Below are 57,039 nucleotides of genomic sequence, written 5' to 3'. Positions count from 1 at the left end.
CAACCGCATCGGCTAAGGTGCGGGCTCCGTTTGTAGGAGACCCGCATGAAACGCATTGCACTGCGCGCTGTGACTGCCGCCGCGCTGCTCAGCACCTGGGCGCTGGGCGCCGTGGCCCAGGCCTGGCCGCCCACCCCCACCGTGATTGCCCACCGTGGCGCCTCGGCCCTGCGGCCGGAGCACACGCTGGCCGCGTACCAGAAGGCCATTGACGACGGCGCCGACATCATCGAGCCCGACCTGGTGATCACCAAGGACGGCGTGCTGGTGGCCCGGCACGAGAACGCGATCACCATCTTGAACGCCGACGGCTCGGTGAAGGAAGCCACCACCGACGTGGTGGACCGCCCCGAGTTCGCAGGCCGCAAAACCACCAAGACCATCGACGGCCAGGCCATCACTGGCTGGTTCACCGAAGACTTCACTCTGGCCGAGCTGAAGACCCTGCGCGCCCGCGAGCGCATTCCTGCGCAGCGCCCGGCCAACGTGGCCTACAACGGCCAGTTCGAGGTGCCAACGCTGCAGGAAGTGATCGACCTGGCCAAGGCCCAGAGCGCGAAGACGGGCCGCACCATCGGCATCTACCCCGAGACCAAACACCCCACCTACTTCCAGTCCATCGGCCTGCCGCTGGAGGCGCCGCTTCTGGCCGCGCTGGAGAAGAACGGCTGGAACCACAAGGACGCGCCTGTGTTCGTGCAGTCGTTCGAGGTCAGCAACCTCCAGGCGATCCGCAGGCTCAGCAGCGTGCGCCTGGTGCAGCTGGTGGCGCCCTCGGGCCGGCCTTATGACTTTGTGGTGCAGGGCACGGCCAACACGCGCGGCTATGCCGACCTGATCACGCCCGAAGGCCTGAAGCAGGTGGCCACCTACGCCAACGCCATCGGTCCGTTCAAGACCCTGGTGGTGCCGGTGAAGGACGGCGTGCCCGGCGAGCCCACGCCCCTGGTCGCGCAGGCCCACGCCGCCGGGCTGGCGGTGCACATCTGGACGCTGCGTCCCGAAAACGCCTTCCTGCCCGCCGGGCTGAAGAAGGCGCCCACCACCGATGGCACCGTGCGCGGCGACAGCGTGGCCGAGATCACGGCCTACCTGCGTGCGGGCATCGACGGCTTCTTCACCGACGACTCGGCGGTGGGCCGCGCGGCCGTGTTGGCGGCGGGAAGCCGGGCGCAATGACAGACGTGGGGCGCCGCGCTGGCCCCCTCCCACCTGTGCCGCGCATCGCATCATTTTTACTATTGTTTTGATAGCTGCTCGGGCATGACCGACTAGCGCTACCGGCCTGTAGAGCATTGAATCTGCCCCCGGCAGGCCCTGCGCGGCGGCTCGCAGGCTGCGGCGCGATAAGCTGGCAGGGTTTCGATTGCCGCCCCATCGCCCCATGCCCCAGTTTGCCGCCCACCTGAGCCTGATGTACCCCGAGCTGCCCTTGCTCGACCGTTTTGCGGCGGCAGCGCGCGACGGCTTTCGGGCGGTGGAGCTGCACTTTCCCTACGCTGTCGACCCCCGCGAGATCGCTGCCCGGCTGCAGGACAACGGCCTGCAGCTGGTGCTGTTCAACGCCCCCGCAGGCGGGTTCGCGCCCGCCGACATGGCCCACGCCTGGGACCAGGGCGCACGCGGCCTGGCCGCGCAGCCGGGGCGGGAGGCGGAGTTTCGCGCTGGCGTGCTGGAGGCCCTGCGGTACGCCGAACGGCTGGGCTGCCCCTACATCAATGTGCTGTGCGGCACCGTGCCGCCCGGCGTGGAGCGCGAATCGCTCAAGGCCCTGTGCGTGGACAACCTGCGCTGGGCGGCAGACCAGGCGGGCCGCGCGGGGTGCGACATCCTCATCGAACCCACCAACCTGCGCGATGTGCCGCGCTATTTCTTGAACCGGCAGGACCACGCGCACGAGCTGCTCGACGCAGCCCAGGTGCCGCACCTGAAGGTGCTGATGGACCTGTACCACTGCCAGCTGGTGGAGGGCGACCTGCACGGCAAGCTGCAGCGTTACCTGCCCACGGGCCGCGTGGCCCATGTCCAGGCGGCGGGTGTGCCCGCGCGCAATGAACCCGACAGGGGCGAGCTGCACTACCCTTTCCTGTTCGACACCCTCGACGCCCTCGGTTACACGGGCTGGGTGGGTTGCGAATACAGCCCGTCGGCAGGGACATCGCAGGGGCTTGCCTGGCGGGACCTTGCCCTGCGCAACGGCCCCCAGCACCCGGCCTAAATCGTTTCGCGGGCCGACTCCAGTACGCGCGAATGCGTAAGGGAATGCGTGAATAAATGTAACAAGGTGCTGGGCTTAGAGTGAAAGCAGACCGGCCCAGTCGGCTTTTGCATTTCTTGGCGCATTACTTTGCGCATCCCAATTCAGGAGACACCCCGCATGCCCGCATCCCTTGCCAACAACCGATCCGTCGCGCGCCAGGTCACGTTGACCGCCATTGCGCTGGTGGCCTTGGTGCTGGTGCTGGTGGGGCTGGCGATTGCCGTGCTGACCGAGCGCAGCACCCGCGCGCAGGTGGTGGCGAGCGTGGGCGACACGGCGCAGAGCGTGGCGCAGTCGCTGGACGCGGCCGACAACACCAACCGCGAGCTGGTGCAGCTGACCATGAAGGGCTTCCAGCGCTACTTCGAGGCCACCATGCAGCTCGACGAAGCCTCGGGCGAGCTGCGCAGCTACGGCGCGCTGGTGAACGAGGACTACGGCTCGGTCGACAAATTCGCCAGCGAGACCGGCGGCATTGCCACCGTGTTCGCCAAGAAGGGCGATGACTTTGTGCGCATCACCACCTCGGTCAAGAACGACAAGGGCGAGCGCCAGATGGGCACGCCGCTCGGCCGCACCGACCCGGCCTACGCTACGGTGTCCAAGGGCGAGCCCTACACCGGCGTCACGGTGGTGAACGGCAAGCCCTTCATGGGCCACTACCTGCCCGCCAAGGACGCCTCGGGCAAGGTCATTGCGCTGCTGTTCATCGGCAACGACATCAGCGTGTTCCACGCCATGCTGCAAAAGCAGGTGGCACAGACAAAGTTCTTCGAGCACGGTGGCACCTATGTGATCAACCCCGGCACGTCGCTGGACCAGGCCGTGTTTGTGTACCACCCCACAGCGCGCGGCAAGCGCGTGCTGGAGGCCTATCCACAGGCGCGCCCGTTTTTTGAAGCGCTGGCCGCATCGCAAGACGGCTTTGTGCGCGAGGCCGCAGACGTGCTGGGTACCGGCGCCGAGAACCCCTGGGCGCTGGTGCGCAAGACCGGTGGCGGCTGGTGGGTGGTGGCGGAGGTAGCCGATGGCGAGGCCATGGCCAGCCAGCGTCGCGTCACGCTGGCCGTGTGGGGCCTGATGGCCGTGGCTGTGGTGCTGCTGGCCATCGGCCTGTTCGTCATGCTGCGCCGGGGCGTGAGCCGCCCGCTGCAGGACCTGACCCAGGCCATCACGCTGGTCGCGCAGGGAGACCTGACCGAGGCCTTCCACACCACGCGGCGCGACGAGATCGGTGCGCTGGTGCAGGAGGTGGAGGGCATGCGCCAGCGCTACACGCAGATGCTGCAGCAGGTGCGCAATGCGGTGGACAGCATCACCACCGCCAGTGCCGAGATCGCCAGCGGCAACCAGGACCTGTCGGCCCGCACCGAGGCCACGGCCAGCAGCCTGGCGCAGACCGCACAGAGCATGGAGCACCTGACCTCCACCGTGCGCCAGTCGGCCGACGCTGCCCGCCAGGCCAACCAGCTGGCCAGCACCGCTGCCGAGGTCGCCGCGCGCGGCGGCCAGGTGGTGGGCGAGGTGGTCACCACCATGGGCGACATCAACCAAAGCTCGCGCAAGATCGCCGACATCATCGGCGTGATCGATTCGATTGCGTTCCAGACCAACATCCTCGCGCTCAACGCGGCCGTGGAAGCCGCCCGCGCGGGTGAACAGGGCCGAGGTTTTGCCGTGGTGGCCAGCGAGGTGCGCAACCTCGCCGGGCGCAGCGCCGAGGCGGCGCGCGAGATCAAGGCGCTCATCGGCGCCTCGGTGGAGCGGGTGGAATCGGGCGCGCGCCTGGTGCAGAACGCGGGCAGCACCATGGACGAGATCGTGGGCTCGGTCAAACGGGTGGGCGACATCATTGGCGAGATCACGGCTGCATCGACCGAACAGTCCGACGGCATCGGCCAGGTCAACACCGCCGTCAACCAGCTCGACCAGATGACGCAGCAGAACGCCGCGCTGGTGGAGCAATCTGCCGCCGCTGCGCAAAGCCTGCGCGAGCAGGCCACGCGGCTGGCGGGCGCGGTGCAAGTGTTCAAACTCTCGCGGGGAGACGGCACGGCGACCTACGGTGGCCTGGGTTACTCGGCGCGCGAGGCCCTGGCTGCGCCCATGGCGCAGACCAGCGACGGAGGGGGACAGCACGCGCCCGGCAGCGGCGCCCGGGCGCCCGCCCAGCTGCAATAGGGCGCACGAACGGTGGGGGTGGTCATCCGGCGGTTTGCGGTCTGTGGCCCTTGGTTTATGCTGGTCTGATTCCTTTCACTCCCCCGCCCACCTGCATCCATGGCCGCCCACGTCCCCACCATGCTGGCAATGATCATTGCCAGCTCCCTCATGATGGCGGCCTCCATGGCCGTGGTGGGCTGGGGCCGGCGGCGCGACGGCCTGGGCCGCTGGGCGGCGGCCCTGCTGGTCAATGCCATCGGCCACCTGCTGATCATGCTGCGCGGCCTGATCCCTGATGTGTTGTCCATCGTGGTCGGCAACCTGATGCTGTCCAGCGTTTTCGTGGGCCTGATTGCGGCGGTCTACCAGTTCCAGGGGCGGCCCGTGCGCTGGGCCCTGCTGCTGGCACCGCCGCTGCTGGTGCTGGTCTTTGTCTCGGTGTTCATCGACAACTTTCCGGCGCGGGTGAGTTTTGTGGGCCTGGTCATCGGGCTGCAGGCCGTGTGGGCGCTGCTGGCGGCGCTGTCGCACCGGCACGCCACCGTGGGGCGCGGGCAATGGCTGCTGGTGGCGGGCCTGTTGCTGGAGGCCGTGGTGCTGGGGGGCCGTGCATTGGTGGCCATCAGCACGCACACCGAGGCCACGAACATCCTGCAAAGCAGTGCGCTGCAGACCCTGACCTTTCTGGCCACGTTCTCGGTGGTGCTCATCAGCTCGGTGGGTTTTGTGTTCATGTCGCGCGACCGGGCCGACGAAAACAACCGCGTGCTGGCCGCGCTGGACCCGCTCACCGGCGTGGCCAACCGCCGCTCGCTGATCGCGGCGCTGGACCGCGACGTGGCCCGCGCCCAGCGCATGCGCGAGCCCATGGCCTTGATGATGGTGGACATCGACCACTTCAAGGACGTGAACGACCAGTACGGCCACCCGGCGGGGGACCGCGTGCTGTGCAGCGTGGTCAACGTGCTGCGCCAGCGCGTGCGTGCGCAGGACCTGGTGGGCCGCTACGGGGGCGAAGAGTTCATGGTGCTGCTGCCAGACACCGGCCTCGTGGGGGCCGAGCAGCTGGCGCGCGAGCTGTGCAAGGCGGTCGAGGAGTCCCGCTGCCCAGCCGATGGCGTGCCCGGCCCCGGCATTGCCGTCACGGTGAGCATTGGCGTGTTTGGCGGGCGGCTGGAATCGGGCGACAGCTGGGACATGCTGATCGCCGCTGCCGACCGCGCGCTGTACCAGGCCAAGAACAACGGCCGCAACCGCGTCGAGGTGGCCACGGGCCTGCGCCGCCCCAGCGCCCAATTGGCGGCCCAGGCCAATCCCGAGACCCTGCCCGAGTCTCTGTATTGACCGATGGCGCCCGGCGGGGGGTTGTGTTGGAATGGCGGATTGATCACCTTCTGCCTTCAGGAGCCCCACCATGAACGCCCGAGTGCCCTCCCAAGTCCTTCAGCCTGAGCTTGCCCTGCAGCGTGTCAGCCAGGCCTGGGACAGCGACATTGTTCGCCAGCTCACCGACTACATCGCCATCCCTGCCAAGTCCCCCACGTTTGCGGCCGACTGGGCCGAGCTGGGCCTGCTCGACACCGTGGTGCGTAACGCCGCCGCCTGGGTGGAGTCGCAAAAGGTCGAGGGCCTGACGCTCGAAATCGTGCGCCTGGAAGGCCGCACCCCCGTGCTGTTCTTCGAGATCGCCGCCACCCAGTCCAATGCCACCGACACCGTGCTCATGTACGGCCACCTGGACAAGCAACCCGAGTTCTCTGGCTGGCGCAGCGACCTGGGCCCCTGGACGCCCAAGTACGAAGACGGCAAGCTCTATGGCCGGGGCGGCGCCGATGACGGCTACGCGGTGTACGCCAGCATCGCCGCCGTGCAGGAACTCAAGCGCCAGAACGTGCCGCACCCGCGCATCGTGGGTCTGATCGAAACCTGCGAGGAAAGCGGCTCGCGCGACCTGCTGCCCTACATCGATGCCTTGAAGCCCCGCATGGGCAACGTGGCGCTGGTGGTGTGCCTGGACTCTGGCGCCGGCAACTACGACCAGTTGTGGCTCACCACCAGCCTGCGCGGCATGGCCAGCGGCACGCTCAAGGTCGAGATCCTCACCGAGGGCATCCACTCGGGCGATGCCTCGGGCCTGGTGCCTTCGTCGTTCCGCATCATGCGGCAGGTGCTCGACCGGCTGGAAGACAGCGCCACCGGCCGCCTGCTGCCCGCCAGCTTCCATTGCGAAGTACCCGCCGACCGGCTGGCCCAGGCGCGCGCCACGGCGGCCATCCTGGGCGAAGAGGTGTACAAGCGCTTCCCCTGGGCGCACTACGACTGCGGCGGCTCCACCGTGTTCGCCCTCCCCACCACCACCGACCCGGTGCAGGCCCTGCTCAAGCGCACCTGGGAGCCCACGCTCAGCGTCACCGGTGCCGAGGGCTTCCCGGCCCTGCAGGACGCTGGCAATGTGCTGCGCCCCTACACCGCCTTCAAGCTCAGCCTGCGCCTGCCCCCGCTGGTGGACGCCGCCCAGGCCGTGCAGGACCTGAAGGCGCTGCTGGAAGACAACGCGCCCTACCAGGCCAAGGTCACCTTCCAGAGCGGCGGCGGCGCCACGGGCTGGAACGCCCCGGCCACCACGCCCTGGTTCGAGCAGGCGCTCAACGAAGCCTCGCAGGCGCACTTTGGCGCACCCTGCGGCTACATCGGCCAGGGCGGCACCATTCCGCTCATGAACATGCTGAGCGAAGGCTTCCCCACCGCGCAGATGATGGTCTGCGGCGTGCTGGGCCCCAAGAGCAACGCGCACGGCCCCAATGAGTTTTTGCACGTGCCCTATGCCAAGCGCCTCACTGCCTCTGTGGCGCATGTGATGGCGGCCATGGCCCAAAGCTCGGGTACAACCCCCTGAGTCGCTGCGCGCCTTCCCCCTTCTCTCGAAATCGCTGCGCGACTTCGGGAAGGGGGACGATGCCTTCACTGCGGGGCGGCCCTTGCTCGGCATCCCCGGTATTGCGCCCTGCCTGATCCGCGTTCTGTTCCCTAGTCCGTGCCAGCCCTTTCACCATGACCCTCAACGACGAAGAACTTGCGCCCTCCACCCTGACCACCTTCACCGCCAGCGATGGCGAGAACCTGGCTGTGCAGGACTGGCCCCTGCCGCAGGGCGAACCCTGCCGGGGGACGGTGCTGCTGGTGCATGGCCTGGGCGAGCATGTGGGCCGCTACGACGCGCTGGCCCGCCGCCTCAACGACTGGGGGTTTGCGGTGCGGGGCTACGACCAGTACGGCCATGGCGAATCGGCCGGGCCGCGTGGCGGGCTCACGTCGGACATGCGGTTGCTGGACGACCTGGCGGATCTGGTGGACGCCACCCGCGCGCGCATGCCGGCAGGGCAACCCCTGGTGCTGATGGGCCACAGCATGGGCGGGCTGGTGGCCTCGCGGTTTGTGTCCCTGCAACTGCGGCCGGTGGATGCGTTGGTGCTGTCCTCCCCCGCACTCGATGCGGGCCTGGGCACCGTGCAAAAGCTGCTGCTGGCCACCTTGCCGCGCATTGCGCCCAACCTGCGCGTGGGCAACGGGCTGGAAGCGCAATACCTCTCGCACGACAGCGCCGTGGTGGCGGCCTACCTGGCCGACCCGCTGTGCCACGACCGCATCAGCGCTCGCTTGGCCCGCTTCATTGCCGAGGGTGGCCCCGCCACCGTGGCCCGCGCTGCGCACTGGAGCGTGCCCACGCTGCTGATGTGGGCGGGCAGCGACAAGCTGGTCAACCCTGCCGGCAGCCGTGCATTTGCGGCTGCCGCACCCAAAGCTGTGGTCCATTCGCACTGCTTTGAACCCCTGTTCCACGAGCTGTTCAACGAAAGCCTCGAGCTGGCGGAGCCGGTGTTCGACCTGCTGCAGCAGTGGCTGGTGCGGCGCTGTCCCGTGGCGGCCTAGGGGCGTACGGGCCGTTTTTTGGATAAAAGGCCTTCAAGCGCTAGTGCATCATGCGTCAGTAGCTATCATTTTTGAACTGGCAGAAATAACGCCGGTGATGCAGACCGGCGCTACCGCCTGTGTTGGGCCACCGTGCCGTAGACGCCCAGTGCGTACACCACCACCAGCACCGCGGCCATCAGCAGGCCGCCACTGGTACAGCTGTCCAGGCTGTCCAGAAAATCACTCCAGCCGGGTTCGTCCCGCATCTCCAGGTCGTTCCACACCCACAGCACCTTGGCGGCGGTGAAGTACACGAACATGAGCGCGGCGGCGATGCGCCTGCGGCGGTAGATGCCCCACGCCAGCACCCCGCAGATACCTACGTCCAGCCACATCCACGGGGTGAACGGTACCCCGTTGGAACCCAGTGCGGCACCCGTGGTGTTGGCTGCGGTGAGCGCAAACGTCATCAGGGCAGCCCCCCAGGCCCAGCGAATGCAGTGTTGTGCGGCGCAGCTGGGGGTTGTGGGTTGGGGGCCTGGTGTCACAGCCAGCCGTTGTCGCCCAGCATGACCTTTTTGTAGTAGTCGCGGTTCGCCAACATGGCAAACAGGGCGACCCAGGCGCCGGTGTAGTGCATCCGGCTCAGCAGGTGCCCAAAGCCCGCCACCGTCACCAGCGTTTCCAGCACCAGGATGCACGCAATGCCCAGCCCCCAGTACGCCAGTCCCTTTTTCCACATGCCCTTGGCGATGTAATAGAACGGGCCGAACAGGCCCGCCAGCAGGTTGAAGGTGCATGCCATGCGCTCAAAGAAGCTCAGGTCCTTGAGCTTGGTGAGCTTGAGTCCCCCTGCCCGCTCTATCAGCGCAAATCGTTTTTGCCAGACTTTGGGCAAGTTGGTGGGCACCGCCGTGGGGGTGCCACTGGCTGCGGCCGATGCCGCTGGGGGCGTTGCAAATGGGGTGCCTTCGTTCATGCTCAAGATTCCCTCGGTCGTGTGTTGTTGTGTGCGCCGCAGTGCTTGCCGATGGGCCCGCCTTGCACGGCGCCCGCGATGCTAGGGGCACACCCGTGGGAATTTTTGTGAGCAGTCCTCTGAGTTGTTTGCAGCGGTAACGCGCTGGCCCTGCCGAGGGCGCGGGGTGATGGTGAAAATGGCCGATGGCGCTCTCAAATCAAGTGCTGGCAGCTATCACTTTTGAAGCAATCCGCCCAACATACCCAGCAGGTCGTTGGCATTGCCAAACCCGCCATGGGGCGCCTGGCCCTGGGGGCTCAGGTGGTCGACCAGGCCCGGCAACACCTGGGCCAGCTGCCCGGCGGCTGCACCGGGGGCCACACCCAGTTGCGCGGCCATCTGCGACAGGGGGCCACTGCCCAGCACGTGCGACAGCTGCTCGCCCGAGATCGCCTGATTGGGCCCGGCGCTCAGCCACGACGCAATCACATTGCCGAGCCCGGCTTGCTGGAACTTGGCCATCAGCCCCGGCAGGCCGCCCACCGGGCCGTCGTTGCTGAGGAGGGACATGACGGCCTGCACCAGCTGCGGGTTTTGTGCAGCCAGGCTGATCAGCCCTCCCAGGCCACCACCGGCCCCACCCGCCGCAGCGGCGCCGCTGCCGCCTTGCGACGCGTTGTTGATGACGGCACCCAGAACGGAATCGAGCAAACCCATGGTGTTCTCCTGCAGAGGGATGAAGGGCGGCAGTGCGCCAGCCCGGACGGAACCATCCATGGTACGCACCTCGGCGGCGCCTTCGTGTCAACAATCGTGAACGGCGGGCGCTGCTGCGGTGCCGCGCGATTACCTGGTGCGGGGTGGGCGCTTTTCCAGCAGCGGCGCACTCACGCCCTGCACTCCCACCAGCCCCAGCACCGTGACCAGCGAGGTCTGGGCGCCCTTCCAGGCATCCGTCAGGTCGATCCATTCAGACAGCGCGTGGAACCCGCCCGTCTTGCCGCCGCCCCCGATCACGATGGCGGGGATGCCCAGCGCCATGGGCACGTTGGCATCGGTGCTGGCACCGGCCAGCACGGTCTTGCGGCCAAAGGCCGTGTTGGCGCGCACGGCGGCCTCGACGATCAGCGTGTCGGCGGCGGTGCGGCCACCGGGCCGGTCGCCGATGAGCTTGGTCGATGCGCTCAGCGTGTTCACGCCCCAGCGCGCGTTCTCTTCGGTCACGGCGCTGTCCACGGCGGCCAGCACCTGCTTTTCGGTGGCCAGCAGCGGGGCCATTTCGTCGGAGCGGATGTCCACCGCCATGCGCGCATCGGGAGCGATGGTGTTGACGGACGTGCCGCCGCCCACCGTGCCCACGGTGAAGGTGGTCTTGGGGCTCTTGGGGGTGCGGATCTCGGCGATCTTGGCAATGGCGCGGCCCATGCCGTGGATGGCGCTGGGCACCTCGCCAAACGCGGCGTAGCTGTGGCCACCGGGGCCCTTGAAGGTCACCTCGTGGCGGTGGCTGCCCGTGCCCAGCACCAGCACCGTGCCATCGGGCGCAGGCTCCAGCGCCACCATGCCATCGATGTCCAGGTGTTCCTTGAACAGGTGCTTCATGCCGCGCAGGTTGCCCAGCTCTTCCTCGCCCACATTGCCCACAAACACCAGGTCGCCCACGGTGGCGATCTTCTGGTCGTTGAGCACCTTGAGCCACGACAGCAGTACGGCCAGGCCGCGCGTGTTGTCCGAGATACCGGGCGCATACAGCTTGCCGTCCCGCTCCTTCACCTTCACATCGGTGCCGGAGGGGAACACGGTGTCCAGGTGGGCCGAGATGACCAGCTTGGGCCCGTTGCCCGTGCCCTTGCGCACGCCCACCACATTGCCTTCGGCGTCGATGGCGGTATTGGTCAGGCCCAGGGCCTGGAGCCGGGCCAGGAAGGCTTCGGCCCGCTTTTGTTCCTTGAACGGCGGCGCCTCGATCTCGGTGAGCATGCGCAGGTCTTCGGTGGCGCGGTCGTGGTCGGCCTTCACGGCGTCGAGCAGCTGCAGGATCTGGGGTGCGGCCATCAGCTGGCCATAGGCCTTGTCGACGGCGGGGCGCAGCACCGTGGGCGTGGGCGCCACGGCGCCGAACTGCGCGTGGGCGGCGCCGGGCAGCCAGGCGGCGGTGGCAAGGGCCATGGCACCCGCAAGGGCCGTGGCACGGAAGGTGCGAAGAGGAAGGGTCATGGTGATCAGCGAAACACAAACAGAATGAAAAGCGGGAGCGCGGCCCGTCCAGCGCTGCAGCAGGCACCCCGGAAGGGCTGGATGGCCATGCAATTGTTGGACCGAACCCCGCCCCCGGGCTCTGCTTTAATCTGCCCAGCCGACAGTTTTTCTTACATGCGCAAACACATTCCCAGCACCCGCGCCCTGCTTGTTTTTGATGCCGTGGCGCGCCACCACGGCGTGAGCAAGGCGGCCGAAGAACTTTGCCTTACCCACAGTGCCGTGAGCCAGCAGCTGCGCCTGCTGGAGGGTCAGCTGGGCCTGCAGCTGGTGCAGCGCGGCGCTCGCGGCTCCACCCTCACCGACGTGGGCCGCCGCTACCACGCGCAGATCGTGGGCGACCTGCTGCGGCTGCAGAACCACACACTCGAAGCCATGGCCCAGCGGCCCGATGGCGCGCGCCTGCTGGTGGGTTGCGTGCCGGTGTTTGCCGAGCGCTGGCTGCTGCCCCGGCTGCCGGCCTTCCTCGCACAGCACAAAGGCTGCAGCCTGCACTTGCAGGTGTACCCCACGCAGATCTACATGGCGGAGATCCCGTTCGACGTGGCCGTGCAGTACGACGACGCGGCCTGGCCCGGCGTGGTCCCCGCGCCCCTGATGCCCGAGGTCTGCGTGGCCGTGTGTGCACCGCAGTCGCGCCACCGGCGTGCGACAGAGCGCGGCGACTTCCGGGCTGTGCCGCTGTTGCAGCTCAGCTCCCGCCTGGGGGCGTGGGACGACTGGCTGGGCCGCGCGGGCATCGCGCGCGTGCCGGCCCACACCCTGGGCGGCCACCGCTTTGATCTGTTCTCGATGCTGGTGGAGGCGGTGCGCGCCGATCTGGGTATTGGCCTGGTGCCCCGGTATTTTGTGGAGCGCGAACTGCAATCGGGCGAGCTGGTGCTGGCCCACCCGCACCACGACAGCGGTGCGCGGGGCTACAGCCTCTTTGTGGCGCCGGGGCGCCTGGAAGACCCTGCGGCGGCGGCCTTTGCACAGTGGCTGCGCACCACGGCGCGGGCAGAAGGCGCTGCGGTAGGCCGGTCTTCAGGCGCCGCTTGAAACACGCTGGCGCTGCAGACCCAGCCAGGCCAGCGCCAGCCCCGTCACCACAATGGGCACCAGCGAGCCGGCGTTCAGCAGCGTCCAGCCCTGTGTGGTGACCAGCACGCCCGACGAGAACGCGCTCAGCGCCAGCGTGGCGTACACGCAGAAGTTGATGGCCGCCTGGGCGCGGTCTTTTTCCTCGGGGCGGTAGGCCGTCATGGCCAGCGTGGTGGAGCCGGTGAACAGGAAGTTCCAGCCCACGCCCAGGAAGAACAGCGCAATGCCAAAGTGGTGCAGCTCCACGCCCATCAGCGCCACCGCCACACACGCCAGATTGAGCAACACCCCCGTGCCCATGATGGGCAGCACACCAAAGCGCTTGATGAGGTGGCCGGTGACAAAGCCGGGCGCGAACATGCCGATCACATGCCACTCCAGCACCAGTGCCGAGGCATCAAAGTCAAAGCCGCACACCTGCATGGCCAGCGGCGTGGCCGCCATCAGCAGGTTCATCACCCCATAGCCCAGCGCGGCACCCACAATGGCCACGATGAAGGCAGGCTGGCGCATCAGCACAGAAAGGGGGCGCCCTGGCTCGCGTTGGCCCGCAGCGTTGAGCACCACGGGTTGCATTTCGAACCGGATGGCTGTCATGCACAGCATGGATAACAGTGCCACGCCGATGAGCGCGATATAGGCGCCCGCAAACGGCACCGGGAACAGCGTGCGCGTGGCGCTGGCCAGGTTGGGACCTGCCACGGCGCCCAGCAGGCCACCGGCCAGCACCAGCGACACGGCCTTTTCGCGGTAGTCAGGCTTGGCCAGTTCGGCGGCCGCAAAACGGTACAGGCCACCGTTGGCGCTGTAGTAGCCCGCCACCACCGTGGCCGTGCACAGCAGCCAGAAGCTGGCGCTGAACGCGGCCCAGGCACACAGCGCGGCCGACACGACTGCCACGGCCAGCCCGATCTGGAACGACACCTTGCGGCCCCAGCGCATTTGCGTCCTGGCCACCAGGGGCGTGGACAGCGCACCGCCCACCACATAGCCCATCACCGGCAGCGTGGCCATCCAGCCAAAGGGCGCGAGCTGCAGCCCCACCAGCCCGTTGATGGCGATGAAGACGACGTTGTTGGTGAGGAAAAGGCCTTGGCACAGGGCCAGCAACCATAGGTTCTTGTTCACAGCAGAGGGCGCCTTTTGGCGTCTTTATGAAATGGATGTCGCACGCAGGGCACTGGACGCAAGTCAAGGCCGGTGGGCAGTGTGGAACGCCGGGAAGGCTGGAGCACATCAAAACCCGACTGCTTTGCTCCGGCATTGTGCACTGCCGTTGATGAAGATCAGCGGATGCGCGGGGAGCCCCTCGTATGGTGGCGCCCAGTGCTGTGGCTCCCCACCGGGGCCGGCGTTTGAATGCTTGTGATGGATCCCTTGAAATCGACGGCCGCCGCCTTGCCCGAGGCGGCTGGCCCTGCCATGGAACTGGTTTGCCCCGCGGGCAGCCTGCCCGCCCTGAAGGCCGCTGTGGACCACGGCGCCAACTGTGTCTACCTGGGCTTGCGCGACGCCACCAATGCGCGCAACTTTGCGGGCCTCAACTTCGACGAGGCGGCCATTGCCCAGGGCATTGGCCATGCCCATGCGCGCGGCTGCAAGGTCTTCATGGCACTCAACACTTACCCGCAGGCGGCGAACCCGGGGCCGTGGCGCAGCGCCCTGGACAAGGCGGTGGACCTGGGCGTGGACGCCGTCATCCTGGCCGACCCCGGCCTCATGCAATACGCAGTGCAGCACCATCCCCAGCTGCGGTTGCACCTGTCGGTGCAGGGCTCTGCCACCAACTACGAGGCCATCAACTTCTACCGCGAGCAGTTCGGCATCGTGCGCGCCGTGCTGCCGCGCGTGCTGTCGATGGAGCAGGTGCGCCAGGTCATCGACCGCACGCCGGTCGAGATCGAAGTCTTCGGCTTTGGCAGCCTCTGCGTGATGGTCGAGGGGCGCTGTGCGCTGTCGTCGTACGCGACGGGCGAATCGCCCAACACGCATGGCGTGTGTTCACCCCCGAAGGCCGTGCGCTGGGTGGAGACCCCGCAGGGCCGCGAGTCGCGCCTGAACGGTGTGCTCATCGACCGCTATGCACCCGGCGAGAACGCGGGCTACCCCACGCTGTGCAAGGGCCGCTTTGACGTGGGGGACGACGAGAACTACTACGCCATCGAAGAGCCCACCAGCCTCAACACGCTGGAGCTGCTGCCCCAGCTGCTGAAGGTGGGCGTGCGCGCCATCAAGATCGAAGGCCGCCAGCGCAGCCCGGCCTATGTGGCGCAGGTCACCCAGGTCTGGCGCGAGGCCATGGACCAGTGCCTGGCCTATCCCCACCGCTACGCGCCCAAGACACGCTGGATGGCCAGTCTGGACCAGGTGGCAGAAGGCCAGCAGCACACGCTGGGTGCCTACCACCGCCCGTGGAAGTAGTGCTTCTCCACAACGACAACCTCCCAGAAGTCGCCCCATGAAACTTGCTCTCGGCCCGCTGCTGTACTACTGGCCCCGCGACACCGTGTTCGCCTTCTACGAGGCCATGGCCGCCACGCCCGTGGACGTGGTGTACCTGGGCGAGACGGTGTGCTCGCGCCGCCACGAGCTGCGCCTGGCCGACTGGCTGGCGCTGGCGCGCATGCTGCGGGACGCGGGCAAGGAGGTGGTGCTGTCCAGCCAGGTGCTCATCGAGTCCAGCGCCGACGTGGGGGTGATGCACAAGATCACGGGCAATGGCGAGTTTCTGGTTGAGGCCAATGACATGGGGGCCGTGGGCTGCCTATCGCGTGCGCCCGCCGGGCCGCGGGGCTTTGTAGCCGGGCCGCACCTGAACCTGTACAACGCGCACTCGCTGCAGTGGATGGCGCAGCTCGGCGCCACGCGCTGGGTGATGCCGCTCGAAATGTCGCAGGAGGCGCTCTCTGCTGTGCTGGCGCAGCGGCCCGCCGGCATCGAGACCGAGGTGTTTGCCTACGGCCGCATGCCGCTGGCCTACTCGGCGCGCTGCTTCACGGCCCGCCACCGCAACCTGCCCAAGGACGACTGCCAGTTCAGCTGCCTGCAGCATGCCGACGGCCTGCCGCTGCGCACGCGCGAGAGCGAAGGCTTTCTGGTGCTCAACGGCACGCAGACCCAGTCGGCCCGTGTCTACAACCTGGCCAACGAACTGGCCGCGATGCGCGCCCGGGGCGTGGACGTGGTGCGCCTGAGCCCGCAAGCGCAGCACATGGCGCAGGTGATTGATTCATTTGACGAAGCCCGCCGTGCCGCAGTGGCCGAGGCCACCGCAGAAAACGCCCCCGACTTTGTGGAGCGCATGCAGCCCTTCATGCCCGATCTGCCCTGCAACGGCTACTGGTTCGGGCGCCCGGGGCTGGAGCAGGGGATGCAAGGCGCGGCGGGCGGTGCAGCCGCTCAGCCCTCCATGCACCCGTAACCATCAGGCAGATACACCATGTACCCCGGAGAACGTTTCAACAGCATCAGCCACCTGGTGGGCGCCTTGCTGGCCACGGCGGGCACGGCCGTGCTCATCACCTTGGCGGCGCGCCTGGGTGACCCGTGGAAGGTGGTGGCGTTCAGCATCTACGGCGCCATGCTGGTGGCGCTGTACGCCGCCTCCACCGCGTACCACAGCGTGCGCAGGCGCACCATCAAGGCCGTGCTGCAAAAGCTCGACCACTGCAGCATCTACCTGCTGATCGCGGGCAGCTACACGCCGTTTGCGCTGGTGTCGCTGCGCGGTGCCTGGGGCTGGTCGCTGCTGGGCGTGGTGTGGGGGCTGGCCCTGCTGGGCATTGCGCAAGAGATCTGGTGGGCGCGCGGCACGCGCGTGCTGTCGCTGGTCATCTACGTGCTCATGGGCTGGCTGGCGCTGGTGGCCGTGGTGCCGCTGTGGCAAGCGCTCACGCCGGCCGGGTTTGCCTGGCTGCTGGCGGGCGGGGCCTGCTACACGCTGGGCATCGTCTTCTATGCGCTGGACGACCGCGTGCGCCACGGCCACGGGCTGTGGCACCTGTTTGTGCTGGGCGGCAGCGTCTGCCACTTTTTCACCGTGTTTTTCTACGTGGCCTGAGGGCCCTTCTGTCTCATGGCGGCTTCTCCCCTTCCTTTCCCCCTGGTCGTTCCTGCGCCCGTGGGCGCTGTGCTGGCGCGCCTGCCCGCCTACCCCGGCTCGCAGCTGCTGGTAACCGCGCTCAACCTGGCGCTGGCGCGGCACCTGCCTGCGGACGTGGGCCAAGTGCTGCTGCACAAGAAGATGCGGGTGCAGGTGCGCGATGCGCGCGTGGCGTTCGACTTTGCCTGGACGGGCCAGCGCTTCGCCCCCCATGCACCGCTGGTGCCGCCGCAGGTGGCCGATGTCACGCTGAGCGCCACAGCCCATGATTTTTTGCTGCTGGCCCAGCGCCAGCAAGACCCCGACACGCTGTTCTTCAGCCGCCGCCTGTCGATGGAGGGCGACACCGAGTTGGGCCTGGTGGTGAAGAACGCGCTCGATGCGATCGAGCTGCCCGTGCTGGACCCGCGCCAGTGGGTCCACAAGCTGGCGCCGCGCCAGGTGCTGGGCCACCTGCGGCGGCGCCTGGACCCGACACCACGCAACGGAGGGTGAGCATGACCACCGACACCCATCCCCAGAACCACCCCTTGGTCTATTCCTGCTCCGGCTGCTCCAGCGCCGCGCAGCTGGCCAACCACGTGGCACTGCAGCTCGACCGGCGCGGCGTGGCCGAGATGTCGTGCATCGCCGGTGTGGGCGGCGATGTGCCGCACCTGATGAAGACCGTGCGCTCGGGCCGGCCCATCATCGCGCTCGACGGCTGTCCGCTGGTTTGCGTCAAAAGCACCCTCGCGCGCCACGGCATTGCGGCCGACCGGCATTACCAGCTGCAGCAATACGGTGTGAAAAAGCGCGTGCACGAAGACTTCGACCCCGTGCAGGCCGCCCTGGTGCTGGAGCAGGTGGAGGCCGACCAGCGCGCACAGCCCTTGGTTCGCTCTGCCGCCATGGAGCCCTCGCATGGCTGATGCTGCCCACACTCGCCGCGTCATCGTCGCGATCTCGGGCGCCAGCGGCGCCGTGTATGGCGCGCGTCTCTTGCAGGTGCTGCGCAGCCAGCCGGGCATCGAGACCCACCTGGTCGTCTCTGACGCCGGCTGGCGCAACCTGCAGCACGAGCTCGACATGGACCGCCCCACCGTGGAGGCCCTGGCGCACCGCGTACACGACGTGGCCAACGTCGGCGCGGCCATTGCCAGCGGCTCGTTCCAGTGCCACGCCATGGTGGTCGCACCCTGCTCCATGCGCACGCTGGCCGCCATTGCGCATGGGCTGGCCGACAACCTGCTCACGCGCGCGGCCGATGTGGCGCTCAAGGAGCGCCGCCGCCTCGTGCTGATGGTGCGCGAGTCGCCCCTGCACCTCACGCACCTGCGCAACATGGTGGCCGTGACCGAGATGGGCGGCATCATCTGCCCCCCGCTGCCCGCCTTCTACCTGCGCCCGCAGACCGTGGGCGAAGTGGTGGACTACAGCGTGGCGCGCGCGCTCGACCTTATCGACGTGCCGCACAACCTGGCGCCGCGCTGGCAGGGCCTGGAGTTGAATGCTCCTTGATTCATAGCTGCTAGGGCAATCAATATCTGCGCTACCGGCCTATTCCATTCAAATTCTGGACATGACATGGCCTACCGCGACCTGCGCGACTTCATGGCCCAGCTCGAAGCCACGGGCGACCTGCGCCGCGTGGGCGAAAGCGTCTCGCCCCACCTGGAGATGACCGCGCTCAGCGACCGCGTGCTGCGCGCAGGTGGCCCGGCGCTGCTGTTCGAGCAGCCCACGGGCCACCACATGCCGGTGCTGACCAACCTGTTTGGTACCACAGCCCGTGTGGCGCGCGCCATGGGCGTGGCCGACTTGCGCGGCGTGCGCGCTCTGGGCGAGCTGCTGGCCACGTTGAAGGAGCCCGAGGCCCCCAAGGGCTTCAAGGACATGCTGGGCATGGGCCAGTTGCTCAAAACGCTGTGGAACATGGCGCCGCACACCGTGGCGCGCGGCGCGCCCTGCCAGCAGGAGGTGTTGGAAGGGCCGGATGTGGATCTCGCCCGCCTGCCCGTGCAGCACTGCTGGCCCGGCGACGTGGCCCCGCTCATCACCTGGGGCCTCACCATCACGCGCGGGCCGCGCAAGGCGCGGCAGAACCTGGGCATCTATCGCCAGCAGGTGCTCTCGCGCAACCAGGTCATCGTGCGCTGGCTGGCGCACCGGGGCGGCGCGCTGGACTTTGCCGACCACTGCGCCGCGCACCCCGGCCAGCCCTACCCCGTGGCCGTGGCGCTGGGGGCCGACCCCGCCACGCTGCTGGGCGCCGTCACGCCCGTGCCCGACAGCTTGAGCGAATACCAGTTCGCCGGCCTGCTGCGCGGCGCGCGCACCGAAGTCGCGCCCGCGCTCGGCGTGCCGCTGCAGGTGCCGGCCACCGCCGAGATCGTTCTCGAAGGCCATATCCAGCCCGATGCCAACCACAAAAGCGGCTGGCAGCACGCGCTGGAAGGGCCGTACGGTGACCACACCGGCTACTACAACGAATGCGCCGAGTTCCCCGTGCTCACCGTGGACCGCATCACGCTGCGCCGGGACGCGATCTACCACAGCACCTACACCGGCAAACCGCCCGACGAGCCCGCCGTGCTGGGCCTGGCGATGAACGAGCTGTTCATCCCGCTCTTGCAAAAGCAGTTCCCCGAGATCGTGGACTTTTATCTGCCGCCCGAAGGCTGCAGTTACCGCATGGCCGTGGTCAGTATCCGCAAGGCCTACGCGGGCCACGCGCGGCGCGTGATGATGGGCGTGTGGAGCCACCTGCGCCAGTTCATGTACACCAAGTTCATCGTGGTGGTGGATGCCGACGTGGACGTGCGCGACTGGAAGGACGTGATCTGGGCCATCACCACCCGCATGGACCCGGCGCGCGACACCCTGCTGGTGGAGCACACGCCCATCGACTACCTGGACTTCGCCTCGCCCGTCAGCGGCCTGGGCAGCAAGATGGGGATGGACGCCACGAACAAGTGTCCGGGGGAGACGCAGCGGGAGTGGGGCCGGCCCATGACCATGGACGCCGCCGTGCAGGCGCGCATGGATGGGCTTTTCGCTGCGCTGGGCCTTTAAGGGCCCCGCGCGCCACGGCGCACCAAGGTGGTGCTGCGCACCCTCAGTCGCGCAGACGACAAGCCCGCCCCGCGTTGTTTGCGACGATGCGCAAGCCTCACATAGAAGGCTCTGCACCGGCAACCTGTGGATGCCGCGATGCAGCAAGGCGCACATCCCTAGGAGACAACGGCAATGCAGCAGCACCAGCCCGGCAGCATGATGGACCGGCCTTTACTGGTTTCGGCCATTCTTGAGCATGGCGAGAACCAGTACGGCGATCAGCAGATCGTTTCGCGCGACACCGATGGCCGCCTGCACCGTTACCGCTTTGCCGACATGGCCCAGCGCGCCCGGCAGCTCGCCAACGCACTGCAGGCACTGGGCCTGCGCCCCGGCAGCGTGGTGGGGTCGCTGGCCTGGAACAACCACCGCCACCTGGAGGCGTACTACGCCGTGTCGGGCAGCGGCATGGTCATGCACACCTGCAACCCGCGCCTGCACCCCGAGCAGCTGGCCTACATCGTCAACCACGCCGACGACGAGGTGGTGCTGTTCGACACCACGTTCGCGCCGCTGGTGCGCGCCATTGCGGCGTCGTGCCCCCGCGTGCGGCACTGGGTGGCGCTGTGTGATGCCGACACGCTGGGCAGCATCGACCTGCAAGGCGTCAGCGGGGTTGAGGCGTACGAGACGCTGGTGGCCCGCCAGAATGACCGCTTCACCTGGCCCCTGTGCGATGAGAAGGCTGGCGCGGCGCTGTGCTACACGTCGGGCACCACCGGCAACCCCAAGGGCGTGCTGTATTCGCACCGGGCGCTGGTGCTCAGCGCCCTGTCGGCCTGCATGCCGGGCGTGCTCAGCATCAGCGCGCGGGAGACCATCCTGCCCGTGGTGCCCATGTTCCACATCAACGCCTGGTGCCTGCCCTATGCAGCGCTGATCGGCGGCGCCAAGCTGGTGCTGCCTGGCCCGCGCCTGGATGCGGCCAGCCTGTACGAGCTGATGGAGACCGAGCGCGTCACCGTCAGCGCGGGTGTGCCCACCATCTGGATGGGCCTCATCCAGCATGTGGAGCAGCACGGGCTGCGCTTTACCACCATGCGGCGCACGGGCGTGGGCGGATCGGCCATGCCCAAGGCGCTGATCGCCAAGTTCAACGACGTGTACGACGTGGAGGTGCGCCACGGCTGGGGCATGACCGAGACCACGGCCATTGCCACCATGAGCGTGCTGGGCGCTGCCGATGCCGAACTGCCACCCGAGGACCGCCACGCCCTGGTCGCCAAGCAGGGCAAGTCGGTGTTCGGCATTGAGCTCAAGCTGGTGGATGAAAACGGCGCCAGCCTGCCGCGCGATGGCGTGGCGCAGGGCGAGCTGATGGTGCGTGGCCAGTGGATCGTGGACCGGTACCACAAGGCCGAGCGCTCGGCGCTGGTGGATGGCTGGTTCCCTACGGGCGACATCGCCACCATCAACCCGCAGGGCGTGGTGCAGATCCGTGACCGCACCAAGGACGTGATCAAGTCGGGCGGCGAGTGGATCAGCTCCATCGACCTGGAGAACGCTGCCGTGGCGCACCCGGCGGTGGCCATGGCGGCGGTCATCGGCGTCAAGCACCCCAAGTGGGACGAGCGCCCGCTGCTCTTCATCGTGCGCAAGCCCGGCCAGTCGCTCGACAAGGCACAGATCCTGGACTTTCTGGCGCAGCGCGTGGCCAAGTGGTGGCTGCCCGACGACGTGCTGTTTGTTGACAGCCTGCCCCTGGGCGGCACCGGCAAGGTACAGAAGAACGAGCTGCGGCAGCGCCATGGCGCGGTGTTCGGCGGCGAATGACACCCCCGCGCGCTGACGGTTTTCGGTTTTGGCTTTCCTTTCGTTCCCACTCACCCACCCCACGGAGACACACATGAACATGGTTCCCAGGAAATGGCCCCGCCATTGGTTGAAGGTCGGCGCATGCGCCGCAGCGCTGGTGATGTCGGCGCACGCCGGGGCGGCCGAGACGGTGAAGATCGGCTTCATCGACCTGCTGTCCGGCCCGTTCGCGCTCACCGGCCAAAGCTCGCTGAACCAGCTGCGCGAGGTGGTGGCCCAGGTCAACGCCAAGGCCGGGCCCAACGAGCCCAAGTTCGAGGTGATGGACTTTGACAACAAGGGCACGCCGCAGGAGAGCCTGAACGCGCTCAAGGCTGCCACTGACCGGGGCGTGCGCTACATCACCCAGGGCGGCGGCTCGGGCGTGGCGCTGGCGCTGGTGGATGCGCTCAACAAGCTCGCCGAGCGCGACCCCGAGCGCGCGACGGTGTACCTGAACTACGCCGCTATGGACCCGCAGCTCACCAATGACCGCTGCAGCTTCTGGCACTTCCGCTTCTATCCGTCGAGCGAGATGAAGATGGAGGCGCTGACCACCTACCTGCAGGGCCGCAAGGATGTGAAGCGCGTGTACCTGCTCAACCAGGACTACACCCACGGCCGCCAGGTCTCCAAGGCCGCCAAGGAATACCTGGCCCGCAAGCGGCCTGACATCGAGATCGTGGGCGATGACTTCATCCCCATCGCGCAGACGCGCGACTTCGCCTCGTACGTGGCCAAGATTGCCGCGACCAAGGCCGACACCGTCATCACCTCCAACTGGGGCAGCGACCTCACGCTGCTGTTCAAGTCCTCGCGCGACTACGGCCTGAACATCAACTACTTCACGCTCAACGCCAACAACCCCGGCACGCCCGCGCAGATCGGGCCGTGGGGCGAAGGCAAGGTCGGGGTGATCTGGAACTGGGTGCACAACGCGCCCACCCCCGAGCTGGAAAAGATCTACGTGGACTACAAGAAGAAGACGGGCGACGACTTTGTGTTTGCGGCCCACTGGAACAGTGTGCACATGCTGCGCGAGGCCATGCGCAAGGCCCAGTCCACCGATGCCAAGAAGGTCGCCTTCGCGCTGGAAAACATGACCTACAAGAGCCCCATGGGCGAGGTGCGCATGCGCAAGACCGACCACCAGCTCGAAGCGCCGCTGTACCTGGGCATCTGGGCCAAGCAGGGCAGCAAGGGCGTGAAGTACGACGCCGAAAAGACCGGCTACGGTTTCCGCTCTGAAGTGGCGTGGGACAACTACATCAGCGCCCAGCCCACGTCGTGCCAGATGAAGCGGCCATCCTAGGCACCCCCCGCGCCGCTCCGGCGGTGCGGGCTTCAACCCAGCCAGCCCTTGGGCACCTTGTCGGCCTTTTTCTCCACGGGATTGGCGGTGAGTTTTTCTGCCGCGTACTGGCGCATGAACTCCTTGGCCTTGTCGGGCCGGGCCGTGAGCCAGGCGTCGTAGGCGCCTTCGTTCAGGATGGCGGGCATGCTCTTTTCGCTGCCGGGCTGGCCGTAGCGGTGCAGCAGGGCATGGTTGTTGGCGTTCACCGTGAGCAGGCAGTAGCTGATGATCACCTCGCCTGACTCGGCCCCTGCGCCCTGCCAGCGCGCCCACAGGCCCGCCACGCCCATCGGCTTGCCGTCCACGCGCGCAACGCGGGTGGGCACGGCCTTGCCGCTGCGCAGGTCGTCTTCATAAAACGCCACCATCGGCACGATGCAGCGCTGGCCGTTCAGCCACGCGTCGCGGAACGCGGTGCCGGTGGAGGCCAGGTCGGACTTGGCGTTGACCAGCTTGGGCGCGCGCAGCTTGGCGTCGGATGCCGACTTGACCCAGTGCGGCACCAGGCCCCATTGCGCGGGCACCAGCACCCGGGTGGAGGCGGCGTCGCTCGGGGTGTCTGAAGCCGTCGTGGGGGCAGCCTCTTCAACCGCACTGACTATGCTGGCCGACCCTTGGACCAGGGCGGTGGCCGTTGCTGCATGCACGATGAAAAAGCCCGGCTTGCGGGGCCACAGGTGGCGTTCACCCAGCGCCGCAGGGGGCTCCACCGCAAACGCCTCGCGGTAGGTGTCGGCATGCTGCAGGGTTTCGTAGTGGGTACTCATGGAGCCATGGTACCTGTGTGGTGATGGGTGTCAGGCCATGTTTCAAGTAAAACGGGTTGGTAGCGCTAGTGCAATATGCCTGACTAGCTATCAATAGCGTAGCAAATGGGATGCCGTCACCGAAGGCTCCCATGCAGGCCGTGATGTGCGTCAAGCCCGTTGTCGCCTGCGTTGTGACGTGTGCTGGCGCGGTTTTCACAATGGCCGCATGGACTTCGCACTCTCCCCCCTGGCCCTTGCACTGCGTGATCGCCTGCTGGCTTTCATGGACCGCTACCTGCTGCCCTACAACGCCGCCTGGCACGCGGCCGTGGCGGCGGGCGACTACCCGCCGCCGTTTGTTGAAGACCTCAAGGCGCTGGCGCGTGAGGAGGGTTTGTGGAACCTGTTCCTGCCCACGCTGCGCGACGACGAGCCGGGCACGCGCCTGTCCAACCTGGACTACGCGCCGCTGGCCGAGGCCATGGGCCGCCTGCCCTGGGCGGCCGAGGTGTTCAACTGCCAGGCGCCAGACACCGGCAACATCGAGCTGCTGCACCGCTTTGCCACGCCCGCGCAGCGCACGCGCTGGCTGGTGCCGCTGCTGCACGGCCAGATGCGATCGGCCTTTGCGATGAGCGAGCCCGATGTGGCCTCGTCCGACCCCACCAACCTGCAGACCACGGTGCGGCGCGAGGGCGATGGCCTGGTGCTCAGCGGCCGCAAGTGGTTCATCACCGGTGCGGCGCACCCGCAGTGCCAGTTGCTCATCGTGCTGTGCCGCAACGCGGATGCCGATAGTGAAGACGGCCACCACCGCCACAGCATGGTGCTGGTGCCGGTGAACACACCGGGTGTGCAGATCGTGCGCAACATCTCCGTGCTGCACCACCACGCGCCGGAGGGGCATTGCGAGATTTTGCTGCGCAGCGTGCGCGTGCCTGCCGACCACCTGCTGGGCGACTGGGGCGCGGGTTTTGCGATGGCGCAGGCGCGCCTGGGGCCCGGCCGTGTGCACCACTGCATGCGCACCATCGGCCAGTGCGAACTGGCGCTGCAACTGGCCACCGAACGCGCGCTGGAGCGCACCGCCTTTGGCAAGCCGCTGGCCGAGCAGGCCAATGTGCAGGAGTGGCTGGCTGAGTCGCGCATCGAGATCGACCAGGCGCGCCTACTGGTGCTGCACGCTGCGTGGCTGCTGGACCAAGGTGACGCTGCCAATGCGCGGCAGGTGCGCGCCCAGGTCGCCGCCATCAAGGTGGTGGCCGCGCGCCTGCAGCAGCGGGTGGTGGACCGGGCCATGCAGATCTTTGGTGCCATGGGCCTGTCGCCCGACACGCCGCTGGCCGCCCTCTGGACCTGGGGCCGCGCGCTGCGGCTGATGGACGGACCCGACGAGGTGCACCTGCGCACCGTGGCGCGGCACGAGCTGGCGCAGGCGCGCGCGGGCCTGGGGGCATCGGCAGCCTACTTCACCACCCCCGAGCAGCTGCGCGCGCCGCCGCACCTGAGCGCCTGAGGGTGGAGACCCAGGGAGACCGTGTGCCCCCTGCGCGCGGGCCGCAGTCGCTACTTCCCACAGTCCGCCTTCCACGGGGTACTTGGCAGCAACGGCCGGTGTGTCGATACTGCTGGCTCCGCCGCTGGCACCGAGGCCTGACCACCATGCACACCCCCACCCACCGCGCTCTCGCCGTTGTCCTCTCCGCCACCGTGCTTGGCCCCGGGCTATGGGCCACGGCCCATGCCCAGACGCAGAAGCTGCGGCCCGGCCTGTGGGAGAACAGCGTGACCATGAAAAGCCAGAGCGGCCAGCTGGAGGCCGCAATGGCGCAGATGCAGAAGTCCATGGCCAGCCTGACGCCCGCGCAGCGCAAGCAGATGGAGCAAGCCATGGCCCAGCAGGGCGTGAGCATGGGCCCCAGCGGCAACACCGTGAAGGTCTGCATCAGCCCCGAGCAGGCCGACCTGGACCGCATTCCGGCGCAGGAGGGCTGCACGCAGAACGTGCAACGCACGGGCCCCAACGCGGTGGCCATGACGTTCAGCTGCAAGGGCGCCCAGGGGCAGCCGCCCACCACGGGCGAAGGAACGATGACCTTCCAGGGCCCCACGGCCTACACGGGCAATTTCAAGGTCAAGACCACGTCGAACGGCAAGCCCGAGCAGATCGACATGGTGCAAAACGGCAAGTGGCTCGCCGCCGACTGCGGCACGATCAAGCCCGTGCGTTAGACCCTGCCGCCACGGTACGGTGGGCGGCAGGCGCCACCACCACACGGTTGCGGCCCAGGGCCTTGGCGTGGTACAGCGCCTGGTCGGCGCGTTCCAGCGTGTGCTCCACGGTGTCTCCGGGCAGGTGCTGCGCCAGGCCGATGGACACCGTGAGGTGCAGCGAGCCAGCGCTGTGGGCAATTTCCAGCGCCTGCACGGCCTGGCGGATGCGTTCGAGCAACTCGCGCGCATGGTCTGCCGAGGTGTCGGTGAGCATCAGCACAAATTCCTCGCCACCCCAGCGGGCCAGCACGTCGGTGTCGCGCACGCTGGCGCGCACCGTGCCCGCAAAGGCCTGCAGCGCGCGGTCTCCGGCGGCGTGGCCGTGCTGGTCGTTGATGGGCTTGAAGTGGTCGATGTCCAGCTGCGCCAGCAGCAGCGGGCGGCCACTGCGCAGGCTGCGGCGGTGCTCCAGCGCCATCAGGTCGAGCATGGCGCGGCGGTTGATGAGGCCCGTCAGGTCGTCGCGGGTGGCCAGTTCGCGGTTGACTTCGAGCGCCTGGGCCAGTGCCTCGCGCTGCTGCTGCAGCTTGGCGCGGATGCGCTGGATGCGCAAGTTCAGCGCAATGCAGCCGCTGAGCACGATGAGCACCATCAGCGCGTAGGCGGTGTCCAGGTAGCCCGAGGCATTGGCATTGAAGCGGGAGCTGACGCCGATGGCGCTGGCAAAGGCCAGCAGCGCATACACGCCAATGCCGATCACCTCAGCCACCGTGAGGCCGAAGGTGCCGAAGAACAGGATCATCGCCAGCACGCTGGGCACCAGCCCGCGTGCATCGCCCGCCAGCACATAGGCCACCGCACCGCTGGTGATGGTCCAGACCATTTGCGGAATGGTGAGCGAAGGGTCGCGCAGGCGGGCGGTTTCGCCCGAGCGGATGAAGGCCGTCATGACCACCAGTCCGCCCACCGACAGGGCGGCCCACCATTGCACGGCGGTCTGGTCCACGGAGGTGCTGGAATGCGCCACCAGCAGCATCACGCCGGCGCTGCCTGCCATCAGCGTGAGCGCCAGCAAGGCCATGCCCACCAGCGTGCGCCGCCGAGGGTCGGTGGAGAGGATCACATCCTTGAGGCGCTGCCAGCGGGCGGGTGGGCGCAAGGTGGGGGGCTCCGGCCAGGAGGGAGGGCCGCGCGGAGCGCGGGCGGGGTGGCCAGGACCCGGGGGATTGGGTGTTACCGACCAGTCGGCGATTTTACGGTGAGGTAACGCCGGGCGTATAGCCCCCCAGGCTCTCGCCGGGCCTTGACCGGGCTTCGTCCGGGTGTGCAGCCCGCGTGGCGAGTCCGGTCTGCGGCGCGGGTGCCGCGCTACAGCGTGAGCGCTGCCAGGGCGGCCAGCGGGGCTGTCTCGGCACGCAGCACGCGGGGGCCCAGCGTGACCGGAGCAAAGCCGTGTTGCACCGCCAGGTCTTCTTCCGCAGGGCTCAGGCCACCCTCGGGGCCGGAGAGGAACAGCACGGGGCGTTGCCCAGCCTCGCTGCCCGTAGCTTCGCGCAGCGGCACGGTACCGGGTCGCAGCGACAGCAGCAGGCGCTGCGGCGTGTCTTGCGCAGCGTGCCCATCGGTGGAGGTCATCCCCTGTCCGGGTGTGCGCAGCCAGCCCACCAGATCGATGGCCGGGTGCACCACGGGCACACGGTTGCGGCCGCATTGTTCGCAGGCGGCCACGGCCACGGCCTGCCAGTGGGCGATTTTCTTGTCGGCGCGCTCGCCCTTGAGCTTGAGCACGCTGCGCTCGGCCACCAGCGGGGTGATGCTGGCCACGCCGAGTTCGGTGGCTTTTTCGACCAGCCAGTCCATGCGCTCGTTGGCGGTGATGCCGGCCAGCAGGTGCACGGCGCGGGGCGCCTCGCGCTCGATGGCGTGGTGTGCGCCCACGAGCACGCGCACATCGCTGCGGCCCATCTTGACGACGGTGGCGTCGAACTCGACACCGGGGTCGCCCGCGCCCTGGCCGCCGTGGAACAGGGTGATGCCGTCACCGGGCTGCAGGCGCAGCACCTGCACATGGCGTGCGGCGCCCGGGGGCAGGTCCAGCTCGGCGCCGGTGGCCAGGGGAGCCGGGCAATGGAAACGGGGCATTTGCTATCTTTGTAATAGCTACTAGCGCATGATTTGTCTGCGCTTGAGCCGGTTTTTGCTTGATTCTTTGGGGCGTGCCGTGAATGCAGGGCGCTGTGGCTACATGCGGCCGTACGCAAAGCCCACCACGGGTTCGGTGCCTTCGATCTGGTCCAGCATCTTGAGCAGCGGCCCCAGCTGGCGGTAGCGGTTGGCTGTGGCGCGGATGTACGCGATGAACCGGGGCGCATCGGCCAGGTACTTGGGCTTGCCGTCGCGCAGCGTCAGCCGCGCAAAAATGCCCGCGACCTTGAGGTGCCGCTGCAGGCCCATCCATTCCACCGCGCGGTAGAACTCGCCAAAGTCATCGCCCCAGCCGCTGGCGCTGTTGGCGCCCAGCAGCCCGGCCTTGCGCGCCTTCTCCCAGTAACGCACGGTAATGTCGATGACGAATTCTTCTTCCCAGCTGATGAAGGCATCGCGCAGCAGGCTGGCGATGTCGTAAGTGATGGGGCCGTAGACCGCGTCCTGGAAGTCCAGCACGCCCAGGGGTGCACCTGCTTCCACCGGCGCCATCAGATTGCGGGTCATGAAGTCGCGGTGCACATAGACGCTGGGGGCGGCCAGGTTGTGCGCCACGATGGCGTCAAAGGCGCTTTGCAGCGTGGCCTGCTGCTTGTCGTCCAGGGCAATGGCGCGGTGTTTGGCCAGGTACCAGTCGGGGAACAGCGCCAGCTCGCGGCGCAGCAGAGGCTCGTCGTAGGCGGGCAGCACGCCGGGGGTGGAAGCCTTTTGCCACTGCAGCAGCACATCGGTGGCCTGCTGGTACCAGGCGTAGGCGTCCTGGGGTTTTTCGGGGTTCAGCCGCTCGATCACGGTCTGGTGGCCCAGGTCGGACAGCAGCATGAAACCTTTGGGCTCATCAAAAGCCAGGATCTGCGGCACGTTCAGCCCGGCGGCGGCCATCAGGCCCTGCACTTGCACAAAGGGCTTGCAGTTCTCCTTGTCGGGCGGTGCATCCATCACGATGCGGCTGGCGCCTGTGGCCGTGTCAATGCGCAGATAGCGGCGGAAGCTGGCATCGGCCGACGCGGGGCGCAGCGTGGCGGGCAGCAACTGGTGCGGTCCCACCAAGGGGGCCAGCCAGGCGTCAAAGGCCGCACGGCGGGCGGCATCAGGCCAGCTGACGGGGGTGGAGGCGGCGGGCGCAGCAGGTGCGGCCACGGTGGCGCCCAGGGGCTGGCCAGCGGGCGATGGGGGGATGGGGTGGCTCATGGATAATCCGATTTTACAAACCGGTCGTGGCTGGCGCCGTGCGCGCTGGCCAGGGCCGGTCCCTTTGTCCGCTACCGCCCCATCACCCCACGTGCCACGCTGCCAGCCACCCACCGTGCAGAACCTCACCTCCCTTCGCGCCCGGCCCGCCACGGCGAAGTCTGCACGGCTGCGGCCCCCCGTGCCCCGCGTGCTGGCCTTGGGCGTTGCGCTGGCCTGGTGTGGCCTGCCTCTGGCGGCCCTGGCCCAGGACGCCGCCGCGCCCAGCGCCTGGGATGCGCCTCCGGCGCTGCGGTCCTCCCCGCTGCTGCAGGAAAAGATTCCCGACGCCGTACGCTCGCAATTGCCCGTGTTTGTGAAGGGCGATCACATCAGCGGCCAGACCGACCTGAACGCACTGATCGAAGGCAATGCTGAACTGCGCCGTGGCGACACGGTCATCCGCGCGGACCGGCTGGACTACAACGTGCCCGAGGACCTGGCCAAGGCCAACGGCAAGGTGCGCATCAACCGCGCCGGCAACGTCTACGAAGGCACGGCGCTGGAGCTGCGGGTGGAGGCCTTCGAGGGCTTCTTCAGCGACGCGCGCTACCGCTTCCTGGCCACGCAGGCGCATGGAGACGCGACGCGGGTGGACTTTGTGGACCGCTACCGCGCCGTGGTGCACAACGGTACCTACACCACCTGCGAGCGTGGTAACGAAGAAAGCTGGCAGCCCGACTGGGTGCTGCGCGCCGCCACCATCCGCATCGACAACGAGGAAGAGGTCGGCACGGCCGAAGACGCGGTGCTGGAGTTCAAGGGCATCTCGGTGCTGCCCATTCCGTACATCACCTTCCCGCTGTCGGAAAAGCGCAAGTCCGGCCTGCTGCCACCCACCATCGGGCTCGACAGCCGCGATGGCGTGACCTACATGCAGCCGTACTACTGGAACATCGCCCCCAACCGCGATGCCACCTTGCGTGCTGCGCTCATGACCAAGCGGGGGGCCAATGTGGGCGGCGAGTTCCGCTACCTGGAGCCGACCTACAAGGGTCAGATCAGCGCCGATGTGATGCCCACCGACCGCCTGCGCGACCGGGTGCGCTGGAGCTTCAGCGGCAAGCACGAGGGCGCGTTCGATACGGCCATCGGTGGGCTGGGGCTGAACCTAAACCTCAACCGGGTTAGCGACGATAACTACTGGCGCGACTTCAGCCGCGCCACCGAGCAGCTGCGCCAGCGCCTGTTGCCCAACGATGCCATCCTGTCCTGGGGCCGCAACGACATGTCGGCCACGGTGCGCACCCTCAAATGGCAGACGCTGCAGGATGTCACCTCGCCCATCGTGCCGCCGTATGACCGCATGCCGCAGGTGCAATGGCGCTACAACCCCTCGCAGCTGGGCGGCGGATTCGACGCCAGCGTCGAGCTGGACACCACGCGCTTCGAAGCAGCCCGCGCGCTCACCGGCCAGCCCAACGCCGACCGCAGCTACGCCATGGCGCAGATCAGCCGCCCCTTCCTGTCGCCGGGCGGCTTCATCACCCCGCGCCTGCAGCTGCATGCCACGCAGTACCAGTTTGATTCGGCCCTCTCCAACGGCCAGCGCTCGGCCAGCCGCACACTGCCCACCTTCAGCCTGGACAGCGGCCTGGTGTTCGAGCGCGACACCGCCTACTTCGGCCGGGCCTTCCTGCAGACGCTGGAGCCCCGGGCGTTCTACACCTACACGCCCTACCGCGACCAGAGCATGCTGCCGGTGTACGACACGGCGGCCAATGACTTCAACTTTGCAACCATCTACACCGAGAACGCGTTTGGCGGCAACGACCGGCTGGCCGACAACAACCTGCTGACCCTGGGCGTGACCACCCGCCTGCTGGACCCCGACACCGGTGCCCAGGCCGCGCGCTTCGGCATTGCGCAGCGGGTGCGGTTCTCGGACCAGAAGGTGACCTTGCCAGGCGGCACGCCGGTGAGCGAGCGCCTGTCGGACCTGCTGCTGGGCGCGGGCATCAACTGGACACCCCAGTGGGGCTTTGACTCCACCGTGCAGTACAACCCCAAGACCGGGCAGTCCATCCGCTCCACCATCGGCGCGCGCTACAGCCCCAGCAACTACCGCACTGTGAGCGCGGCCTACCGCCTGCAGCGTGGCACCAGCGAGCAGATCGACATCGGCTGGCAGTGGCCGCTGAACGACCTGTGGGGCGACAAGGGCAAGGACCTGGGCCCCGGCCGTGGCCAGGGCGGCGGGCGCTGGTACAGCGTGGGCCGTCTGAACTACAGCATGAAGGACCGCAAGCTGGTGGACACCGTGGTGGGCTTCGAGTACGACAGCTGCTGCTGGATCGGCCGTGTGGTGCTGGAGCGCCTGCAAAGCAGCGTGACCAGCTCCAACACGCGCCTGCTGTTCCAGATCGAATTCGTGGGCTTCTCCCGCCTGAGCCTGGGTTCCAGCCCGCTCGACTCCTTCAAGCAAAATGTGCCGCGTTACCAGAACCTGCGCGAGCAGGTATCCACGCCCAGCCGCTTCAGCAACTACGACTAGACCATGAATCACCGTGTACTCGCACTGGCCTTGACGGCCGCGTTGGCATCCCTCGTGGCGCAAGGCGCTGCGGCCCAGGGCCTGCGTCCTTCGGGGGCCTCGTCTTCGGGCAAGACCGGGTTGTCCTCCTCGCCGTCGTCGCTGACCGCGCGCCCTGCGGCCGTGCCCTCCATCACCTTGCCTGCGCCCTCCGCCAGCACCGCTCCGCGCTCGGCCGATTTCATCGTGGCGGTGGTCAACTCCGAGCCCGTGACCAACTACGAGGTGCGCTCGCGCCTGGCACGTGCCGAGGCGCAGATCGCCAAGCAGGGCGGTGCCATGCCACCGCGCGATGCACTGGCGCGTGAGGTTCTCGAACGCATCATTCTGGAAAAGGTGCAGCTGCAGCAGGCGCGCGAATCGGGCATCAAGGTCGATGACTACGCCGTGTCGCAGGCCGAGCAGGGTGTGGCCCGCCAGAACGACATGACAGTGGACGAGCTGTATGCGCGCCTGGCCCGCGACGGCATGAGCAAGGACCGTTTTCGCGAAGAGTTGCGCAACCAGCTGCTGCAGCAGCGTCTGCGTGAACGCGAAGTCGAAGCACGCGTGAAGGTGAGCGACCTGGACGTGGACCAGTTCCTGCGCGAAGAGCAAAAAGGCACGGACATCACCGTCATGGAGATCAACCTCGGCCATGTGCTGGTGGTGGTGCCTGAAAACGCCACCCCCGCGCAAGTGGCCGAACGGCAGGCACGCGCACAGCGCGCGGCCGACAAGGTGCGTGCGGGCGAAGACTTTGCAGCGGTGGCCCGCGAGTTCTCCGATGCGCCCGAAGGCCAGCGGGCTGGCGGGTTGCTGGGCTTGCGGCCTGCAGACCGTTATCCGGAACTGTTTGTGAACTCCACCCTCGGCCTGCCGGTGGGCTCCATCGTGGGCCCGGTGCGCTCGCCGGCGGGCTTTCACGTGCTCAAGGTGGTGGAACGTGTGACGGCCGGGATGCCGACCACGGTGGTGCAAAACCACGCGCGCCATATCCTTCTGCGCACGGGCCCCCAGTTGTCCGAGGCCGCCGCCGCCGCGCGTCTGGCCGACTACCGCCGTCGCGTGCTGGCCGGGCAGGCCGACTTTGCAGCCTTGGCACGCGAGCATTCGCAGGATGGCAGCTCCAAGGAGGGCGGAGATCTGGGCTGGGCCAACCCCGGCCGGTATGTGCCCGAGTTCGAGCAGGCGCTGGACGCCCTCAAGCCCGGCGACATCAGCGAACCTGTGGTCTCGCGTTTTGGCGTGCACCTGATCCAGCTGCTGGAGCGCCGCGAGGCCAAGCTCACCCAGCGCGAGCAGCGCGACATGGCACGCAACGTGGTGCGCGAGAAGAAACTCGACGAGGCCTATGCCACCTGGGCGCAAGAGCTGCGCGGGCGCGCGTATGTCGAGTACCGCGAGCCACCCCAATGAGTGCAGGCCCTAGCTCCCAGCAGTCCCAGACACCACAACAGATAAGGTCGCGTTGAAACACATTCCCCGCAAGCGCTTCGGACAACATTTCTTGTCCGACCAGGGCATCATCGACGGCATCGTGCAGGCCATTGCGCCGTTGCCCGGCCAGCCCATGGTCGAGATCGGGCCCGGCCTGGCCGCGCTGACGCAGCCCCTGGTGGAGCGCTTGGGGCGCCTTACCGTCATCGAACTGGACCGCGACCTGGCCCTGCGCCTGCGTCTGCATGGGCAGCTCGATGTGATCGAGTCCGACGTGCTGAAGGTGGACTTCACGGCGCTCGCGCAGACTCTGCGCGACAAGGCCGGGCAGCCGGGATTGCGGCTGCGGGTGGTGGGCAACTTGCCCTACAACATCTCCACCCCCATCCTTTTCCATCTGCTGGACCATGTGCAGGTCATCGAAGACCAGCACTTCATGCTGCAAAAGGAAGTGATCGACCGCATGGTGGCCAGCCCCGCCACGGGCGACTACGGGCGCCTGTCGGTCATGCTGCAGTGGCGCTACGCCATGGAAAACGTGCTGTTCGTGCCGCCCGAGAGCTTCGACCCCCCGCCCCGCGTGGACAGCGCCGTCGTGCGCATGGTGCCCCATGCCGAACCTGCGCCGTTATCGGTACCGCTGCTGGAGGAGCTGGTCCAAGTGGCTTTCAGCCAGCGCCGCAAGCTGCTGCGCCACACGCTGGGCCGCTGGCTCGAAGCCCGCCAGTTTGCTGGTGAATTCGACACCCAGCGCCGCGCCGAGGAAGTGCCCGTGGCCGAGTACGTGGCACTGGCACAGAACTGCTCTTGAATTAATAGCTGACAGCGCTTGTTCGATGTGCTCTAGGCAGCTTTTCTATCCAGCAAGGTGCGTTGGGTGGCACTGAGCTAGCAGGCGCACTTCAACCAATGCCGTGCCTGCAGCTACAACGCTGGACCTCGTAATAGCCATGGCAACTGTCGCTGCCCAGACCAGAGACACCGCGCAAGGGCCGCCCCGCCACGCTGGTGTCGTCCCCCTTCCCGGCGAAGCCGAGAGAAGGGGGAAGCGGCGTAGCCGCTCAAGGGGATGTACCGAGTTATGCGGCGCTGAGCCAATACCCGGCGTTGAAAGGGCTGCTCATGCGCAGCGCCATGGGCGATACGTCCACAAGTTTGTCCGTGGGCATCTTTTCAGCGGGTTCGCCGTTGATCTCGATGCCTTCGACGGCCTGGGTGTCGCTAGCCTCGTTCGCCCGTTCTGCTTGGCTGGTGGATGCAGAACGGGCTACAGAAAAGAATAGAAACACCGGAAGGGGATCTTGCGATCACCCCAGTAGTCGGCCGCGTCACGGAAGATGTCGAGCAGCTGCTCGCGCGCTTCCTTGTCGAACTTGCCCGTGGCAGGAATCTGCTCCAGCACCACAATGAAACCAGGCTGCGGGCCCGATTTGTGCAAAGGGTCTGTCATGCAGTCGTACAACGCATCGAAGTTCTTGCCGAAGTGCGATGGGAACGTGAATTGGGCGGCAATCAGGTCGAGCACATCCTGCTTGGACTGTGCGTGGGCCAGATTGGCGTACAAGAAATGGTGACCCATGGAGGTGGCTGCATCCTGCAGGTCCTGCACGCGGAAGGCGCGAATGGACTGCACGATGTTGGTGCGCACGCCACGCAGTGGCGTTTCCAGGTCTTTACGAAGTGGCGTCTGCATCTCCGCTACTCTTTCTTTATAAAGTCCACAAACTTCTGGCATCTCACAGGCTGCAGGATGCGGCCTGTGAATGGGGAATTCAATGGGGCGCGGCGTACGTTTTCAGGGATGGGCTGGCTGGCGCACACCGCAGGGGGTTACTCGACGATCTCGCGAAAACTGGCGTAGTGGTCGCTGGTGTAGTAGCAGGCGTCCGGTGTCCGGGGCTTGCCGCCACACACGATGCGCCGGGCTCCCCGGTCGCGCGATCCTGGTGTTCTGACGGTGTATTCACGGTAGTAGCCCCGCTTTTGGGCGGGCAACAGCCGTTCGCGATTGCCAAAAACCGATCCGTCCTTGTCGTACGGAAAGGGTCCGCCCTCACGGATCAGCGCATACGTTGTCCGCCCTTGGGGCGGCAACTCGGCCAGTGCGATGGGGGTGGTGGACCCGCTTTCGGACGGGGATTTCCGGGCATGTCCCGCGACCGGAGACAGCACGAAAGCGACACCCAAAACACACAATAACCCTGCCTTGCGCGCCCGGGTGGCTACAGCCTTCAGCATCAACGAACCTTTCAGAAACTACGGGTTAACCCGAAATTTCGAGCCGCTAGTGTCGCTCAACGGTCCCCAAAAAGCAAGCGTCTGCACAAAGATTGGGCAGACGCTGAAGGGCTTTGCAAGGGTTTTAAGTTAGCACTTGCTACCGGACATTGGCTTATCTCGCCACGTTGGCATCGGCCACGGTAAGGGCTGTCATGTTCACGATACGGCGCACGGTGGCGCTCGGTGTCAGGATATGAACCGGCTTGGCCGCCCCCAGCAGCACGGGGCCGATGGCGATGCCGCCACCCGCCGCCGTCTTGAGCAGGTTGTAGGCAATGTTGGCGGCGTCGATGTTGGGGAACACCAGCAGGTTGGCGTCGCCAGTCAGCTCGCTGCTGGGCATGAGTGCCGAACGGGCCTTGCCGTCCAGCGCCACGTCGCCATGCATTTCGCCGTCCACTTCCAGCCAGGGCGCCTGCTGGCGCAGCAGCTCCAGGGTCTGGCGCATCTTTACCGCGCTGGGGCTGTTGCTGGTGCCGAAGTTGGAGTGCGACAGCAGCGCGGCCTTGGGCTTGATGCCAAAGCGCATCATTTCCTCGGCGGCCAGGGCGGTGATCTCGGCCAGCTCCTGCGGCGTGGGGTCGTAGTTGACGTGCGTGTCCACCAGGAACACCTGGCGGCCGGGCAGCATCAGGCCGTTCATGCAGGCGTACACCGGCACGTCCTGTGCGGTGCTGTCGGCGCCGCCCGCGTGCTTACCGATGACCTGGTCGATGTACATCAGGTGGTTGGCGGTGGTGCCCCAAGTACCGCAGATCAGGCCGTCCACTTCGCCCTTGTGCAGCATCATCGAACCGATGAGCGTGAGGCGGCGGCGCATCTCGATCTTGGCAACCTGCTGGGTGATGCCCTTGCGCTCGGTCATGCGGTGGTAGGTCTGCCAGAAGTCGCGGTAGCGGTGGTCGAAGTCGGTGTTGACCACGTCGTAGTCCACGCCTTCCTTCAGGCGCAGGCCAAACTTTTCGATGCGCTGGGCGATGATGGCGGGGCGGCCGATCAGCGTGGGGCGGGCAACCTTCTCGTCCACCACGATCTGTGCAGCGCGCAGCACACGTTCTTCTTCGCCCTCGGCATAGGCCACACGCTTCTTGGCAGCATTGCGGGCCGCGTCGAAGATGGGCTTCATCGTCGTGCCCGAGGCATACACAAAGGTCTGCAGACGGTCGCGGTAAGCGTCCATGTCGGCGATGGGTCGCTGCGCCACGCCGCTGTCCATGGCGGCCTGGGCCACTGCGGGCGCGATCTTCATCATCAGCCGTGGGTCGAACGGCTTGGGGATCAGGTATTCGGGGCCGAAGGTCAGCTTCTCGCCCACGTAGGCGGCTGCCACCACCTCGCTTTGCTCGGCCTGGGCCAGCTCGGCAATCGCGTGCACGGCCGCAATTTCCATCTCATCGGTGATGGTGGTGGCGCCGCAGTCCAATGCCCCACGGAAGATGTACGGAAAGCACAAGACGTTGTTCACCTGGTTCGGATAGTCCGACCGGCCCGTGGCCATGATGATGTCGTTGCGCACGCTGTGCGCCAGCTCGGGCGTGATCTCGGGGTTGGGGTTCGCCAGGGCGAAGATCACTGGGCGCTCGGCCATGGTGGCCACCATTTCGGGCTTGAGCACGTTGCCGGCCGACAGGCCCAGGAACACGTCGGCGCCCACCATCACCTCGGCCAGCTTGCGCGCGTCGGTCTTCTGCATGAACTGGCGCTTGTCGTCGTCCATCAGTTCTTCGCGGCCTTCATAGACCACACCGGCCAGGTCGGTGACGAACACGTTCTTGCGCTGCACGCCCACCTTGAGCAGCAGGTTCAGGCAGGCCAAGGCCGCAGCGCCCGCGCCGCTGGTGACCAGCTTCACGTCTTCAATCTTCTTGCCTGCCACCTTCAGCGCATTCACGATGGCAGCCGCCACCGTGATCGCTGTGCCGTGCTGGTCGTCGTGGAAGACCGGGATCTTCATGCGCTTGCGCAGCTCGCGTTCCACGTAGAAGCAATCGGGGGCCTTGATGTCTTCGAGGTTGACGGCGCCAAAGGTGGGCTCCAGCGCTGCGATCACCTCCACCAGTTTGGCGGGGTCCTTTTCGTCGATCTCGATGTCGAACACATCGACACCTGCGAACTTCTTGAACAGGACGGCCTTGCCTTCCATCACCGGCTTGGAGGCCAGCGCGCCAATGTCGCCCAGGCCCAGCACGGCGGTGCCGTTGGAAATCACGGCGACCAGATTGCCACGCGAGGTGTAGCGGAAGGCGTTGGCAGGGTCCTTGACGATCTCTTCGCAAGGGGCAGCCACGCCGGGCGAGTAGGCCAGCGCGAGATCGTGCTGGTTGATCATCTGTTTGGTCGCGGCAATAGCCAACTTACCCGGCTTGGGAAACTCGTGGTACTCGAGAGCGGCACGGCGCAACTGGGCACGCTTGTCGGAATCGTTGTTGTTGTTCTGGGCCGTGGTGTTCTCGGGCATTCAGTGTCTCCAACTCAGGGGTGAGGGGCCAAAACCGTACTCCAGCGGGTCTGCAGCAGGCTGTCAGCTTTGTAAGGGTCTGCGATTGTAGGGGGATGTGCGTAAAAACCCTAGTAAGCGAATCTGCTTACCTGCGGGCTGTTTGCCCATTCATTGTGTCGTGTGGACAGGGTTTTGAGACCCCCATATCCATGCACATAAGCTATGAGGTGTTTTGCTTTTTGAGGAGGAACACCGTGCTTGCCCGAAACGGGTCGCTTCATGCACCCTTCTGGCGTCAAAAGGGTGCATGCCGCGCCAGCCGTGCTCGTTGGGATGGCTTGACTTCCAACGCTCTGGCGAGGCATGGAACGAAAAAGGCCCCGCATGGGGCCTTTGTCGTTGAAGCGTAGACGCCGACGGATGCTTCAGCGGCTACTCGGAAAGCTGAACACCGCCCCCTCACGCACGCCCGCCGAGGGCCAGCGCTGCGTAATGGTCTTGCGCTTGGTGTAGAAGCGCACGGCGTCGGGACCGTAGGCGTGCAGGTCGCCGAACAGGCTGCGCTTCCAGCCGCCGAACGAGTGGTAGGCCACCGGCACGGGCAGGGGCACGTTCACGCCCACCATGCCGACCTGGATGTGGTCGGTGAAGTAGCGGGCGGCCTCGCCGTCGCGGGTGAAGATGCAGGTGCCGTTGCCGTACTCGTGGTCGTTGATGAGCTGCATGGCTTCCTGCAGCGTCTTCACACGCACCACGCCGAGCACGGGGCCGAAGATTTCTTCCTGGTAGATCTTCATGCCGGGCTTGACGTTGTCGAACAGGCAGGCGCCCAGGAAGTAGCCTTCCTCATGGCCCGCCACCTTCACGCCACGGCCGTCCACCACCAGTGTTGCGCCTTCGGCCACGCCGCTGTCCACGTAGGCCTTCACCTTCTCGAAGTGGGGCTTGGTGACCAGCGGGCCCATGTCGTTGCTGTTGTCGGTGCCGGGGCCGACCTTCATCTTGGCGATCTCGGTCTTGAGGCCCGCGATCACGGCGTCACCCACTTCGTCGCCCACGGCGACCAGCAGAGGGATGGCCATGCAGCGCTCGCCACACGAGCCGTAGGCCGCGCCCATCAGCGCGCTCACGGCGTTGCCTACGTCGGCGTCAGGCATCAGCACGGCGTGGTTCTTGGCACCGCCCAGGGCCTGCACGCGCTTGCCGTGTTTGCAGCCTTCGGCGTAGATGTATTCGGCAATGGGGGTGGAGCCCACAAAGCTCACGGCCTTGACGCGGGGGTCGCGCAGCAGCGTGTCTACAGCCAGCTTGTCGCCGTTGACCACGTTCAGAACGCCGGGCGGCAAGCCCGCTTCCAACGCGAGCTGGGCAATGAACAGCGTGGAGGAGGGATCGCGCTCCGAAGGCTTGAGCACAAAGGTGTTGCCGCAGGCCACGGCCATAGGCCACATCCACAGCGGCACCATGGCCGGAAAGTTGAAGGGCGTGATGCCAGCGGTGACGCCCAGCGCTTGGAACTCACTCCATGAGTCAATGCTGGGACCCACGTTGCGGCTGTGCTCGCCCTTGAGCAGTTCGGGCGCGTAGCTCGCGTATTCCACGTTCTCAATGCCGCGCTGCAGCTCGCCGTGCGCGTCGGCCAGCACCTTGCCGTGTTCGGCGGTGATCAGGGCGGCGATCTTGTCGGCGTTTTCTTCCAGCAGGACTTTCAGCTTGCTCATCACGCGCGCACGCTTGAGCGGCGGCGTGTTGCGCCAGGCCGGAAACGCGGCCTCGGCCGAGGCAATGGCCGCCTCGACCGTGGCCTGGCTTGCCAGGGCCACGCTGGTGGTGGACAGGCCGGTGGCGGGGTCAAACACGGGCTGCGTACGGGCGGTGTCGGCGACGATCTGGCCGTCGATCAGGTGGCCGATGGTGGTGGTGACGTTTTTGTCGTGGTTCATGGTGATTTCAAGTAAAAAGTGCCACAAGCGCTAGTGACACATGCGCTGATAGCTATCAAATTTATAGTATTCAAGCCGCAGCAGCCTGGGGCTCCAGCGCGGGCAGCACATGCCCCAAGGCGCGGTCGATGAACTCCTGCTTCTCGCCCACCGGGGCAAAGTAGTGCAGCACCTCGCGCGCGGCGTCCAGCCCCTTGAGGCGTGCCAGCAGCCACGCCACCAGGTACTGCGACGCCAGGCACCCACCCGCCGTGGCCACGTTGCGACGGGCCGTGAAGGCGCGCGGAACCACGTCCACGCCGGACTCCACCACCCAGGGCTTGCTGGTCAGGTCCGTGCAGGCGGGCGTGCCGCTTAGCAGCCCCAGGCGGCTGAGCAAAAAAGTGCCCGAGCACTGCGCCGCCAGCAATTGGCGGTCAGGGTTCAGCGCACGCAGCTGCTCCATCAGCGCCGGGGTGTTCGCCACCTCGCGCGTCTTCATGCCGCTGCCCACCAGCACCGCATCGGCCTGGGCCAACTGGCTCAGGTCTTCATGTGCGTCGATGGTGAGGCCGTTCATGGACGTGACGCGCGGCGTGGGGCTCGCAATGCGCACCTGCCAGTCCGTGTCGCCCAGCAGCGCGATGCGGCTGAGCATGCCAAACGCCACGAGCGAGTCGAGGTCGTTGAAGGCGTCGAAGGTGAGGATGGAAATGCGCATGGGCCGGTCGGGCTTGTGCCTCAAGCCGTTTCTTGCAGGGCGTCGCCCAGGGCGCTGATCAGGCGGTCAATCTCGGCCTGGGTGCTGATGAAGGGCGGTGCCAGCTGGATGGTGTCGCCACCGTAGCGTACGTAAAAGCCCTTCTTCCAGCAGTTCATCGCAATTTCATACGGGCGCTTGGCGGGCTCGCCGGGCACAGCGGCAATCGTGAAGCCTGCAGCCAGGCCAAAGTTGCGGATGTCGGCCACATGCTTGGCGCCCTTGAGGCTGTGCACCGCCTGCTCAAAGTACGGGGCCAGCGCCTTCACGCGGCCGATCATGTCTTCCTTTTGCAGGATGTCGAGCGCCGCAATGCCCGCTGCGCAGGCCACGGGGTGGGCCGAGTAGGTGTAGCCGTGCGGGAATTCGAGCATGTACTCCGGCCCGCCTGCGACCATGAAGGTGTCGTAAATTTCCTTGGTGGCCACCACGCCGCCCAGCGGCTGCGCGCCGTTGGTGACCTGCTTCGCAAAGTTCAGGATGTCGGGCGTCACGCCAAAGGCCTCGGCACCCGTCCAGGCGCCGCTGCGGCCAAAACCGCTGATCACCTCGTCAAAAATCAGCAAGATGTTGTTTTGTGTGCAGATCTCGCGCAGGCGTTGCAGGTAGCCCACGGGCGGGATCACCACACCGGCCGAGCCAGAGAAGGGCTCGACGATCACGGCGGCGATGTTCGATGCATCGTGCAGCGCAATCACTTCCAGCAAGCGGTCGGCCAGCTCTTTGCCCGTGGGCGGCATGCCCTTGTGGAACGAGCCCGCAGGTGGCTGGGTGTGGGGCAGGTGGTCGGCCTCCACGCCCTGGCCAAACAGCTTGCGGTTGGCCACGATGCCGCCCACCGAGATGCCGCCAAAGTTCACGCCGTGGTAGCCCTTTTCGCGGCCGATCAGGCGCGTCTTGGTGCCCTGGCCCTTGGCGCGCCAGTAGGCGCGGGCCATCTTCAGAGACGTGTCGGCCGACTCGGAGCCTGAGCCGGTGAAGAACACGTAGTCCAGCCCTGCGGGCGTCAGCTCTTTGACGCGGTTGGCCAGCTCGAACGACAGCGGGTGGCCAAACTGGAAGGCGGGCGCGTAATCGAGCTTCATGGCCTGCTTGCCGATGGCCTCGGCGATCTCGCGGCGGCCATGGCCCAGGCCCGCGCACCACAGGCCCGAGAGGCCGTCAAAAATTTTGCGGCCTTCGGAGTCGGTGTAGTAGGCACCGCTGCCCTCCACGATCATGCGCGGGTTGGCCTTGAACTGGCGGTTGCCGGTGTAGGGCATCCAGTGCGCGTCCAGCCATTCGGCGTCCATGCGGGGGCCTTCGGCACCGGCGGCGGGTTTTTCGATGTTGACGAAGCTCATGGGGTTCTCCAGTGCAAAGGCGGCAAAAAAATGCAGGCAACCCCAGCTGGCTGGGGCTTGACGTAGGGCATTGTTGCGCTGCCTGTTAATCTCTCAAATAATCCAATATCAATGTTTACTTGACGATTTATGCAAGTAAAAGACCCCGCTCCACCCCCACCCATCTCCGCGCCTGCCGGACCTGGAAAACACCGCGCCGTGCTGGGCCAGCTCAGCGACATGGACCTGCGCCTTTTGCAGGTCTTCAAGAGCGTGGTGGAGTGCGGCGGCATGTCGGCCGCCGAGCTGGAGCTGAACATCGGCACCAGCACCGTCAGCCGCCATATCAAAGACCTGGAGGCCCGCCTGGGCCTCACGCTGTGCCGGCGGGGGCGGGCGGGGTTTGCGCTGACGGCCGAGGGGCAGCGGGTGTATGACGAAACCCTGCGCCTGCTGGCCTCGGTGCGCAGCTTTCGCGACAGCGTGGACGACATCCATTCGCGCATGGGCGGGCAGCTGGCCGTGGCGGTGTTCGACAAAACCGCCAGCAACCCGGCCGCCCGCATTGGCGAGGCGATAGCCGCTTTCACCGCCCAGGCGCCCGATGTGCAGCTGCAGCTGCATGTGGGCTCCATCAATGCCATCGAGCGTGGCGTGATCGACGGCAGTTACCAGGTGGGCATCATCCCTGCGCACCGCAGCTCGCAAAGCCTGGCGTACGCCGACCTGTTTGGCGAGACCATGCTGCTGTACTGCGGTGCGGGCCACCCGCTGTTTGGGGCGTCATCGCCTCCGGCCGACTGGCACGCGGTGCGGGGCTACCAGTTCGCTGGGCTGGGCTACCACTCGCCCAACATGGAGCTGAGCCACCAGGCCCGGCTGCAGCGCGCGGCCACGGGTTTTGACCAGGAGTCCATTGCCACGCTGATCCTGTCGGGCCGCTTTCTGGGGTTCTTGCCCGACCACTATGCCGAGGCCTTCGAGCGCCAGGGCCGCATGCAGGCCGTGAATCCGTCGCTGTTCCACTACCACTGCCAGTTTGTGAGCCTGATGCGCCGCTCGCCCGCGCCCGCCCGCGCGGCCCAGGCGTTTGCGCAATGCCTGGAAGACGCGCACCGCCCCGGTCGCTGACAGGGGCATTGCGGGGCTGTGGCTTGCCAGCGAATGCGGCGAGGCGGACAATTCGCCTTCTTTGCAACATTGTGTGACATCGGGAGCAGCGCCCATGGCCAGTATTTCCTCCATCGGCAGTTCAGGCCTTCAGGCCGCCCAGTTGCGGCTGGACGCGTCGGCCAACAACGTGGCCAACATGAACACCCCCGGCTACCGCCGCGAGGTGGTTGCACAAGAAGAAGCGGCCGAAAGCGCTGGTGTGCGCGCCACCGTGCAGCGCGAACAGGACGCCAAGGGCGTGGCGCTGGAGCAAGAGGCGGTGGAGCAGATGTCGGCCACCTACGCGTTCAAGGCGAATCTGCAGACCATCAAGACGCAGGACGAAATGATGGGCTCCTTGCTGGATGTGAAGGCCTGAGCCCTGCCCATTCCGCGCCCGTTTGTATTCCCGCCCCATGCCCCGCTGGCCGGGGCATGTTCGTTTCTGGCGAAGGCACAGAGGACTGCCCGTTATCACGCTTATCAATTGGTATGCGCCAGCCCCGCCAGGCGCTGGACCAGCCAGCGCTGAAAGGCCAGGCCCGTGGCGGTGCGGCTGCGCAGTGGAATGGCGTACATGGTGGTGCTCCTTGTCGTGAGTTTGTTCAGGCGCCCTGGATGGCTGGACTGCCGCTGGGTGATGCCGTAGCGCTTTGGCGTACAGCGCGCCGGCCCGCCCGGTCCCACGCCTTTTCATGGAAGAAGAAGGCCACCGCCTGCACCGTGGGCTCCAGCAGGCTCAGGGTGAGCGAGGCCCACAGGTTGCCGGTGACGGCATAGGCCACCAGGGCGGCGACGCAGATGTGGATCAGGTAGTAGCTGCCGGTCTTCATCAGCATGGTTTGGTTCTGGCGTGCGGCGCGGCGGATGAGGGACATGGCGGACTCCTACTTCTTCGGTTCAACAGAGACTGCGGCAGTGCAGCAGGGATGGTTGAATGGTAGTGATTCGCAATAGCGAAAGCCAATTGATCATCGCTAAGGCGCAGATAGCCGCTATCCAATGACGCCTTGCGAAGCGCCACAGCGTCTATCCCAAACAGACTGGTTCTGCGCGTGAACTAGTTCACGTTCGAGGACTGAAAAAAGCCGCTGCGACCAAAGCCCCCGTTGCTATGATGGCCGCTCTTTTCAACCCCCTCTTTTGCTTTGGGAGCACACATGGCCCTCATGGACTTCATCAAGAAACAGTTCATTGACATCATTCAGTGGACCGAAGAGGGGGACGGCACGCTGGCCTGGCGCTTCCCCATGCGCGACATGGAAATCCAGAACGGCGGCACGCTGGTGGTGCGCGAGTCGCAGATGGCCATCTTCGTGAACGAAGGCCAGGTGGCCGACGTGTTCGGCCCCGGCACCTACAAGCTCACCACGCAGACGCTGCCGGTGCTCACGTACCTGAAGAACTGGGACAAGCTCTTTGAGTCCCCCTTCAAGAGCGATGTGTACTTCTTCAGCACACGCCAGCAGATCGACCAGAAGTGGGGCACGCCCCAGCCCATCACGATCCGCGACAAGGACTTCGGTGCCGTGCGCCTGCGCGCGTTCGGCAACTACGCCTTCCGCATTGCCGACCCCAAGCTGTTCCACACCGAAATCTCGGGCACGCGCGAGTCCTACCCCGTGGCCGACCTGGAAGGCCAATTGCGTGGCCTGGTATTGCAGAACATCAGCAACGCCATTGCCGGTAGCGGCCTGCCGTTTCTGGACCTGGCGGCCAACCAGGTCATGTTTGCCGACGCGCTGACCAAGGAACTTGCGCCCATCTTTGCCAAGCTGGGCATCCTGATCGAGTCCCTCACGGTGCAGAACGTCTCGCTGCCCGAAGAGCTGCAGAAGATCCTCGACCAGAAGATCGGCATGGGCATGGTTGGCAACGACATGGCGAAGTTCATGCAGTACCAGACGGCGCAGGCCATCCCCAAGTTTGCCGAGGGCGCCAGCAACGGCGGCGGCGTGGCGGGTGACGCCATGGGCCTCGGCGCCGGTGTGGCGCTGGGGCAGGTGCTCGCGCAGAACCTGCAACAGGGCCTGCAAGGCGGAGGCGCAGCAGCCCAGGCAGCGCCTGCAGCAGCGGCCGCTGCGGTGGGCGTCAAGCCCGAAGACGTGATGGCCACGCTGGAGAAGCTGGGCGAGCTCAAGTCCAAGGGCATCCTCACGCAGGAAGAGTTCGACGCCAAGAAGGCCGAACTGCTCAAGAAGCTCGTCTGACCGATTGGTTCGATTGCTATCATAAAAATAGCTGCTTGCGCTGGAGGGATAGGCGCTAAAGGCCAAAAAGGCCTCAAAGCCGTTTAGTGCGGCGCGGGCAGAACACTCCACACGATGGCCACCGACCCCACCCAGCGCTATTACCGCGCGCCCTGCCCCGGCTGTGGCGCGCCGGTGGAGTTCAAGAGCGCGCAGTCCACCCATGCCGTCTGCGGCTACTGCCAGAGCACCGTAGTGCGCAGTGGCGACGTGCTCACGCGCCTGGGCAAGATGGCCGAGCTGTTCGAGGACCACAGCCCGCTGCAGCTCATGGCCAGCGGGCGCATTCAGCTCGATGGCAAGGACGTTCCCTTCACCCTCATCGGCCGCCTGCAGTACAAGGGCGACGCGGGCGTGTGGACCGAATGGGCGGCCTTTCTGAATGACGGAACGCTCGCCACGCTGGGCGAGGACAACGGTGCCTACGTCTTCACCCGGCCCATCGACCCAGGCCGCGAGATGCCTGCGCCCGAGCGCTTTCGCATCGGCACCACCACGGCCATCAACGGCAAGCCCTACAGCGTGGCCTACACCGGCCAGGCGCAGCTGATCTCGGCCCAGGGTGAACTGCCCAAGCTGCCGCCGCTGGGCCAGCCCTTTGGCATGGTCGAGCTGAGGAGCGCCGACGGTGAAGTGGTCAGCATCGACTACGGCCACACGCCACCCAATGTAGAGCGCGGCAAGGCCGTGCTGCTCGAAGACCTGCAGTTGCAAGGTCTCAAGGACGAATCGGCAAAGGACGAAAAAGGCCGCCAGTTCAATTGCCCGCACTGCGGTGCGCCGGTGCAGGTGCAGCTGTCCACCTCCAAGAGCATCACCTGCGGCTCCTGCGCCAGCATCATCAGCCTGGACAGCGGCGTTGGCGGCGAGCTGCGCTCGGCCGAGCAGGACGAACCCGTGCAGCCCCTCATCCCGCTGGGCAGCAAGGGCCAGCTGCAAGGCGTGCACTGGCAGGTGGTGGGCTTTCAGCACCGCATGGGCGTGGAGCCCGGCGATGACGAGCACTTTGGCTGGAGCGAATACCTGCTCTACAACCAGAAGCGCGGTTTTGCGTTCCTGGTCGATTCCGAAGAAGGCTGGAGCATGGTGCGCCCCACCACCGGCGCGCCGCAGATGGCCGCCACGGGCCGCTCCGCCACGTACATGGGCACCAAGTACGACCTCAAGTACACCTACGAGGCCGAGACCACCTATGTGCTGGGCGAGTTCTACTGGCAGGTCACACGCGGGCAGAAGACGACCAACCGCGACTTTGCGAGCAGCAAGGGCCTGCTGTCGATGGAGCAGAGCCCGAACGAGATCACCTGGTCTGCGGGAGACAAGCTGTCCAGCGACACGGTGGCCAAGGCGTTCAAGCTGGATGACAAGAAAGATGTCCTGAAGCGCGACGACCCCGGTCCATTCGTGGCCAAATCCGGCCTGGGCTGCGGCACCATCATCATCATCGCGGTGGTGATCCTGATCCTGCTCATCCTGCTGAGCCGCTGCTCCAGCTGCGATCCCCGGGTCGAAAACTGTTCCTCGTCCTCCAGCTACCGCAGCTCGGGGGGCTCGTACGGCGGATATTCGTCCGGCGGCAGCCACAAGTAGTGCAGCGTCTGCGCTTGTCCACCGTCTACCCGCCACTGTCACTGACCACACGTTTCAAGGAGATCACACCATGATGGGATTCGAATGGCTCAAACCCGCGGCATTTCTCGGGTCCATCCTCTACGCCATCATTGGCGTCATCATCTTCTGGCTGGCCTTTGTCATCGTGGACAAGATCACGCCCTATGACCTGTGGCGCGAGATCGTTGAAAAGCAGAACCAGGCGCTGGGCCTGGTGGTGGCAGCGATGTGCCTGGGCATCAGCATCATCGTGGCGGCTGCCATCCATTGACGCAGCGACGCATTGACGCGTTTTCGAGCCCATACCGCCTGAATGAACGAAGCGGCGCACCCGGCAGGGTGCGCTGACCGCCGCCTTGTCGTCTCCCACCCCGCCTTCCACTGCGTCCGCGCCTGCGGTGCCGCCCCCAACCTCCGGCCCCCGCCCCATCGACATCGCACTGCTCATCAGCGTCTTCGTCGTGGCGGCCTGCGGCCTGCTGTACGAGCTGGCCGCCGGTGCGCTGGCCTCCTATGTGCTGGGCGACTCGGTGCTGCAGTTCAGCACCATCATCGGCACCTACCTGTTTGCCATGGGCCTGGGCTCGTGGCTGTCGCGCTATTTTGAGCGGCAGCTGCCCGCGCACTTCCTGCGCATCGAGCTGCTGGTGGCGCTGATCGGCGGGGCGTTGCCCGCCACGCTGTTCCTGGCCAATGCGTACGCGCCGGGCGCGTTCCGGTTTCTGCTGTACGGCATGGTGCTGGTGGTGGGCACGCTGGTGGGGCTGGAGATTCCGCTGGTTATGCGCATCCTCAAGCGCAACGTGGTGCTCAAGGACCTGGTCTCGCAGGTGCTCACGTTCGACTACCTGGGCGCGCTGGCGGTGTCGCTGGCGTTTCCGCTGCTGCTGGTGCCGCACCTGGGCCTTATCCGTACCGGGCTGCTGTTCGGGCTGATGAACGCCGCCGTGGCGCTGTGGGCGGTGTGGCTGTTTCGGCATGAGCTGCGGCGCCTCCAAGCCCACTTGTTCGCCTGCCTGATGGTGGTGGGACTGCTGCTGGCCGGGCTGGCGGGGGCCGAGCAGATCACGAGTCTGGCCGAGGACAAGTTCTACCAGGACCGCATCATCTTCACCACGGCCACGCCCTACCAGCGCATCGTGGTCACGCAGGGCCGCTATGGCCACCGGCTGTACCTCAATGGCAACCTGCAGTTTTCCGAGTCCGACGAATACCGCTACCACGAGGCCCTGGTGCACCCCGCCATGGCCGCGCACGGCGCGCCCAAGCGGGTGGCGGTGTTGGGCGGCGGCGACGGCATGGCGGTGCGCGAGATCCTCAAGTACCCCTCGGTCGAGTCCGTCACCCTGGTCGAGCTGGACCCGGCCATGACGCGCATCTTCAGCGAGAACCCCACGCTGGCAAAGCTCAACGGCCACGCGCTGCAAAACCCCAAGGTGACCATCGTCAACACCGATGCGTTTGGGTGGCTGCAGCAGGGGACGGACCTTTTTGACGTCATCGTGGTGGACTTTCCCGACCCCACCAACTTCTCCATCGGCAAGCTCTACACCAACAGCTTTTATGCCTTGCTGGACAAGCGGCTGGCGGCCAGTGGCTACGCCGTGGTGCAGACCACCTCGCCGCTGGTGGCGCGCCAGAGCTTCTGGACGGTGGTGCAGACCATCGAATCCGTGGGCCTCTCGACAGCGCCGTACCACGCCCATGTGCCCAGCTTTGGCGAATGGGGCTACGTTATTGCCAGCCGCAGGCCCTGGCGCCTGCCCGATGCCTTGCCGCCGGGGCTGCGGTTTTTGAGCCCACCGTCGCTGCCGCTGCTGTTCGACTTTCCGCTCGATATGGCGCGGGTGCCGGCCGATGTGAACCGCCTGTCCAACCAGGCGCTGGTACACAGCTACGAGCGCGAATGGGGCAAGGTGGTGGCGCATTGAGCCGGCGATGGCTTGGGGGCCAACGGGCATTCGCCGAGCAATTTGCAGGGGTTCTGCCCGGTGGCACGGGCGTCACAATCGGCTACAAAGCTGTCAAGACCTGATCGCCGTGGGCTCCCGATGCCGGATTTCTTTTTCCTCTCTAACGCACAGCCCTATCCGCTGCTCTGGGCCCAGCATGATCCTTGGCTGGTGGCGCTGTCTGTAGCGATGGCGGTGCTGGCGTCTGTGCTAGCGCTACAAATGGCGGGCCTGGCCCGGCGTGCAGACACCCGTTTCATGCGCCAGATGGCGCGGGGGTCGGGGGCGATGGCGTTGGGTGGGGGCATCTGGTCGATGCACTTTATCGGCATGCTGGCGTTCACAGTGTGTGGGCGCGGGCGTTTTGATCCCTGGATGACAGCGCTGTCTATGCTTCCGAGCGTGGCTGCGTCGTGGGTTGCGCTGGGGCTGCTGATGCGCCGCGAAATCAGCCGTGCAGCCCTGGTCGTCGGCGGCGTGCTCGTCGGCGCTGGCATTGGCGCCATGCATTACATCGGCATGGAGGCGTCCCAGTGGGCTCCATTCATGCGCTTTGATCCTTGGGGCTTTGCGGCCTCCGTCTTGGTGGCCGTGCTGCTGGCCATTGTGGCCCTGTGGGTGCGATTTGGACTGGAGCGGGTGGTTCGCTGGCGGGCCCGCTGGCTGAACCTGGCAGCGGGCGTGGTCATGGGGCTGGCCATTGCGGGCATGCACTACACCGGGATGGCGGCGTTGCGCTTTATCGAGGCGCCAAACGAGTTGGAGCTGTTGGCTGCTGCAGAGGGCACTCCCATGGCCCTGGCGGTGGCTGCCGTGGCCCTGGTTATTGGTGTACTGGTCATCGCCATCAACGCTGGCCTGCGCTACCGGCAAATGTTCCTGCAGATGCGCCAGAGCGAGTCCCGCCTGCGCGCGATTGCCGACACGGCCGTGGATGGCATGGTGATGATTGATGCGCAGGGCCGGGTGCAGTCCTTCAATGCGGCGGCCGAACGCATCCTGGGGTGGCGCCCCGATGAGGTGGTGGGCCAGAACGTGTCCATGCTCATGCCCGAGCCTGATCGCTCTCGCCATGACACCTACCTGCAGCGCTACCTGCAGGGCCAGGGCGGTGGCGTGGTCGGCGCCAACAGCCGCGAGGTGCTGGCCTTGCGCCCCGACGGCAATACCGTGCCCATTCGCATTGCGGTTGGACGCGTACCGCTGGATGGCGAACCGGTGTTTGTGGGGTTCATCAGCGACCTGACCCAGCGCCGAGCGATGGAGCAGGAGCTCAAGGCGAGCGAGCAGCGTTTGCGCTCGCTGATAGGGAACATTCCTGGTGTGACTTTTCGCTGCCGCTATGACGCCGACTGGACCATGCTGTTCATCAGTGATGCCGTGACAGCGCTGACGGGGTGGCTGCCGCAAGACTTCCTGCAAGGGCGTGTCAACTTCACACAGTTAACGCTGCCTGAAGAGGTGGACCGTCTTTGGAACGAGGTGTCGGCAGCCATTGAGGAGCACAGGCCTTATCACGTGGAGTTTGGCCTGCGTGACCGCGAGGGCCGCTTGCGCTGGGTGTCCGAAAGCGGGCGCCCCGTCGTGGGGGACGATGGTCAAGTGCAATGGATTGACGGGGTCATCATGGACATGACCGCCTTCAAGGAGCGCAACGCAGAGTTCGAAAGCACCGTGCGCGCCATCAACCGCGCGCTGGCGGTAGTGGAGTTCGACATGCAGGGCCGTGTGCTCCACGCCAATGACAACTTCCTCAGTCTGATGGGCTATGGCCTCCAGGAGATCGTGGGCCAGCACCACCGCATGTTCTGCGAGCCCGCCTACGCGCAGACCGAGGCGTATGCGCAGTTCTGGCGACAGCTGCGATCTGGCCAGCTGGATGGCGGTGAGTACCAGCGACTCGGCAAGGACGGGCGGCGCATCTGGATCCAGGCCACCTACAACCCCATTTTTGACGCGCAGGGCCAGCCCTTCAAGGTCGTCAAGTTTGCGACCGACCTCACCCAGCGCCGCACCATGGAGCAAGAGCTGCGCACTGCCAAGGAGCGTGCCGAGCAGGCCGCTGCCGCGCGCAGCACCTTCCTGGCCAACATGAGCCACGAGATCCGCACGCCGATGAACGCCATCATCGGCTTCACCGAGGCCCTGCTCGACACCCCCATGGACGCGCAGCAGCGCCGTCACCTGGGCACGGTGCAGCATGCAGCGCGGTCCATGCTGCGCCTGCTCAACGACATCCTGGATACTGCCAAGCTTGAAAAAGGCGCGGTGGAGCTGGAGATTGCCGACTTTTCGCTGCAGGAGGTGTGCGACCAGATCCTCGCCTCGCTGCGCATCCATGCGGGCAAGAAGGGGCTCGCGCTGCAGTGCATGACGGACGACCGGGTGCCGCCCTACCTGCGGGGCGATGCGCTGCGCCTGCAACAGGTGCTGCTCAACCTGCTGGGCAACGCGCTCAAGTTCACCGAGCGCGGCCATGTGCTGCTGCGGCTGGACTACCACGACGGCACGCTGGTGATGGAGGTGGAGGACACCGGCATCGGCATCGCCGCGCAGCACCTGGAGCGCATCTTCGACCCCTTTGCACAGGCCGACGCATCCACCACGCGGCAGTTCGGCGGCACGGGCCTGGGCACGACCATCTCGCGGCAGCTGGTCGAGCTGATGGGCGGCAGCATCAGTGTGCGCAGCACCCTGGGGGTGGGCACCACGTTCACGGTATGTGTGCCGCTGCCCGTGGGCCAGGCCCTGGCTGCCGTGGCCAACGTCAGTCAGGCCGTGCAGCTGCCGCCGCTGCGCATCCTTGTGGTGGACGATGTGCCAGCCAACATCGAGCTGCTGCAGATTCACCTGGACCGGGGTCGCCACCAGGTCACCGTGGCACGGGACGGCGAAAACGCAGTCTCTGCCTATGAAGCCGGGCGCTTCGACGTGGTGCTGATGGACCTGCAGATGCCCGTCATGGACGGCCTGGAGGCCACGCGCCGCATCCGCGCGTTCGAGCAGGCGCAACGGCGCAAGCCGGTGCCGGTGATCGCCCTGTCCGCCAGCGTGCTGGAGCAGGACCGGCGCAACGCCCGCGCTGCCGGTATGGACGGCTTTGCCAGCAAGCCGCTGGAGCCCGCCCGCCTGTTCCGCGAGATCGCCCGCGTGCTGCACCTACAGCCCGATGCCTCCTCGTCGGGCTGGAGCAGCCTGCAGACCCTGTCGCGCGGCCCCGACATGCCCCCCGCCCCCCAGGCTGCCGTGCCCGCCGTGGACTGGGAACGCGGCACCCGCCTGTGGGGCCAGCGTGCTTTGCTGCGCGATGCCGTGGCGCGCCTGCTAGTCGATCACGCGGCCACCCCAGCCACCTTGCAGGCCATGGTGGCGCAGCCCGACATGGATGCGGCCCGCGCGCTGGCCCACCGCCTGCGCGGTGCGGCAGGCAACCTGGCATTGGGCCCGCTGCAAACGCTGGCGCAGCGCATCGAGGAGGCCGCCCACAGCCTGGACCTCACGGCACTGCCGCCGCTGGTGGCCGCCCTGCCCGCCGCGTTGCAGGCCGTGCAGCAAGCCCTGGCCCACGAGGCTGAGGCCGCCGCAGCACCCGCCCCCGGCGTGGGCCAGCACGCACCGCTGACCGCCGACCAGCGCCAGCAGGCCGTGGCCGCCGCGCAGGCGCTGCAGCAAGCCTTGGTGCAGTCCGAGCTGGCCCAGCCGCCGCTGGACGTGCTGGTGCAGCTGCTGCCCGCCGATGCCACCGAGCGCCTGCAGGAGGCCATCGACCGATTTGACTTTGACCAGGCCGTTGTGCAGCTGCAGCAGCTGCGCAAACACTGGCTGGACGAACCCCTGGAGAACCCCGCATGACCCCGGCCCCCGACCAGCGGCCCCGCCTGTTGCTGGTGGACGACGAGCCCACCAACCTGCAGGTGCTGCGCCACATCCTGCAGGCCGACTACCGCCTGCTGTTTGCCACCGACGGCGAACGCGCGCTGCAGGTGGCGCGCGAGCAGCGGCCCGACCTGGTGCTGCTCGACATCATGATGCCCAACCTGGATGGCTACGCGGTGTGCCGCGCGCTCAAGGCCGATGCCGCCACGGCCTCGATCCCGGTGATCTTCATCACCGCCCTCACCGACAGCCAGGACGAAACGGCCGGGTTTGACGCAGGGGCGGTGGACTACATCACCAAGCCTGTCAGCCCACCCGTGGTGCGCGCACGGGTGCGCACCCATCTGTCGCTGGTGCGCATGGACGAGCTGCGCGAAACCCGCCTGCAGATCGTGCAGCGCCTGGGTCGTGCGGCCGAGTACAAGGACAACGAAACCGGCATGCATGTGATCCGCATGAGCCACTTTGCCCAGCTGCTGGCGCTGGCCGCAGGCCACAGCCCGGCCTGGGCCGAAGACCTGCTCAACGCCGCGCCCATGCACGACGTGGGCAAGATCGGCATCCCCGACGCCGTGCTGCGCAAGCCGGGCCCGCTGGACGCCGCTGAGTGGGACACCATGCGCCGCCACCCCGAGATCGGCGCCGAGATCATTGGCGAGCACCCGTCCGGCGTGCTCCAGCTGGCCCGCGAGATTGCGCTGGCCCACCACGAAAAGTGGGACGGCAGCGGCTACCCGCGCGGCCTGGCGGGCGAGGCCATCCCGGTGTCGGCGCGCATCGTGGCCGTGGCCGATGTGTTCGATGCGCTCACCACCCGCCGCCCCTACAAGGAGCCCTGGCCCGTGCAGGACGCGCTGGACCACATCACAGCGCAGGCGGGCAAACACTTCGACCCCGCCCTGGTGGCGCTGTTTGCCCCGCTGGTGCCGCAGCTGCTCGAGATCCGCGCACGCTGGTCGGATTGATGCGTGACCGCATGACCCCCTGGACCCTGCAGCGCCGCCAGTTTGTGGCGGGCGCCGCCGCCCTGGCCACGGCCGCGCTGGCCGGGTGCGACCGCGCCGCGCCGCCGCTGGAAGGCGGGTTCACCGGCATCGACATGGCGCGCGGCCACCAGCTGCGCGAGTGGCTGGCGCGCGGCACCTGGCCCGAGCCCGCCGTGGTGCGGCGCGCACAGGTCATCATCGCGGGTGGTGGTGTGGCGGGGCTGGCCGCCGCGCGTGCACTGTGCCTGGCGGGCGTGCAAGACTTTGCGCTGCTGGAACTGGAAGACACCGCAGGCGGCAACAGCCGGGGCACCGCCGTCAATGGCCTGGCCTGCCCGCAGGGCGCGCACTACCTGCCCGTGCCCGGCGACGACGCGCGCGAGGTGCAGGACCTGCTGGAAGAACTGGGCCTGCGCCAGCGCGTGGCCGGGCGCTGGCAGTACGACGAACGCCACCTGTGCCACAGCCCGCAGGAGCGCCTGTACTTCGAGGGCGAGTGGCAGGAGGGACTGCTGCCCGTGCAGGGCGTGGGCGAGGCCACGCTGGCGCAGTACCGCCGCTTTGCGCAGGCGGTGGAGCGTGAGTCGAAGGCCGCGCGGTTTGCCATGCCCGCACTCAAGCTGTGGACCGCCAGGCGCCCGCTGGCGCCCAGCCAGCAGGCGCTGGATGCGATGACGTTTGCCACCTGGCTGGCGCAGGAAGGGCTGGACGATGCCCACCTGCGCTGGTACCTGGACTACTGCTGCCGCGACGACTACGGCGCCGGGGCCGACCGCGTCTCGGCCTGGGCGGGCATCCACTACTTTGCCAGCCGCCACGGTTTTCATGCGCCTGGCGAGGCTGTGGACGAAGCCCGCGAAAGCGTGCTCACCTGGCCCGAGGGCAATGGCTGGATCACCCGGCGCCTGGCCGGGCCGCTGGCCAACACCGCCAACGGCGGCGGCCAGCTGCGCACTGGCACCAGCGTGCTGCGCATCACCGAAGGCCGCCACGGCGTGGAGGTGGATGCGTTCAACCACGCCACCGACAGCGTGGAGCGCTGGCAGGCGCCACGCTGCATCGTGGCGCTGCCCGTCTTCGTGGCGGCGCGCGTGGTGCAGAACCCGCCGGCCTTCCTCACCGGGGCGGCCCAGCGTCTGTCGTGGGCGCCCTGGCTGGTGGCCAACATCCACATCCACAGCCCTCTCACCGACCGCCCCGGCGCTGCGCCGGCCTGGGACAACGTCCTGTATGCCGACCCCACGGCGGGGGGCCTGGGCTATGTGAACGCCGGCCACCAGCGCCTGGACACCCGCGCCACGCTGGCCGGCCCCACCGTGCTCACCTACTACCAGGCGCTGGGCGACCGGGCGGACGGCCGCCAGCAACTGGCCACCCAGCCCTGGCAGCACTGGGCAGACGCCGCCCTGGCCGCCCTGGCCGTGCCCCACCCCGACCTGCGCCAGCGCGCAACGCGCGTGGACATCACCCGCTACGGGCACGCCATGTCCATCCCCACACCGGGTTTGCAGCAGTTTTTGAGTCAAATCGGCCTGGAGCGGAGGTCTTTCATGCCCAAGGTGCTATCAAATGGTGAGCGCTCCGCCTGGCTGCCCACACCCGCCACCGCACGGCTGGCGTTTGCGCATGCCGACTGGTCGGGGTATTCGGTGTTTGAAGAGGCCTTTACGCGCGGGCACGGCGCAGGGCTGGTGGCCGCCGCCGGTTGAGGTCTGCGGCGATTCGTCCAGACCGTTCCTAGCCGCGCTGCCCGTCCCACCACATCCCCAGGCACAGCGCGACGCCCACGGCGTACAGCAGCCAGGTGGCCGAGACCACGTAGGGATAAAACATCAACGCCACGCCCCACCAGCGGGTGCGCGGCTGCTGCGCACGCTTGCCGTGCCAGTAGGCCGCCATGCCGATCAGGCCAAACAGGATAGCGCCCACGATGTAGGCCGGGCTGGGCAGCTCCAGGCCGAGGGATTGCAGTGCAGAGAGGGTTTCCATGGCAGGTGCGCAGGCCGTGCGGGTGGGGTGAGGCGGGTGTGACTCATGCGAGCGGCAAAAGGTCCATGCATGTGCCCGATTCGGCGTTGTCTGGTGGGGGCGTCGGAGAACCGCTTTTCATGGCGGTGTCACAGGGCGGCGGCATCGTTCACGGTTTTGGCTCTCTTCCCCTTGACCACCATGTCCCGACTGTCCCAAATTGCCGCCTGCGCAGCGCTGCTGTGCGCTGCCGCCACCCCCGCCATCGCCCAGCAGGCCTATCCGGCCACCCTGGCCGGCCACGCCGTGCTGCCCGCCCTCACCGTGATTGCCGCGCCCAAGGACGCGCCGCAAGACCTGCAGGTGGCTGGCAAGTTCACCACGCCCCGCCGTGTGGATACCGTGGGCAGCGTGATGGGCCAGTCGGGCGGCCGTGACACGGGTGTGTCGCTGCCCTTCCAGGGCCAACCCCTTCAGGGCCACTCGGGCATCAAGCGCATGGCCGATGGCTCGTTCTGGATCCTCACCGACAACGGCGCCGGCTCCAAGGCCAACTCGCCCGACTTCATGCTGCACCTGAGCCACTACACCGTGGACTTCAAGTCGGGCCAGTTCAACCGCCTCAAGACCATCTTCCTGCATGACCCCGACAAGAAGATCCCCTTCCGCATCACCCATGAAGGCACTGCCACGCGCTACCTGACGGGCGCCGACTTCGACCCCGAGAGCTTCCAGTTCGCCGGTGGCGCGCTGTGGATCGGTGACGAGTTTGGCCCCTTCCTCATCAAGGCCGACCTGAACGGCAAGGTGCTGGCCGTGTTCGAGACGCAGGTGGACGGCAAGGTCGTGCGCTCGCCCGACGCGCCCGGCGTGCTCATGCCCGGCGCACCCGACGCCAAGCCCACGCCGTTTGAAGTCAAGCGCTCCAAGGGCTACGAAGGCATGGCCTCCAGCAAGGACGGCAGCAAGCTCTACGCGCTGCTCGAAGGCGCGCTGTGGAACGACGGCGCCAAGGCATACGAAAACGTGGGCGGCAAGCAGTACCTGCGCGTGCTCGAATTTGATGTGAAGACCGAGCAATGGACCGGCCGCCACTGGAAGTACGTGCTGGAAGCCAACCACCACGCCATCGGCGACTTCAACATGATCGATGCCACCACGGGCCTCATCATCGAGCGCGACAACGG

49 protein-coding genes (1 of these 49 running past the window's edge) are annotated in these 57,039 nt (G+C 66.9%); 31 read left to right on the top strand and 18 right to left on the bottom strand.

The features are described 5' to 3' along the window. Positions 1-45 precede the first annotated feature (45 nt). The 6 genes from ACODSU_RS01540 to ACODSU_RS01515 all read left to right on the top strand — a co-directional run bounded on the left by ACODSU_RS01540 (position 46) and on the right by ACODSU_RS01515 (position 8,353). Positions 46-1,179 (top strand): glycerophosphodiester phosphodiesterase, encoded by a 1,134-nt coding sequence (locus ACODSU_RS01540; RefSeq protein ID WP_488839547.1) that lies wholly within the window; start codon positions 46-48, stop codon positions 1,177-1,179. A gap of 205 nt (positions 1,180-1,384) precedes the next feature. Further along, positions 1,385-2,218: a hydroxypyruvate isomerase family protein gene (locus ACODSU_RS01535; RefSeq protein WP_488839545.1), complete on the top strand. Its 834-nt coding sequence runs from the start codon at positions 1,385-1,387 to the stop codon at positions 2,216-2,218. A gap of 159 nt (positions 2,219-2,377) precedes the next feature. Continuing rightward, positions 2,378-4,441, top strand: a complete 2,064-nt coding sequence (locus tag ACODSU_RS01530) for a methyl-accepting chemotaxis protein (protein ID WP_488839543.1) — start codon at positions 2,378-2,380, stop codon at positions 4,439-4,441. 99 nt (positions 4,442-4,540) lie between these two features. Continuing rightward, entirely contained in the window at positions 4,541-5,767 is a 1,227-nt protein-coding gene (locus ACODSU_RS01525) for a GGDEF domain-containing protein (RefSeq protein WP_488839541.1), read from the top strand. A 70-nt stretch (positions 5,768-5,837) separates the two neighbouring features. Further along, positions 5,838-7,319 carry a M20 family metallopeptidase gene (locus tag ACODSU_RS01520; RefSeq protein WP_488839539.1) on the top strand — a complete coding sequence of 494 codons (1,482 nt, stop codon included), beginning with the start codon at positions 5,838-5,840 and terminating at the stop codon, positions 7,317-7,319. Between the two features lie 155 nt (positions 7,320-7,474). Further along, positions 7,475-8,353, top strand: coding sequence for an alpha/beta hydrolase (locus ACODSU_RS01515; RefSeq protein ID WP_488839537.1), 879 nt, complete (start codon positions 7,475-7,477; stop codon positions 8,351-8,353). Between the two features lie 110 nt (positions 8,354-8,463). On the opposite strand, the gene ACODSU_RS01510 is transcribed toward ACODSU_RS01515, so the two are convergent. The 4 genes from ACODSU_RS01510 to ACODSU_RS01495 form a co-directional block, all read right to left on the bottom strand. Beyond that, a complete protein-coding gene (locus tag ACODSU_RS01510; RefSeq protein ID WP_488839535.1) occupies positions 8,464-8,805 on the bottom strand; it encodes a hypothetical protein in 342 nt (113 codons plus the stop codon). Between the two features lie 74 nt (positions 8,806-8,879). Continuing rightward, the gene (locus ACODSU_RS01505) at positions 8,880-9,314 is read right to left on the bottom strand and encodes a DUF2628 domain-containing protein (protein ID WP_488839533.1); all 435 of its coding nucleotides are present in this window, start codon (positions 9,312-9,314) and stop codon (positions 8,880-8,882) included. A 216-nt stretch (positions 9,315-9,530) separates the two neighbouring features. Then, entirely contained in the window at positions 9,531-10,013 is a 483-nt protein-coding gene (locus tag ACODSU_RS01500) for a YidB family protein (protein WP_488839950.1), read from the bottom strand. A gap of 129 nt (positions 10,014-10,142) precedes the next feature. Then, the gene (locus ACODSU_RS01495) at positions 10,143-11,513 is read right to left on the bottom strand and encodes a M20/M25/M40 family metallo-hydrolase (RefSeq protein WP_488839531.1); all 1,371 of its coding nucleotides are present in this window, start codon (positions 11,511-11,513) and stop codon (positions 10,143-10,145) included. A 156-nt stretch (positions 11,514-11,669) separates the two neighbouring features. On the opposite strand from ACODSU_RS01495, the gene ACODSU_RS01490 reads away from it, so the two are divergent. After that, positions 11,670-12,596, top strand: coding sequence for a LysR family transcriptional regulator (locus ACODSU_RS01490; protein ID WP_488839529.1), 927 nt, complete (start codon positions 11,670-11,672; stop codon positions 12,594-12,596). Here ACODSU_RS01490 and ACODSU_RS01485 read toward each other — a convergent pair. Further along, positions 12,582-13,766: an MFS transporter gene (locus ACODSU_RS01485; protein ID WP_116748403.1), complete on the bottom strand. Its 1,185-nt coding sequence runs from the start codon at positions 13,764-13,766 to the stop codon at positions 12,582-12,584. The two genes, ACODSU_RS01490 and ACODSU_RS01485, sit on opposite strands and share 15 nt — an antisense overlap. 240 nt (positions 13,767-14,006) lie before the next feature. Here ACODSU_RS01485 and ubiU point away from each other — a divergent pair, with 240 nt between their 5' ends. From ubiU to ACODSU_RS01440, 9 genes are all read left to right on the top strand, one after another. Further along, on the top strand, positions 14,007-15,059 hold the full coding sequence (gene ubiU / locus ACODSU_RS01480) for a ubiquinone anaerobic biosynthesis protein UbiU (protein ID WP_488839526.1): 1,053 nt from the start codon (positions 14,007-14,009) through the stop codon (positions 15,057-15,059). 37 nt (positions 15,060-15,096) lie between these two features. Continuing rightward, positions 15,097-16,059 carry a U32 family peptidase gene (locus ACODSU_RS01475; RefSeq protein ID WP_488839524.1) on the top strand — a complete coding sequence of 321 codons (963 nt, stop codon included), beginning with the start codon at positions 15,097-15,099 and terminating at the stop codon, positions 16,057-16,059. Positions 16,060-16,077: 18 nt separating this feature from the next. Further along, positions 16,078-16,698 carry a PAQR family membrane homeostasis protein TrhA gene (trhA, locus tag ACODSU_RS01470; RefSeq protein ID WP_488839522.1) on the top strand — a complete coding sequence of 207 codons (621 nt, stop codon included), beginning with the start codon at positions 16,078-16,080 and terminating at the stop codon, positions 16,696-16,698. Between the two features lie 15 nt (positions 16,699-16,713). Next, positions 16,714-17,235, top strand: a complete 522-nt coding sequence (gene ubiT, locus ACODSU_RS01465; RefSeq protein WP_099731704.1) for a ubiquinone anaerobic biosynthesis accessory factor UbiT — start codon at positions 16,714-16,716, stop codon at positions 17,233-17,235. Positions 17,236-17,237: 2 nt separating this feature from the next. Then, positions 17,238-17,651, top strand: a complete 414-nt coding sequence (locus tag ACODSU_RS01460) for a putative zinc-binding protein (RefSeq protein WP_488839519.1) — start codon at positions 17,238-17,240, stop codon at positions 17,649-17,651. Then, positions 17,644-18,240, top strand: coding sequence for a UbiX family flavin prenyltransferase (locus tag ACODSU_RS01455; RefSeq protein WP_488839517.1), 597 nt, complete (start codon positions 17,644-17,646; stop codon positions 18,238-18,240). The genes ACODSU_RS01460 and ACODSU_RS01455 overlap by 8 nt, the downstream gene beginning before the upstream one ends. A gap of 66 nt (positions 18,241-18,306) precedes the next feature. Beyond that, a complete protein-coding gene (gene ubiD / locus ACODSU_RS01450) occupies positions 18,307-19,794 on the top strand; it encodes a 4-hydroxy-3-polyprenylbenzoate decarboxylase (protein ID WP_488839515.1) in 1,488 nt (495 codons plus the stop codon). Positions 19,795-19,968: 174 nt separating this feature from the next. Continuing rightward, a complete protein-coding gene (locus tag ACODSU_RS01445) occupies positions 19,969-21,609 on the top strand; it encodes a long-chain-fatty-acid--CoA ligase (RefSeq protein ID WP_488839513.1) in 1,641 nt (546 codons plus the stop codon). 73 nt (positions 21,610-21,682) lie between these two features. After that, positions 21,683-22,942, top strand: a complete 1,260-nt coding sequence (locus ACODSU_RS01440; RefSeq protein ID WP_082753527.1) for a branched-chain amino acid ABC transporter substrate-binding protein — start codon at positions 21,683-21,685, stop codon at positions 22,940-22,942. Positions 22,943-22,974: 32 nt separating this feature from the next. Here the strand turns inward: ACODSU_RS01440 and ACODSU_RS01435 are convergent, their stop codons facing one another. Then, a complete protein-coding gene (locus tag ACODSU_RS01435) occupies positions 22,975-23,751 on the bottom strand; it encodes an SOS response-associated peptidase (protein ID WP_488839510.1) in 777 nt (258 codons plus the stop codon). Between the two features lie 208 nt (positions 23,752-23,959). On the opposite strand from ACODSU_RS01435, the gene ACODSU_RS01430 reads away from it, so the two are divergent. Further along, on the top strand, positions 23,960-25,249 hold the full coding sequence (locus ACODSU_RS01430) for an acyl-CoA dehydrogenase family protein (protein WP_488839508.1): 1,290 nt from the start codon (positions 23,960-23,962) through the stop codon (positions 25,247-25,249). 146 nt (positions 25,250-25,395) lie between these two features. Beyond that, the gene (locus ACODSU_RS01425) at positions 25,396-25,965 is read left to right on the top strand and encodes a DUF3617 domain-containing protein (protein ID WP_488839506.1); all 570 of its coding nucleotides are present in this window, start codon (positions 25,396-25,398) and stop codon (positions 25,963-25,965) included. Here ACODSU_RS01425 and ACODSU_RS01420 read toward each other — a convergent pair. The 3 genes from ACODSU_RS01420 to ACODSU_RS01410 all read right to left on the bottom strand — a co-directional run bounded on the left by ACODSU_RS01420 (position 25,949) and on the right by ACODSU_RS01410 (position 29,343). After that, complete coding sequence (locus ACODSU_RS01420) at positions 25,949-27,106, bottom strand: GGDEF domain-containing protein (RefSeq protein WP_488839504.1); 1,158 nt, start codon at positions 27,104-27,106, stop codon at positions 25,949-25,951. The genes ACODSU_RS01425 and ACODSU_RS01420 overlap by 17 nt on opposite strands. A 209-nt stretch (positions 27,107-27,315) precedes the next feature. Further along, entirely contained in the window at positions 27,316-28,089 is a 774-nt protein-coding gene (locus ACODSU_RS01415) for a 16S rRNA (uracil(1498)-N(3))-methyltransferase (protein WP_488839502.1), read from the bottom strand. Positions 28,090-28,188: 99 nt separating this feature from the next. Next, a complete protein-coding gene (locus ACODSU_RS01410; protein ID WP_488839500.1) occupies positions 28,189-29,343 on the bottom strand; it encodes an aminoglycoside phosphotransferase family protein in 1,155 nt (384 codons plus the stop codon). A 115-nt stretch (positions 29,344-29,458) separates the two neighbouring features. On the opposite strand from ACODSU_RS01410, the gene ACODSU_RS01405 reads away from it, so the two are divergent. Genes ACODSU_RS01405 through rsmA form a run of 3 tightly spaced genes read left to right on the top strand, consistent with a single transcriptional unit; the run spans position 29,459 to position 34,145 of the window. After that, a complete protein-coding gene (locus tag ACODSU_RS01405) occupies positions 29,459-31,876 on the top strand; it encodes an LPS-assembly protein LptD (RefSeq protein WP_488839498.1) in 2,418 nt (805 codons plus the stop codon). 3 nt (positions 31,877-31,879) lie between these two features. Beyond that, the gene (locus ACODSU_RS01400; RefSeq protein ID WP_488839496.1) at positions 31,880-33,313 is read left to right on the top strand and encodes a peptidylprolyl isomerase; all 1,434 of its coding nucleotides are present in this window, start codon (positions 31,880-31,882) and stop codon (positions 33,311-33,313) included. Between the two features lie 52 nt (positions 33,314-33,365). Beyond that, positions 33,366-34,145, top strand: a complete 780-nt coding sequence (gene rsmA / locus ACODSU_RS01395) for a 16S rRNA (adenine(1518)-N(6)/adenine(1519)-N(6))-dimethyltransferase RsmA (protein WP_488839494.1) — start codon at positions 33,366-33,368, stop codon at positions 34,143-34,145. A 268-nt stretch (positions 34,146-34,413) separates the two neighbouring features. On the opposite strand, the gene ACODSU_RS01390 is transcribed toward rsmA, so the two are convergent. From ACODSU_RS01390 to aptA, 7 genes are all read right to left on the bottom strand, one after another. Next, on the bottom strand, positions 34,414-34,623 hold the full coding sequence (locus tag ACODSU_RS01390; RefSeq protein WP_015016367.1) for a hypothetical protein: 210 nt from the start codon (positions 34,621-34,623) through the stop codon (positions 34,414-34,416). Further along, positions 34,602-35,027 carry a barstar family protein gene (locus ACODSU_RS01385; protein ID WP_015016366.1) on the bottom strand — a complete coding sequence of 142 codons (426 nt, stop codon included), beginning with the start codon at positions 35,025-35,027 and terminating at the stop codon, positions 34,602-34,604. Before ACODSU_RS01385 ends, ACODSU_RS01390 begins: the two co-directional genes overlap by 22 nt. Positions 35,028-35,164: 137 nt before the next feature. Next, a complete protein-coding gene (locus ACODSU_RS01380; RefSeq protein ID WP_015016365.1) occupies positions 35,165-35,572 on the bottom strand; it encodes a guanyl-specific ribonuclease in 408 nt (135 codons plus the stop codon). Positions 35,573-35,726: 154 nt separating this feature from the next. Beyond that, the gene (locus ACODSU_RS01375) at positions 35,727-38,072 is read right to left on the bottom strand and encodes an NADP-dependent malic enzyme (RefSeq protein WP_015016364.1); all 2,346 of its coding nucleotides are present in this window, start codon (positions 38,070-38,072) and stop codon (positions 35,727-35,729) included. Positions 38,073-38,479: 407 nt separating this feature from the next. Then, positions 38,480-39,997, bottom strand: coding sequence for a CoA-acylating methylmalonate-semialdehyde dehydrogenase (locus ACODSU_RS01370; protein WP_488839492.1), 1,518 nt, complete (start codon positions 39,995-39,997; stop codon positions 38,480-38,482). Between the two features lie 70 nt (positions 39,998-40,067). Further along, positions 40,068-40,697 (bottom strand): DJ-1/PfpI family protein, encoded by a 630-nt coding sequence (locus ACODSU_RS01365; protein WP_488839490.1) that lies wholly within the window; start codon positions 40,695-40,697, stop codon positions 40,068-40,070. Between the two features lie 20 nt (positions 40,698-40,717). Continuing rightward, positions 40,718-42,079, bottom strand: coding sequence for an omega-aminotransferase AptA (gene aptA, locus ACODSU_RS01360; RefSeq protein ID WP_488839488.1), 1,362 nt, complete (start codon positions 42,077-42,079; stop codon positions 40,718-40,720). A 129-nt stretch (positions 42,080-42,208) separates the two neighbouring features. Here aptA and ACODSU_RS01355 point away from each other — a divergent pair, with 129 nt between their 5' ends. Next, a complete protein-coding gene (locus tag ACODSU_RS01355; protein WP_083871641.1) occupies positions 42,209-43,189 on the top strand; it encodes a LysR family transcriptional regulator in 981 nt (326 codons plus the stop codon). 94 nt (positions 43,190-43,283) lie between these two features. Beyond that, positions 43,284-43,589 carry a flagellar basal body protein gene (locus tag ACODSU_RS01350; RefSeq protein WP_209816765.1) on the top strand — a complete coding sequence of 102 codons (306 nt, stop codon included), beginning with the start codon at positions 43,284-43,286 and terminating at the stop codon, positions 43,587-43,589. A gap of 226 nt (positions 43,590-43,815) precedes the next feature. Here ACODSU_RS01350 and ACODSU_RS01345 read toward each other — a convergent pair whose 3' ends face one another. Continuing rightward, positions 43,816-44,088, bottom strand: coding sequence for a DUF2061 domain-containing protein (locus ACODSU_RS01345; RefSeq protein ID WP_488839485.1), 273 nt, complete (start codon positions 44,086-44,088; stop codon positions 43,816-43,818). A gap of 282 nt (positions 44,089-44,370) precedes the next feature. Here ACODSU_RS01345 and ACODSU_RS01340 point away from each other — a divergent pair, with 282 nt between their 5' ends. From ACODSU_RS01340 to ACODSU_RS01310, 7 genes are all read left to right on the top strand, one after another. Beyond that, positions 44,371-45,420, top strand: coding sequence for an SPFH domain-containing protein (locus ACODSU_RS01340; protein ID WP_015016357.1), 1,050 nt, complete (start codon positions 44,371-44,373; stop codon positions 45,418-45,420). Between the two features lie 114 nt (positions 45,421-45,534). Further along, the gene (locus tag ACODSU_RS01335) at positions 45,535-47,049 is read left to right on the top strand and encodes a DUF4178 domain-containing protein (protein WP_121941414.1); all 1,515 of its coding nucleotides are present in this window, start codon (positions 45,535-45,537) and stop codon (positions 47,047-47,049) included. A 73-nt stretch (positions 47,050-47,122) separates the two neighbouring features. Continuing rightward, positions 47,123-47,341, top strand: coding sequence for a DUF350 domain-containing protein (locus ACODSU_RS01330; protein ID WP_015016355.1), 219 nt, complete (start codon positions 47,123-47,125; stop codon positions 47,339-47,341). An 85-nt stretch (positions 47,342-47,426) separates the two neighbouring features. Further along, on the top strand, positions 47,427-49,001 hold the full coding sequence (locus ACODSU_RS01325; RefSeq protein ID WP_488839482.1) for a polyamine aminopropyltransferase: 1,575 nt from the start codon (positions 47,427-47,429) through the stop codon (positions 48,999-49,001). A 120-nt stretch (positions 49,002-49,121) separates the two neighbouring features. Then, the gene (locus ACODSU_RS01320) at positions 49,122-52,874 is read left to right on the top strand and encodes a PAS domain S-box protein (protein WP_488839480.1); all 3,753 of its coding nucleotides are present in this window, start codon (positions 49,122-49,124) and stop codon (positions 52,872-52,874) included. Continuing rightward, positions 52,871-53,863, top strand: a complete 993-nt coding sequence (locus tag ACODSU_RS01315) for a response regulator (protein WP_343734004.1) — start codon at positions 52,871-52,873, stop codon at positions 53,861-53,863. Before ACODSU_RS01320 ends, ACODSU_RS01315 begins: the two co-directional genes overlap by 4 nt. Before the next feature lie 11 nt (positions 53,864-53,874). After that, entirely contained in the window at positions 53,875-55,593 is a 1,719-nt protein-coding gene (locus ACODSU_RS01310; protein WP_488839478.1) for an NAD(P)-binding protein, read from the top strand. Positions 55,594-55,621: 28 nt separating this feature from the next. Here ACODSU_RS01310 and ACODSU_RS01305 read toward each other — a convergent pair whose 3' ends face one another. After that, entirely contained in the window at positions 55,622-55,873 is a 252-nt protein-coding gene (locus ACODSU_RS01305; protein WP_056056709.1) for a hypothetical protein, read from the bottom strand. Positions 55,874-56,053: 180 nt separating this feature from the next. Between ACODSU_RS01305 and ACODSU_RS01300 the strand changes: the two genes are divergently transcribed. After that, positions 56,054-57,039: the 5' portion of an esterase-like activity of phytase family protein gene (locus ACODSU_RS01300; protein WP_488839475.1), read on the top strand. Its footprint extends 370 nt past the window's final position; the window shows 986 of its 1,356 coding nt (coding positions 1-986); the start codon lies at positions 56,054-56,056; its stop codon lies off the right edge, out of view.

Source organism: Acidovorax sp. FG48 (genome assembly GCF_057809085.1).
Note: the sequence above shows the minus strand (reverse complement) of the source record. Positions and strands in the feature narration are given on the sequence as shown.

Excerpts from the sequence above, each read along its gene's own strand:
- ACODSU_RS01350 (WP_209816765.1), top strand. The coding sequence starts at position 43,284 with ATGGCCAGTATTTCCTCCATCGGCAGTTCAGGCCTTCAGGCCGCCCAG.
- ACODSU_RS01500 (WP_488839950.1), bottom strand. The coding sequence starts at position 10,013 with ATGGGTTTGCTCGATTCCGTTCTGGGTGCCGTCATCAACAACGCGTCG.
- ACODSU_RS01370 (WP_488839492.1), bottom strand. The coding sequence starts at position 39,997 with ATGAACCACGACAAAAACGTCACCACCACCATCGGCCACCTGATCGAC.
- ACODSU_RS01375 (WP_015016364.1), bottom strand. The coding sequence starts at position 38,072 with ATGCCCGAGAACACCACGGCCCAGAACAACAACAACGATTCCGACAAG.
- ACODSU_RS01400 (WP_488839496.1), top strand. The coding sequence starts at position 31,880 with ATGAATCACCGTGTACTCGCACTGGCCTTGACGGCCGCGTTGGCATCC.
- ACODSU_RS01490 (WP_488839529.1), top strand. The coding sequence starts at position 11,670 with ATGCGCAAACACATTCCCAGCACCCGCGCCCTGCTTGTTTTTGATGCC.
- ACODSU_RS01330 (WP_015016355.1), top strand. The coding sequence starts at position 47,123 with ATGGGATTCGAATGGCTCAAACCCGCGGCATTTCTCGGGTCCATCCTC.
- ubiD (WP_488839515.1), top strand. The coding sequence starts at position 18,307 with ATGGCCTACCGCGACCTGCGCGACTTCATGGCCCAGCTCGAAGCCACG.
- ACODSU_RS01445 (WP_488839513.1), top strand. The coding sequence starts at position 19,969 with ATGCAGCAGCACCAGCCCGGCAGCATGATGGACCGGCCTTTACTGGTT.
- ACODSU_RS01540 (WP_488839547.1), top strand. The coding sequence starts at position 46 with ATGAAACGCATTGCACTGCGCGCTGTGACTGCCGCCGCGCTGCTCAGC.
- ACODSU_RS01535 (WP_488839545.1), top strand. The coding sequence starts at position 1,385 with ATGCCCCAGTTTGCCGCCCACCTGAGCCTGATGTACCCCGAGCTGCCC.
- aptA (WP_488839488.1), bottom strand. The coding sequence starts at position 42,079 with ATGAGCTTCGTCAACATCGAAAAACCCGCCGCCGGTGCCGAAGGCCCC.
- ACODSU_RS01510 (WP_488839535.1), bottom strand. The coding sequence starts at position 8,805 with ATGACGTTTGCGCTCACCGCAGCCAACACCACGGGTGCCGCACTGGGT.
- ACODSU_RS01505 (WP_488839533.1), bottom strand. The coding sequence starts at position 9,314 with ATGAACGAAGGCACCCCATTTGCAACGCCCCCAGCGGCATCGGCCGCA.
- ACODSU_RS01455 (WP_488839517.1), top strand. The coding sequence starts at position 17,644 with ATGGCTGATGCTGCCCACACTCGCCGCGTCATCGTCGCGATCTCGGGC.
- ACODSU_RS01365 (WP_488839490.1), bottom strand. The coding sequence starts at position 40,697 with ATGCGCATTTCCATCCTCACCTTCGACGCCTTCAACGACCTCGACTCG.
- ubiU (WP_488839526.1), top strand. The coding sequence starts at position 14,007 with ATGGATCCCTTGAAATCGACGGCCGCCGCCTTGCCCGAGGCGGCTGGC.
- ACODSU_RS01315 (WP_343734004.1), top strand. The coding sequence starts at position 52,871 with ATGACCCCGGCCCCCGACCAGCGGCCCCGCCTGTTGCTGGTGGACGAC.
- ACODSU_RS01440 (WP_082753527.1), top strand. The coding sequence starts at position 21,683 with ATGAACATGGTTCCCAGGAAATGGCCCCGCCATTGGTTGAAGGTCGGC.
- ACODSU_RS01530 (WP_488839543.1), top strand. The coding sequence starts at position 2,378 with ATGCCCGCATCCCTTGCCAACAACCGATCCGTCGCGCGCCAGGTCACG.
- ACODSU_RS01385 (WP_015016366.1), bottom strand. The coding sequence starts at position 35,027 with ATGCAGACGCCACTTCGTAAAGACCTGGAAACGCCACTGCGTGGCGTG.
- trhA (WP_488839522.1), top strand. The coding sequence starts at position 16,078 with ATGTACCCCGGAGAACGTTTCAACAGCATCAGCCACCTGGTGGGCGCC.
- ACODSU_RS01355 (WP_083871641.1), top strand. The coding sequence starts at position 42,209 with ATGCAAGTAAAAGACCCCGCTCCACCCCCACCCATCTCCGCGCCTGCC.
- ACODSU_RS01410 (WP_488839500.1), bottom strand. The coding sequence starts at position 29,343 with ATGAGCCACCCCATCCCCCCATCGCCCGCTGGCCAGCCCCTGGGCGCC.
- ACODSU_RS01525 (WP_488839541.1), top strand. The coding sequence starts at position 4,541 with ATGGCCGCCCACGTCCCCACCATGCTGGCAATGATCATTGCCAGCTCC.
- ACODSU_RS01435 (WP_488839510.1), bottom strand. The coding sequence starts at position 23,751 with ATGAGTACCCACTACGAAACCCTGCAGCATGCCGACACCTACCGCGAG.
- ACODSU_RS01345 (WP_488839485.1), bottom strand. The coding sequence starts at position 44,088 with ATGTCCCTCATCCGCCGCGCCGCACGCCAGAACCAAACCATGCTGATG.
- ACODSU_RS01380 (WP_015016365.1), bottom strand. The coding sequence starts at position 35,572 with ATGCTGAAGGCTGTAGCCACCCGGGCGCGCAAGGCAGGGTTATTGTGT.
- ACODSU_RS01425 (WP_488839506.1), top strand. The coding sequence starts at position 25,396 with ATGCACACCCCCACCCACCGCGCTCTCGCCGTTGTCCTCTCCGCCACC.
- ACODSU_RS01495 (WP_488839531.1), bottom strand. The coding sequence starts at position 11,513 with ATGACCCTTCCTCTTCGCACCTTCCGTGCCACGGCCCTTGCGGGTGCC.
- ACODSU_RS01310 (WP_488839478.1), top strand. The coding sequence starts at position 53,875 with ATGACCCCCTGGACCCTGCAGCGCCGCCAGTTTGTGGCGGGCGCCGCC.
- ACODSU_RS01415 (WP_488839502.1), bottom strand. The coding sequence starts at position 28,089 with ATGCCCCGTTTCCATTGCCCGGCTCCCCTGGCCACCGGCGCCGAGCTG.
- ACODSU_RS01335 (WP_121941414.1), top strand. The coding sequence starts at position 45,535 with ATGGCCACCGACCCCACCCAGCGCTATTACCGCGCGCCCTGCCCCGGC.
- ACODSU_RS01475 (WP_488839524.1), top strand. The coding sequence starts at position 15,097 with ATGAAACTTGCTCTCGGCCCGCTGCTGTACTACTGGCCCCGCGACACC.
- ACODSU_RS01340 (WP_015016357.1), top strand. The coding sequence starts at position 44,371 with ATGGCCCTCATGGACTTCATCAAGAAACAGTTCATTGACATCATTCAG.
- ACODSU_RS01320 (WP_488839480.1), top strand. The coding sequence starts at position 49,122 with ATGCCGGATTTCTTTTTCCTCTCTAACGCACAGCCCTATCCGCTGCTC.
- ACODSU_RS01430 (WP_488839508.1), top strand. The coding sequence starts at position 23,960 with ATGGACTTCGCACTCTCCCCCCTGGCCCTTGCACTGCGTGATCGCCTG.
- ACODSU_RS01515 (WP_488839537.1), top strand. The coding sequence starts at position 7,475 with ATGACCCTCAACGACGAAGAACTTGCGCCCTCCACCCTGACCACCTTC.
- ACODSU_RS01520 (WP_488839539.1), top strand. The coding sequence starts at position 5,838 with ATGAACGCCCGAGTGCCCTCCCAAGTCCTTCAGCCTGAGCTTGCCCTG.
- ubiT (WP_099731704.1), top strand. The coding sequence starts at position 16,714 with ATGGCGGCTTCTCCCCTTCCTTTCCCCCTGGTCGTTCCTGCGCCCGTG.
- ACODSU_RS01460 (WP_488839519.1), top strand. The coding sequence starts at position 17,238 with ATGACCACCGACACCCATCCCCAGAACCACCCCTTGGTCTATTCCTGC.
- ACODSU_RS01305 (WP_056056709.1), bottom strand. The coding sequence starts at position 55,873 with ATGGAAACCCTCTCTGCACTGCAATCCCTCGGCCTGGAGCTGCCCAGC.